This window comes from Streptodolium elevatio (genome assembly GCF_053592165.1).
Window position 1 is genome coordinate 57672 of record NZ_JBSFVE010000001.1, and the last position, 57671, is coordinate 115342.

Annotated in this window: 51 protein-coding genes and 1 tRNA gene (2 of these 52 cut by a window edge); 10 read left to right on the top strand and 42 right to left on the bottom strand. The window is 70.4% G+C overall.

What is annotated here, in order from left to right; all coding sequences use genetic code 11:
- Positions 1-22, top strand: the 3' portion of a protein-coding gene (locus ACWD12_RS00225; RefSeq protein ID WP_450098186.1) for a hypothetical protein. 107 nt of this gene lie to the left of the window's left edge; only the last 22 of its 129 coding nucleotides appear in the window; its start codon lies off the left edge, out of view; the stop codon is at positions 20-22.
- A gap of 60 nt (positions 23-82) precedes the next feature.
- Here the strand turns inward: ACWD12_RS00225 and ACWD12_RS00230 are convergent, their stop codons facing one another.
- Positions 83-1426 (bottom strand): NAD(P)/FAD-dependent oxidoreductase, encoded by a 1344-nt coding sequence (locus tag ACWD12_RS00230; protein ID WP_450097691.1) that lies wholly within the window; start codon positions 1424-1426, stop codon positions 83-85.
- Between the two features lie 233 nt (positions 1427-1659).
- Between ACWD12_RS00230 and ACWD12_RS00235 the strand changes: the two genes are divergently transcribed.
- The 3 genes from ACWD12_RS00235 (at position 1660) to ACWD12_RS00245 (ending at position 6166) form a co-directional block, all read left to right on the top strand.
- Positions 1660-2403 carry a TetR/AcrR family transcriptional regulator gene (locus ACWD12_RS00235; RefSeq protein ID WP_450097692.1) on the top strand — a complete coding sequence of 248 codons (744 nt, stop codon included), beginning with the start codon at positions 1660-1662 and terminating at the stop codon, positions 2401-2403.
- 397 nt (positions 2404-2800) lie between these two features.
- A complete protein-coding gene (locus ACWD12_RS00240; RefSeq protein WP_450097693.1) occupies positions 2801-4666 on the top strand; it encodes a hydroxysqualene dehydroxylase in 1866 nt (621 codons plus the stop codon).
- Between the two features lie 45 nt (positions 4667-4711).
- Entirely contained in the window at positions 4712-6166 is a 1455-nt protein-coding gene (locus tag ACWD12_RS00245; protein WP_450097694.1) for a flavin-containing monooxygenase, read from the top strand.
- Between the two features lie 109 nt (positions 6167-6275).
- Here ACWD12_RS00245 and ACWD12_RS00250 read toward each other — a convergent pair whose 3' ends face one another.
- The 4 genes from ACWD12_RS00250 to ACWD12_RS00265 all read right to left on the bottom strand — a co-directional run bounded on the left by ACWD12_RS00250 (position 6276) and on the right by ACWD12_RS00265 (position 11236).
- Positions 6276-7433 carry a hypothetical protein gene (locus ACWD12_RS00250; RefSeq protein WP_450097695.1) on the bottom strand — a complete coding sequence of 386 codons (1158 nt, stop codon included), beginning with the start codon at positions 7431-7433 and terminating at the stop codon, positions 6276-6278.
- 181 nt (positions 7434-7614) lie between these two features.
- On the bottom strand, positions 7615-9132 hold the full coding sequence (locus tag ACWD12_RS00255) for an aldehyde dehydrogenase family protein (protein WP_450097696.1): 1518 nt from the start codon (positions 9130-9132) through the stop codon (positions 7615-7617).
- The gene (locus ACWD12_RS00260; protein WP_450097697.1) at positions 9129-10700 is read right to left on the bottom strand and encodes an acyl-CoA synthetase; all 1572 of its coding nucleotides are present in this window, start codon (positions 10698-10700) and stop codon (positions 9129-9131) included. The genes ACWD12_RS00255 and ACWD12_RS00260 overlap by 4 nt, the downstream gene beginning before the upstream one ends.
- A gap of 143 nt (positions 10701-10843) precedes the next feature.
- Entirely contained in the window at positions 10844-11236 is a 393-nt protein-coding gene (locus ACWD12_RS00265; RefSeq protein WP_358358171.1) for an SCO5389 family protein, read from the bottom strand.
- Between the two features lie 281 nt (positions 11237-11517).
- Here ACWD12_RS00265 and nucS point away from each other — a divergent pair, with 281 nt between their 5' ends.
- Both nucS and ACWD12_RS00275 read left to right on the top strand, forming a co-directional pair.
- Complete coding sequence (gene nucS, locus ACWD12_RS00270; RefSeq protein ID WP_450097698.1) at positions 11518-12177, top strand: endonuclease NucS; 660 nt, start codon at positions 11518-11520, stop codon at positions 12175-12177.
- Positions 12178-12477: 300 nt separating this feature from the next.
- A complete protein-coding gene (locus ACWD12_RS00275) occupies positions 12478-13104 on the top strand; it encodes a hypothetical protein (RefSeq protein ID WP_450097699.1) in 627 nt (208 codons plus the stop codon).
- 25 nt (positions 13105-13129) lie between these two features.
- Here the strand turns inward: ACWD12_RS00275 and ACWD12_RS00280 are convergent, their stop codons facing one another.
- The 7 genes from ACWD12_RS00280 to ACWD12_RS00310 all read right to left on the bottom strand — a co-directional run bounded on the left by ACWD12_RS00280 (position 13130) and on the right by ACWD12_RS00310 (position 24029).
- Complete coding sequence (locus ACWD12_RS00280; RefSeq protein ID WP_450097700.1) at positions 13130-14398, bottom strand: S8 family serine peptidase; 1269 nt, start codon at positions 14396-14398, stop codon at positions 13130-13132.
- 45 nt (positions 14399-14443) lie between these two features.
- Positions 14444-15991 carry a hypothetical protein gene (locus ACWD12_RS00285; RefSeq protein WP_450097701.1) on the bottom strand — a complete coding sequence of 516 codons (1548 nt, stop codon included), beginning with the start codon at positions 15989-15991 and terminating at the stop codon, positions 14444-14446.
- Positions 15992-16053: 62 nt separating this feature from the next.
- The gene (locus ACWD12_RS00290) at positions 16054-16530 is read right to left on the bottom strand and encodes a hypothetical protein (protein WP_450097702.1); all 477 of its coding nucleotides are present in this window, start codon (positions 16528-16530) and stop codon (positions 16054-16056) included.
- 90 nt (positions 16531-16620) lie between these two features.
- On the bottom strand, positions 16621-19749 hold the full coding sequence (locus tag ACWD12_RS00295; RefSeq protein ID WP_450097703.1) for a hypothetical protein: 3129 nt from the start codon (positions 19747-19749) through the stop codon (positions 16621-16623).
- A 496-nt stretch (positions 19750-20245) separates the two neighbouring features.
- A complete protein-coding gene (locus tag ACWD12_RS00300) occupies positions 20246-22225 on the bottom strand; it encodes a protein meaA (protein ID WP_435838960.1) in 1980 nt (659 codons plus the stop codon).
- 393 nt (positions 22226-22618) lie between these two features.
- On the bottom strand, positions 22619-22924 hold the full coding sequence (locus ACWD12_RS00305) for an STAS domain-containing protein (RefSeq protein WP_450097704.1): 306 nt from the start codon (positions 22922-22924) through the stop codon (positions 22619-22621).
- A 253-nt stretch (positions 22925-23177) separates the two neighbouring features.
- Positions 23178-24029: a 3-hydroxyacyl-CoA dehydrogenase family protein gene (locus ACWD12_RS00310; protein WP_450097705.1), complete on the bottom strand. Its 852-nt coding sequence runs from the start codon at positions 24027-24029 to the stop codon at positions 23178-23180.
- A gap of 169 nt (positions 24030-24198) precedes the next feature.
- On the opposite strand from ACWD12_RS00310, the gene ACWD12_RS00315 reads away from it, so the two are divergent.
- Complete coding sequence (locus tag ACWD12_RS00315; protein ID WP_358347659.1) at positions 24199-24516, top strand: hypothetical protein; 318 nt, start codon at positions 24199-24201, stop codon at positions 24514-24516.
- Between the two features lie 57 nt (positions 24517-24573).
- Here the strand turns inward: ACWD12_RS00315 and murA are convergent, their stop codons facing one another.
- Complete coding sequence (murA, locus tag ACWD12_RS00320) at positions 24574-25848, bottom strand: UDP-N-acetylglucosamine 1-carboxyvinyltransferase (protein ID WP_358347656.1); 1275 nt, start codon at positions 25846-25848, stop codon at positions 24574-24576.
- Positions 25849-25948: 100 nt separating this feature from the next.
- Between murA and ACWD12_RS00325 the strand changes: the two genes are divergently transcribed.
- Positions 25949-26521 (top strand): cob(I)yrinic acid a,c-diamide adenosyltransferase, encoded by a 573-nt coding sequence (locus tag ACWD12_RS00325; RefSeq protein ID WP_450097706.1) that lies wholly within the window; start codon positions 25949-25951, stop codon positions 26519-26521.
- Positions 26522-26552: 31 nt separating this feature from the next.
- Here ACWD12_RS00325 and ACWD12_RS00330 read toward each other — a convergent pair whose 3' ends face one another.
- The 25 genes from ACWD12_RS00330 to ACWD12_RS00450 all read right to left on the bottom strand — a co-directional run bounded on the left by ACWD12_RS00330 (position 26553) and on the right by ACWD12_RS00450 (position 53328).
- Positions 26553-27164: a DUF2550 domain-containing protein gene (locus ACWD12_RS00330; protein WP_435838959.1), complete on the bottom strand. Its 612-nt coding sequence runs from the start codon at positions 27162-27164 to the stop codon at positions 26553-26555.
- 62 nt (positions 27165-27226) lie between these two features.
- Positions 27227-27607: a F0F1 ATP synthase subunit epsilon gene (locus ACWD12_RS00335; protein ID WP_358347651.1), complete on the bottom strand. Its 381-nt coding sequence runs from the start codon at positions 27605-27607 to the stop codon at positions 27227-27229.
- A gap of 299 nt (positions 27608-27906) precedes the next feature.
- Entirely contained in the window at positions 27907-29361 is a 1455-nt protein-coding gene (gene atpD / locus ACWD12_RS00340) for a F0F1 ATP synthase subunit beta (RefSeq protein ID WP_358347648.1), read from the bottom strand.
- Positions 29362-29363: 2 nt separating this feature from the next.
- Complete coding sequence (locus tag ACWD12_RS00345; RefSeq protein ID WP_358347645.1) at positions 29364-30272, bottom strand: F0F1 ATP synthase subunit gamma; 909 nt, start codon at positions 30270-30272, stop codon at positions 29364-29366.
- A gap of 19 nt (positions 30273-30291) precedes the next feature.
- Positions 30292-31935 (bottom strand): F0F1 ATP synthase subunit alpha, encoded by a 1644-nt coding sequence (gene atpA / locus ACWD12_RS00350; protein WP_358347642.1) that lies wholly within the window; start codon positions 31933-31935, stop codon positions 30292-30294.
- A gap of 110 nt (positions 31936-32045) precedes the next feature.
- On the bottom strand, positions 32046-32861 hold the full coding sequence (locus ACWD12_RS00355) for a F0F1 ATP synthase subunit delta (RefSeq protein ID WP_358347640.1): 816 nt from the start codon (positions 32859-32861) through the stop codon (positions 32046-32048).
- Positions 32861-33427, bottom strand: a complete 567-nt coding sequence (locus ACWD12_RS00360; protein WP_358347637.1) for a F0F1 ATP synthase subunit B — start codon at positions 33425-33427, stop codon at positions 32861-32863. Before ACWD12_RS00360 ends, ACWD12_RS00355 begins: the two co-directional genes overlap by 1 nt.
- 29 nt (positions 33428-33456) lie before the next feature.
- The gene (gene atpE / locus ACWD12_RS00365) at positions 33457-33681 is read right to left on the bottom strand and encodes an ATP synthase F0 subunit C (protein WP_345673097.1); all 225 of its coding nucleotides are present in this window, start codon (positions 33679-33681) and stop codon (positions 33457-33459) included.
- Between the two features lie 74 nt (positions 33682-33755).
- Positions 33756-34568 (bottom strand): F0F1 ATP synthase subunit A, encoded by an 813-nt coding sequence (gene atpB, locus ACWD12_RS00370; protein WP_358347634.1) that lies wholly within the window; start codon positions 34566-34568, stop codon positions 33756-33758.
- Positions 34569-34655: 87 nt separating this feature from the next.
- Positions 34656-34901 (bottom strand): AtpZ/AtpI family protein, encoded by a 246-nt coding sequence (locus ACWD12_RS00375; protein WP_358347632.1) that lies wholly within the window; start codon positions 34899-34901, stop codon positions 34656-34658.
- Between the two features lie 100 nt (positions 34902-35001).
- Positions 35002-35406, bottom strand: coding sequence for a hypothetical protein (locus tag ACWD12_RS00380; RefSeq protein WP_358347629.1), 405 nt, complete (start codon positions 35404-35406; stop codon positions 35002-35004).
- 193 nt (positions 35407-35599) lie between these two features.
- Positions 35600-36919, bottom strand: coding sequence for an MraY family glycosyltransferase (locus tag ACWD12_RS00385; RefSeq protein WP_358347626.1), 1320 nt, complete (start codon positions 36917-36919; stop codon positions 35600-35602).
- A 325-nt stretch (positions 36920-37244) separates the two neighbouring features.
- Complete coding sequence (locus ACWD12_RS00390) at positions 37245-38519, bottom strand: serine hydroxymethyltransferase (RefSeq protein ID WP_450097707.1); 1275 nt, start codon at positions 38517-38519, stop codon at positions 37245-37247.
- Between the two features lie 58 nt (positions 38520-38577).
- Positions 38578-39180, bottom strand: a complete 603-nt coding sequence (locus ACWD12_RS00395; RefSeq protein ID WP_358347680.1) for an arsenate reductase/protein-tyrosine-phosphatase family protein — start codon at positions 39178-39180, stop codon at positions 38578-38580.
- A 23-nt stretch (positions 39181-39203) separates the two neighbouring features.
- A complete protein-coding gene (locus tag ACWD12_RS00400) occupies positions 39204-39851 on the bottom strand; it encodes an L-threonylcarbamoyladenylate synthase (RefSeq protein ID WP_358347621.1) in 648 nt (215 codons plus the stop codon).
- Positions 39852-40074: 223 nt separating this feature from the next.
- Entirely contained in the window at positions 40075-40920 is an 846-nt protein-coding gene (gene prmC, locus ACWD12_RS00405) for a peptide chain release factor N(5)-glutamine methyltransferase (protein ID WP_358347619.1), read from the bottom strand.
- A gap of 75 nt (positions 40921-40995) precedes the next feature.
- Positions 40996-42066 carry a peptide chain release factor 1 gene (prfA, locus tag ACWD12_RS00410; protein WP_450097708.1) on the bottom strand — a complete coding sequence of 357 codons (1071 nt, stop codon included), beginning with the start codon at positions 42064-42066 and terminating at the stop codon, positions 40996-40998.
- 200 nt (positions 42067-42266) lie between these two features.
- A complete protein-coding gene (gene rpmE, locus ACWD12_RS00415; protein ID WP_358347614.1) occupies positions 42267-42491 on the bottom strand; it encodes a 50S ribosomal protein L31 in 225 nt (74 codons plus the stop codon).
- Between the two features lie 273 nt (positions 42492-42764).
- The gene (gene rho / locus ACWD12_RS00420; protein ID WP_450097709.1) at positions 42765-44900 is read right to left on the bottom strand and encodes a transcription termination factor Rho; all 2136 of its coding nucleotides are present in this window, start codon (positions 44898-44900) and stop codon (positions 42765-42767) included.
- Between the two features lie 579 nt (positions 44901-45479).
- On the bottom strand, positions 45480-46394 hold the full coding sequence (gene thrB / locus ACWD12_RS00425; protein WP_450097710.1) for a homoserine kinase: 915 nt from the start codon (positions 46392-46394) through the stop codon (positions 45480-45482).
- Positions 46395-46881: 487 nt separating this feature from the next.
- Positions 46882-48006, bottom strand: a complete 1125-nt coding sequence (gene thrC / locus ACWD12_RS00430) for a threonine synthase (protein ID WP_358347606.1) — start codon at positions 48004-48006, stop codon at positions 46882-46884.
- On the bottom strand, positions 48003-49295 hold the full coding sequence (locus ACWD12_RS00435) for a homoserine dehydrogenase (RefSeq protein WP_358347677.1): 1293 nt from the start codon (positions 49293-49295) through the stop codon (positions 48003-48005). The genes thrC and ACWD12_RS00435 overlap by 4 nt, the downstream gene beginning before the upstream one ends.
- A 389-nt stretch (positions 49296-49684) precedes the next feature.
- A complete protein-coding gene (gene lysA / locus ACWD12_RS00440) occupies positions 49685-51073 on the bottom strand; it encodes a diaminopimelate decarboxylase (protein WP_450097711.1) in 1389 nt (462 codons plus the stop codon).
- A gap of 68 nt (positions 51074-51141) precedes the next feature.
- A complete protein-coding gene (gene argS / locus ACWD12_RS00445) occupies positions 51142-52809 on the bottom strand; it encodes an arginine--tRNA ligase (RefSeq protein WP_450097712.1) in 1668 nt (555 codons plus the stop codon).
- A gap of 162 nt (positions 52810-52971) precedes the next feature.
- Positions 52972-53328, bottom strand: a complete 357-nt coding sequence (locus tag ACWD12_RS00450) for a response regulator transcription factor (RefSeq protein ID WP_450098187.1) — start codon at positions 53326-53328, stop codon at positions 52972-52974.
- A gap of 230 nt (positions 53329-53558) precedes the next feature.
- On the opposite strand from ACWD12_RS00450, the gene ACWD12_RS00455 reads away from it, so the two are divergent.
- A tRNA-Arg gene (locus tag ACWD12_RS00455) sits at positions 53559-53630 on the top strand.
- 143 nt (positions 53631-53773) lie between these two features.
- Positions 53774-54061: a hypothetical protein gene (locus ACWD12_RS00460; RefSeq protein ID WP_450097713.1), complete on the top strand. Its 288-nt coding sequence runs from the start codon at positions 53774-53776 to the stop codon at positions 54059-54061.
- A gap of 68 nt (positions 54062-54129) precedes the next feature.
- On the opposite strand, the gene ACWD12_RS00465 is transcribed toward ACWD12_RS00460, so the two are convergent.
- The 4 genes in view from ACWD12_RS00465 to ACWD12_RS00480 are tightly spaced (each overlapping or abutting the next) and all read right to left on the bottom strand, a layout consistent with a single transcriptional unit that may run on beyond the window.
- Positions 54130-55539 (bottom strand): tyrosine-type recombinase/integrase, encoded by a 1410-nt coding sequence (locus ACWD12_RS00465; RefSeq protein ID WP_450097714.1) that lies wholly within the window; start codon positions 55537-55539, stop codon positions 54130-54132.
- Entirely contained in the window at positions 55536-55745 is a 210-nt protein-coding gene (locus ACWD12_RS00470; protein ID WP_450097715.1) for a helix-turn-helix transcriptional regulator, read from the bottom strand. Before ACWD12_RS00470 ends, ACWD12_RS00465 begins: the two co-directional genes overlap by 4 nt.
- Complete coding sequence (locus ACWD12_RS00475) at positions 55742-57352, bottom strand: replication initiator (protein ID WP_450097716.1); 1611 nt, start codon at positions 57350-57352, stop codon at positions 55742-55744. Before ACWD12_RS00475 ends, ACWD12_RS00470 begins: the two co-directional genes overlap by 4 nt.
- On the bottom strand, positions 57349-57671 hold the 3' portion of the coding sequence (locus ACWD12_RS00480; RefSeq protein WP_450097717.1) for a hypothetical protein. It continues 16 nt past the right edge of the window; the window shows 323 of its 339 coding nt (coding positions 17-339); the start codon falls outside the window, past its right edge — the gene reads right to left on this strand; the stop codon is at positions 57349-57351. Before ACWD12_RS00480 ends, ACWD12_RS00475 begins: the two co-directional genes overlap by 4 nt.

The window sequence follows — 57671 nt, forward strand, 5'->3', positions numbered from 1 at the left end:
GCACAGCGTCAGGGTCGCCTGATCCCGCGCGGCGCACCGGGTGCACGTCCCACGCGGTTCGGGAAGGCCCTTTGGCTGTCGGTCACTTCGTCCGGTCGTCGGAGCGGGCGAGGCGGGAGAGGTCGCGCTTGACGGCGGCTTCGGTACGCAGTTCGCCGACGATCGTGCGCAGGAGGGCCCTGCGGTCGGTGCCGCGCCGGCGCATCGCACCGATCGCGCAGGCGGCGACGAAGCCCGGGGTCATCAGGCCGCTCGGCTTACGCACGCGCGAGTAGACATCCAGCAGCCGGCGGGAGCCGTGTGGTTCCCGGGCGAGCATGCGCAGCATCTGCTCCTGGAGGGGGTTCACCGCGTCCGCGCGGGCGAAGCGGTTGGTCCAGTGGTACGTCTCGCGGCACTCGGCGACCAGGCGGCGTTCCCACGCGCGTACCACGCGGTCCAGCCGCTCCGGGTTGCCGAGTACGGGAGCCACCGCTTCGCCCAGCAGACGGCCGAAGCGCAGCGCGTCGCGGATGCCCTGCGCGGTGACCGGGTCCTTGAAGTGCCCGGCGTCTCCGGCCAGGGCCCAGCCGGGTCCCGCGGACTTGCGGAAGTACGAGGGCTGTTCGACCGAGGTCACGATCTTCGACGCGCGCGTGGCACCGGCGAGGCGTTTCGCCAGGCCGGGGATCGACGCCACCGTGCGGTCGTACTCGCCTTCCAGGTCGAGGCGGAACGCGTCCGCCCGCTCCTTGGGCGGCATCAGGAGGGCCAGCACGAGCCCGCCGTCGGTGGGGAACGCGGTTCCCAGCTCACGGCCTTCGAGCCACATCGCGGCGGTGCCCTGCCATTCGGTGCGCGGGTCCTCGTAGTACGCGTAGTAGCCGGCCCGTTCGTTGGCGTTGGACAGGTAGGGGACGTCGACGCCGAGCAGCCGGGCGACCGTCGAGCGCCGTCCGTCCGCGCCGATCACCAGCGGTGCCCGCAGGGTGAGTTCGCCGTTCACGCCGCGCTCGGTGGCGCGTACGCCGACGACGCGGCCGTCCTCCCGCACGAGCGAGGTCACCTTGACGCCCTCGCGCACCTCGGCCCCGGCCGCGCGCGCCGTCTCGACCAGCGCGAAGTCGAGTCCGGGCCGCCGCACGCACATGCCGTACGCGATGCCGTCCACGGGCGAGTAGGTGCCGCGCACTTCGGCATCGGGCGACCCGATGTACGCGTCGAAGTGCTTTGGCGGGTCCAGCTTTTCGACACGTTCGAGGGCGCCGAGCCGGTCCAGTTCGGCGACCCCGCCCGCGAAGAGCAGGTGCGTGGAGACCGTGTCGGACGGGAATCTGCCCGCGTCGACCGCGACCACTCGGCGGCCGGCCCTGGCAAGTGCGGTGGCCGCGGCCGATCCGGCGCAGCGGGCCCCGACCACGATGGCGTCGACGTGCTCTTCGCTCACGGAATCCCCCTGAATCGCCGTGCGGGAACGGGCCGTTGCGGGACGTGTCACTTCCGGAAGGCACGGAACCCGCGGAAGACACGGAACTTGCGAGGAGGCGCGGAACCTGAGAAAGGGCGCGGAACCGGAAGGTCGCACCGGAAGATCTCAACCGACAGGCACGTCGGTTCTTGGTGACGCTAAACCCGGCACAGCGCCCCGGACAAGACCCCCTGCGCGGCTACGCTGAGCGCATGGCAGCCCTCCCGCACCCGGACCGCCCCTCGGCAGGGGCGCCCACCACGCCGCCTTCCGCGGTGCGCCGCCGCATGCCCGGTCCGGCGCGTCGGCGCCGCATCGAGGACGCCGCGCTCGCGGTCTTCGGCGCGAAGGGCTACGGGGCCGCCTCCATGGGCGAGATAGCCGAGGCCGCCGGGGTCACCCGCAGCGTGCTGTACGAGCACTTCGCCACCAAACGCGTCCTGTTCCTGACCGTGCTGGGTGAGCAGAACGCGACCCTGGTCGCGCACATGGGTGCGGCCATCACCGGACGCGGCGGCCGGCACACCCGCATGCGGGCCACGGTGGCGGCGTACTTCGACTTCGCCGAGGCCAATCCGGTCGCCCGGCGCCTGCTGTTCGACCAGACCGACGAGGGCGACCCCGAACTGAGCGCCGTACGCTGGGGAATCCGGCAGACGCGCACGCGGTCGGTGATGGCCATGATGGCGCACGACACCGAGCGGGCCGGCCTGGATCCGCGGTCCCCCGAGGCGGAAGTGCTGATCGAGCTGCTGATCAGCAGCCTGGACGGGGTCGCCCAGTGGTGGGCGCACCACCCGGAGACGCCGCGCGCGACGCTGGAGACGATGGCCGCGAACGTGCTCTGGGGCGGCCTGGAGCGGCTGAACCCACCGGGCGACGCCGCACCCGACTCGCTCCCGGGCCCGCTGCCCGATTCGCTCCCGGATTCGCCCCCGGATTCGCCGACCGCCTAGCCTTTCGGCTCGCCGGCCCGCCGGACGACCGGGTCCGGCCGCACCACACGAGCCGATTCGGCAGCCGATTCGCCCCTGACGCGCCCCTGAGGCTCCTGCCGATACGTCTGCCGACACACCTGCCGCGGCGCCGGCTTCCACGCCCCCGAAGCGGGCCGAAGCACGCGCCGGAGCCTGTCGAGATCCACTGACGCTCCGTCAAAAACAGGCAACGGTACATCTCTTGACCCGCTGTATCACGGGCGCCATAGTCGGCTTGCATCCTGCCGACACATGTGTCGGTTAGCACCGGTCTGAGGCGGCACTCCCGCACTCCACACGCCGCACAGCCCAAGGGCGGCCGTGGCGACGGCCGCGTCTTCGGAGATCCGAGGAGAGACCCCGCATAGGAGGCCCCGTGTCCACGCACGAGCAGCACCTCCCCCGCACCGCGCCGCACACGGCTGCGCCGCCCGCCACCACGCGGAAGCAAATCCCGCCCACCCGGCGGAAGTTCGTGTCCAGCGCGGTAGGCGTCGGCGGCGCGGCGGCGGCCGGCGTCGCCCTCGGCGGCACCGGCGCCCTCGCCGCCCCCGCGTTCGGCGCCCCACTCGTCGCCGCGACACCCGGCCGCCGCGTCGCCGTCCTCGGCGGCGGCATGGCGGGTCTCACCGCGGCCCACGAACTGGCCGAACGCGGCTTCCAGGTCGCGGTGTACGAGCGCAAGTCGCTGGGCGGCAAGGCGCGCAGCATCCCCGTCACCGGCACCGGCACGGGCGGCCGCCGGGACCTGCCCGGCGAGCACGGGTTCCGCTTCTTCCCCGGCTTCTACCTCAACGTGCCGGACACGATGCGGCGCATCCCGTTCCCCGGCAATCCGAACGGCGTGCACGACAACCTCGTGGACGCGCCCGAGGCGATCTTCGCGCAGGCCGGTCGCCCCGACAACCGGCTCGTCCTGCCCAGCGGACTCGACGACCTCACCCCGGAGGCGATCCGCGCCGCACTCATGACGATGGCCAGTGTGGCCGGCCAGGTGCCGTGGTGGGAGATCGCCTTCTGGGCGGAGAAGATGATCGTGTTCTTCACCAGCGGCGACCTGCGGCGGCGGCACCAGTGGGAGTACATGCCGTACTCCGAGTACCTCCAGATGGACCGGATGTCGGAGGCATACCGCAACATCCTTGTCCGGTCCTTCACTTCGACTCTCGTCGCGGCCAAGGAGAACGTCGCCAGCACGCGCACGATCACCATGATGGTGGAGATCTTCCTGTGGACCATGCTCGGCCGCGGCAACGACGGCGCACCCGACCGCGTGCTGAACGGCCCCACCAACGAGGCCTGGATCGACCCCTGGCACGCCCTGCTCACCTCGATGGGCGTCGAGTTCAAGGTCGGCTGGACCGTCACCGGGCTCGACTACGCGGGCGGCCGCGTCACCGGTGCGCGCATGACCGATCCGCAGGGCAACGCGGGGACGATCGACGCCGACCACTACGTCCTCGCCGTACCCGTCGAGCGGGCCGTACCGCTGATGAGCCCCGCGCTCGTCGCCGCCGACCCCGCTCTCGGCCGCCTGCGCCGCCTCCAGACCGACTGGATGAACGGCCTGATGATCTACCTCAAGCGCAGGACGCCCATCACGCACGGACACCTGGCCTTCATGGACTCCCCGTGGGCCGTCACCGGGCTCACGCAAGGGCAGTTCTGGCGCGACGACTTCGCGGCGACGTACGGCGACGGCAGCGTGCAGGACTGCTTGTCGCTCGACCTCTCCGACTGGGACTCCCCCGGCATCGTGTACGGCGTCTCCGCACGCAAGTGCACCCCCCGGCAGATCGTCGACGAAGTCCTCGCCCAGGTCCGCGGCAACCTCGACAACGGCGCCTCCCTCATACCGGACTCCGCGATCCACTCGTGGTTCCTCGACCCGGGCATCACCGGGCCCGGCACCCCGTCCGTCGCCAACGACGAGCCGCTGATGGTCAACACGGTCGGCTCCTGGGACGACCGGCCGGAGGCGACGACGCGTATTCCCAACCTCTTCCTCGCCGGGGACTATGTACGGGTCTCGGTCAACCTGGCCACCATGGAGGGGGCGAACGAGGCGGGGCGCAAAGCGGCCAACGGCGTGCTGGCGGCGGCCGGTTCGCCGGCGACGCCGGCACGGGTCCTGGAGATGTACCGGGAACCCGCGCTGGCCGGCTTCCGGCGGGCGGACGACCTGCGCTTCCGGCTCGGACTGCCCAACGCGTTCGACGTGCTCAAGCCGTACTGGCCGTGACGTCCCGCACCGGGTGACGGGACCCGACGGAGGGGTTTGCGGATCGTGCCGGAGACGAAGGAGCGGCGGGACGCCGCCGGGACGGACGCACGGGTGCGGCATGTCGCCGTCATCGGAGCCGGATTCGCCGGACTGTGCATGGCGATCCGGCTCCGCCGGGCGGGCATCGACGACTTCACCGTGTACGAGAAGGCCGACGACCTGGGCGGCGTGTGGCGCGACAACACCTACCCGGGCGCGGGCTGCGACGTCCCGAGCATCCTGTACTCCTATTCCTTCGCCCAGCACGGCCGTTGGTCGCGGAGCTTCCCGCGGCAGGACGAGATCCTGGCGTACCTACGCCGCTGCGCCGACGACTTCGGCCTGAACGCGCACATCCGGCTCGGCACCGAGATCGTCTCCGCCCGCTTCGACGAGAGCGAAGAGGTCTGGCGCCTGCGCACGGCGGCCGGGGACGAGCACGCCGCCCGCGTACTCGTCTCCGGCGTCGGACAGCTCAACCGCCCCCGCTACCCGGACATCCCCGGCCTCCGGAACTTCGCCGGCACCGCCTTCCATTCCGCCGAGTGGCGGCACGACCACGACCTCACCGGGCGGCGCGTCGCGGTGATCGGCACCGGCCCGAGCGCGGTGCAGTTCGTCCCGGAGATAGCCCGGCAGGCCGAAAAGCTCTTCGTCTTCCAACGGTCCGCGAACTGGGTGGTGCCCAAGCCCGACCGCGAGTTCGGCCGCCGCGAACTGACCCTGCGTGACAAAGTGGCGCCCGTCCGGCTGTTCCTGCGCGGCCTCACGTACGTTCGCGCCGAGACCGTCATCTACTGGGCCATCAGGGGCGGCAGGCTGGCCAAGCTCGCCGAGTTCGCAGCCCGCAAGCACCTCGAAAAGCAGATCACCGAACCGTCGTTGCGCGCGAAGCTCACCCCACGCTTCCCCATCGGCTGCAAACGCATCCTGATCTCCGACGACTGGTACCCGACGCTTGCGCGCGACAACGTCGAGCTGGTCACCGAACCGGTCGGCCGCGTCATCCGGACCGGCATCGACACCGTCGACGGAGTACACCGCCCAGTGGACACGGTGATCTACGGAACGGGGTTCCTGGCCACCGAGTTCCTCAAGCCGATGGACATCACCGGACGCGACGGCGTGGCGCTGCAGGACGTGTGGAAGGACGGCGCCGCCGCGTACCTCGGCATCACGGTGCCCGGCTTCCCCAACATGTTCATGCTGTACGGGCCGGGCACCAACCTCGGCCACAACTCGATCATCCACATGATCGAGTCGCAGGCGGCGTTCATCCTCGGCAAGATCCGCGAGGGCGGCGTCCACGAGGTCGCGCAGGACGCGTTCGACCGGCACCAGGACCGCCTCGCCGCCGCGCTGCGCGGCACCGCGTTCGCCGCCGACTGCAACAGCTGGTACAAGAACGCCGAGGGCCGGGTCACCACCAACTGGGCCCGGCGTACGCTGACTTACCGGCTGGTGACCCGGCGCGGCTGACCACGCTCGGGCGCGGCAGCCGCAGGAGTCGGGTCGGCCGGCTGCTCGCCCACGGAGTGAGGCAAACCACGGGGTGAGGCAAGGGCCGACGCCGGGGCCAGGGCTGGACCTAGGGCTGGGACGAGGGGCCGGGCGTGGGAGCGCGGGGCGACCATTCGCAGCCGTCTCGTTCGCGACTGCCCGCGATCACCGCATAGAGCAGGTCGGCCGCGCTGGGCAGGCCTGCCGCCGCGCCGGGTGGATGTGCGGCGTCGGACGGACCCGCAGCTCCTGGTGGGCCTGCGGCGGCCTTCACGCCGACCATGTACGACACCGCCCCGTTCCCGCAAATGGCCCACATCGCGGCCGTTCCCCCGTAGCTGTACGTCGCCTCCGCCACCTCGCCCGCCTTCTGGTTGCCGCGCCGCTGGGAGATCTCGAGACGGGCGAGCTCGTCCCGGTAGACCTCGACGCGGATCAACGGCTGCGACTGCGACGGCGTCTCCGCCGACCCGTCCACGACGATGCAGTCCTCGTGCCGCTCGTCTCGGCCGCTCCACAACTGCACCCAGTCGGTTCGCGCGGCGAGCAGTGAGGGGGCGAGCGGGATCCCGCAGAGTGTCGCGGCATCGAAGGACGACGAAGGCCGCTCGGGGCGGGGTTCGGGCGGCGGGAGGCTGCCTTCGCTGCACCCGGCCTGCGTCCGTACCCGGTTGGCGGTCCGCACCAGTGTCTCGGCGAGCAGTTGACGGGCAACCGGGATCCTGACCCGGAGTTGGGCGTAGCGCTCGCCGTCCCGCGGCATGCACTTGGGTAGTTCGACCCACCCCTCGGAGCCGGACGCCGCACCCAGCACGCTGTTGCCGAGCGGCGTCGAGACGGAGGAATCGGGGCCGAACCAGTCGTCGCGGACCAGGGCGTCGTACCCCCGGTAGATGACGAACTCCAGCTCGGGGAACACCGTGCCGGTCGTGCCGGAGAAGATCGCGCAGCGTTCCTCGGGGGCCGCCGGATAGCCCAACGGCCCTGCGGTGTCCCGGTATTGCTTGCTCTGCGGGAGCAGTTCGCCGATTTCGGCGGGAGCGAGCGTGCCCCAGCAGAGGGATCCGTCGCCGGCGGGCCGGTCGTCCTCGAAGGTGCGCACGGTGACGAAGCCCGCGGCGCCGACGACGACCACGCAGGCGATCGCGAGCAAGGCGTAGCGGCGCGACCGTCTTCGAGGCGGCGGGTCCTGACCGGGCGCGACCTGGTGTCGCGGCGCACGGCCGTCGTGCGGGGGCGACGGCATGGCGTCTCGTCCTTCGTCCGGGTGCCGGAGCCGGGAACCGAACGCCGGTGCGGGGCCGTGCGCGCGGTGCTGAACTCGGTCAGCTGTACGCGGTCAGCTGTACGCGGCGGGCCGCGCACACTTGCCTCCGCGGCGGTACGCGCAGGCGTGCCCCACACCGGCAACCGGCTTGTGTTTGTGGCTACTTCCTGCCGAACCTCAGGGTCACGTACCGGTCGAGCACCTTCATGGTCGCGGGGCTGCGCCTGAACGTCGTGGGGTCGAGCGGCGCCGAGAAGCGCTTGCGCGTGACCGACTGGGCGCGGGCGAACTCCTTGAGCCCGTCCTCGCCGTGCGTGCGGCCGAACCCGCTCTCGCCGACGCCGCCGAACGGAAGACCCGGCACTCCGGCGAAGGCGATGACCGCGTTGACCGAGGCCATGCCGGTACGCAGCCGCCGGGCGATCTCCGCGCCGCGGCGGGCGCTGCCGGCGTACACCGAAGCGGAGAGCCCGTAGTCGGTCGCGTTCGCCAGCCGCACGGCCTCGTCCGCGTCGGCGACGGTCCGGACCGTGATGGTCGGGCCGAACGTCTCCTCGCACACCGCGGCGCTGTCCTCGGGTGCGTCGACGAGCACCACCGGGTCGATGAACGGCGGTTTGACGGAGTCGACTCCGCCGACCACGGCCGTGGCGCCCTTGGCGATGGCGTCCTCGATGTGGCGGCGTACGACGTCGATCTGGCCGGGCATGGTCATCGGCCCGTACACCCGGTCCTCGGCGTCGGCACCGGTTTTGAGTTCGGCCGCGCCTTCGCGGATCGCGTCGATGAACGCGTCTTCGAGGCCCTTGACGACGTACACGCGCTCGATCCCCACGCAGGTCTGGCCGGCGTTGGCCAGCGCGCCCCACAGGGCGCCGTCCGCGGCCGCCTTGACGTCCGCGCCCTCCGCGACGATCAGTGCGTCCTTGCCGCCGCATTCCATCAGCACGGGCGTCAGGTTCTGCGCGCACGCCGCCATGACCTTGCGGCCGGTGGCCGACGACCCGGTGAACGCGACCTTGTCGACGCGGGCGGAGCACAACGCGGCACCCGTGGCGCCGAACCCGGTGACGACCTGGAAGACGCCGGTGTCCGCGTCGGGGTTGGCGCGGGCGAAGGAGTCCGCCAGGAACACCCCTGAGGCGGTGGTGAATTCGCTCGGTTTGAAGACGACGGCGTTGCCGGCGGCGAGGGCGTACGCGATGGACCCCATCGGCGTGAAGACCGGGTAGTTCCACGGCCCGATCACGCCGACGACGCCCAGCGGGTGATACTCGACGGTCGCGGCCTGGTTCATCATCGCCAGGCTGCCGGCGACCCGGCGGCGGCGCAGGACCCGGCCCGCGTGGCTCGCCGCCCAGGTGAGCTGCTCCAGCGCGAGCAGGACCTCGAGGAACGCGTCGTCGCGCGGCTTGCCGTTCTCCTCGTGCACCAGCTCGCACAATGCCCGCCGGTCCCGCGTGATGGTGGCGGCCCAGGCACCGAGGCGGCGTTTGCGCTCGCCGGGGGTGAGCGCGGCCCACCACTCGGCACCCTTGCGGGCGCGCGCGACGGCGTCCGCGACCTCGGGCTCGCCGTCGACCGGGTAGCGGGCGATCTCGGCGCCGTTCGCGGGGTTCAGCGAGGGAAACGTTTCGCGCACCGGCTTGACCGCCGGCGACTCGACGGATGTGGTCATGACGTGGCCTCCTCGGATGTCGCGGCCGCGGCGGCCTTCACGCGCTCGCGCAGCACGTTCTTGGCGACCTTGTTCGCGGCCGTCAGCGGCATTTCGTCGACGAACTCCACCGATCTCGGACACTTGTAGCCCGCGATGAGCCCGTGGGTGTGGTCGCGCAGCTCCCGCTCGGTCAGCTCGGCGCCCTGGTGCAGCACGACGACCGCGTGCACGCGCTCGCCCCACCGCTCGTCCGGTACGCCCACGACCGCACACGCCGCGACCGCCGGGTGCGCGCTGATGGCGTTCTCGACCTCGGCCGAGTACACGTTCTCGGCCCCGGTGACGATCATGTCCTTGAGCCGGTCGACGACGGTCACGTATCCGTCGTCGTCCATGAACCCCAGGTCGCCCGAGTGCATCCAGCCGCCCCGCAGCGCCTCCGCGGTCTCCTCGGGGCGGTTCCAGTAGCCGAGCATGACGTGGTCGCCGCGCGCGCAGATCTCGCCGACGACACCGCGCGGGACCTCGTTGTCGTCGGGGTCGACGACGCGGCACTCGTTGTGCGGCAGGGGGCGGCCCGCGGAGCGCAGGCGGCCGGGGTTCCGCTCCTCATGGTCCTCCGGCAGCAGCATGGTGACGAGGGGCGACAACTCGGTCTGGCCGTACGCCTGGCACAGCCGCGCGTCCGGCAGCGCCTGCGACGTACGCTCCAGCAGCGCGTCGCTGATGGGCGAGGCGCCGTACGACAGGAAGCGGATGGACCCCAGGTCGTGCTTGGCGAAGTCCGGGTGGTCCAGCACGATTTGGATCATCGTGGGCACCAGGAAGATCTCGGTGACCCGGTGTTTCTCGACGCCTTCCAGGACGGCCTTGGGCTCGAAGAACGGCAGCAGTATCTGCTTGATGCCCATGACCGAGGCCATCAGCCAGGTGCCGAAGCCCGCCATGTGGAACATGGGCGCCGCGTGCAGCACCGACGAGTCCTCGCCGTCGCGCAGGCGCGCGGTGGCCACCAGGCCGCCCATCACGGACGTCAACAGGTTGGTGTGGCTGAGCATGACGCCCTTGGGAAAGCCGGTCGTTCCGCCGGTGTAGAAGATGCCGGCGAGGTCGCCGCCGCCGTGCCCGGCGTCGGGGACGGGCGCGGAGTCGGCCAACAGGTCGTCGTAGGCGAGCATGCCCTCGGGGGTCGGCCCGACGCCGAAGTGCACCACAGTCTCCAGGCTTTTGCTCAGCTCGCGCAGCTTCGGGACCATGGGGGCGAACACGTCGTCGACCACGAGCACTTTCGTCTCGGAGTCGTCGAGGGAGTAGGCGATCTCGATGGGGCTCCACCGGATGTTGACCAGGTTAAGCACCCCGCCTGCCCAGATCGTGCCGGCCAGCACCTCGATGTAGCGGATCGAGTTGAGCGACAGGATCGCCACGCGCTCGCCGTCGCCGAGGCCGAGTGCCTGGAGGGCGCCGGCGCTGTGGGCGACGCGGTCGCGCAGTTCGCGGTACGTGACGGTCGCGGTGCCCTCGACGAGCGCGGGCTTGTCGGGGCTCTGCTGTGCGTGGCGGTGCAGAGGCTGAATGATGCCCATGAGCTCCCCTGATGAGGTCGGAAGAGGGAACTTGCGGGGGCGGTCGAGACCGCGGTAGATCATTTACTAGCGCTCGCTCAGCTCAGCAAACCGCAGGCCGGACCTGCTGGCAACAGGCCCGGCCGGTGTTCTGTCGAAGCGGTTCAGCAGTCCCGCAGAAGCGGCGACTGGTTCAGCAGTTGACCGCGGACCGACGTGAACGCGCGGTACCGCGCGGTCTCCTCCGTACCCGCGGGAAACACCCCGACGCGATGGCAGTTCTGGAACGCCAGCTTCACACCGTGATGCCGTTCCAGCGCACCCCGGATGGCGTCGCTGGCGAGCGCGCGCAGCAGTTGCCCCCGCGCCTCCTCATCCGGCGGCGGCACCTGGTTGTCGGCGAACTCCCCGCCGTCCACGTCGAGTCGGACTACCAACTCGGCGATTAGGTCCCACGCGTAGGGCAAGGAAGTGCGGATACATTCGACGAATTCGGCTTCGTTGACGTCCCCGGCTTCGGCCTGCGCCAGAAGACCCGGCGGCACATCGAGCGACATACTGAACTCCCTCCCACCAACTGGCTTACGGGCCAGAAGGCTTGACTCACCGTAAGTCAGTCGGCACGGGATGTACCAGAGCCGCGGGTCGCCCGACCCGGCGACGGACCGCCCGCCCCGTCCCACCGGCGCTCCTCGATGGGAACGGCGCCTGCACGCGATCCAAGGTGTTGTTCTCGGCTCCGGGCCACTTGCCGACCCGTGCCGTGGTGGCGTCGAAGACTTCCGCCGTCCGGCCGTCCCGGGCGGCCACTGTCGCCCCGCCCGTTAGGCTGGGGCCCATGCGTCTCGTCATCGCCCGCTGCACCGTCGACTACGCGGGACGGCTCTCCGCCCACCTGCCCTCCGCCCAGCGCCTGATCATGGTCAAGGCCGACGGGAGCGTGTCGATCCATGCGGACGACAGAGCGTACAAACCGCTCAACTGGATGAGCCCGCCGTGCACCCTCAAGGAGGAAGAGGGCACCTGGACGGTGATCAACAAGACCGGCGAGAAGCTGATCATCACCATCGAGGAGAAGCTGCACGACTCTTCGCACGAACTAGGCGTCGACCCTGGCCTCGTCAAGGACGGCGTCGAGGCACACCTCCAGGAACTCCTCGCCGACCGCATCACCACCCTCGGTGACGGCTGGACCCTCGTACGCCGCGAGTACCCGACCGCCATCGGCCCCGTCGACATCCTGTGCAAGGACGCCGACGGCGGCACCGTGGCCGTCGAGATCAAACGCCGCGGCGAGATCGACGGCGTGGAGCAGCTGACCCGCTACCTCGAACTCCTCAACCGCGACCCCCTGCTCGCGCCGGTCAAGGGCATCTTCGCGGCGCAGGAGATCAAGCCGCAGGCCAAGGTCCTCGCGGCGGACCGGGGCATCGGCTGCGTCGTCCTGGACTACGACGCGCTGCGCGGCGTCGAGGACGACAAGCTCAAGCTGTTCTAGCGGGTGGATTGAGCGGCCGCGCGCCGCCTCCTGCCGCCTCGGCTCAGCGCGCGTCGCCTTCGTATCAGCGCGCGTCACGTCACGTCGCAGCACGTCGACGCATGGCTGAGCCGCTGAGCCGCCGCGGGCGGTACTGCTGTCGACCCTGCCCGCGGGGTGCCGTGAAGCGAAACGACTGGATGGAAGTCGGCTGACGGGCGATCAACTTTCCGGCTAATCGCCGGATTTGCCCGTACCGGATCGCTGCGTGGTAGGTAGCCTGGTTTTCGGACAGGCGAGTTCGACCGAGGAGGGCCATAAGTGGCCGACGAGGCGCCCTCGTTGTTTTCCTGGCTCCGCAACCAGGTGCAACGGCGGCCCAAGGGCGATGGGGACGAGACACCGGGCGCGGGGGGCGGACTCCGGTTGTCCCGGGGCATGTGGATCGCGGTTGCGCTCGCAATCGTCGTGGTGATCGTGGTTCTGACCTCGGGCAACGGCGGTACCCCCAGCGCCAATACCGCCGATTCCAGTTCCCCGGACGCCGGTTCGGCGGCACCCGGATCGCCGGGAGCCGCGTCCGCTTCGCCCGGCACCCAGGCGGGCCGACCCCCGGCGGGCCAGCCGGCCCCGGCCCCGGGAGCCTCCGGCGCGGCATCGACGACGGCGGAACACGTGGCCCAGGGGAAGACCGCGTACACGCGCAACCCCCAGGGCCTGATTGTCCGTTCGGCGCCCGCGCACACCGGTGACTTCGTCGTGCGGATCGAGTACGACAGCGCGGTCACCCTGATCTGCCACGCCACCGGGCCGAAGGTGTACGGCCGCAACGGCCTTGCCACCACGCTGTGGGACAAGGTCACCACACCCGGCGGCAAGACCGGCTACGTCCCCGACGTCTGGGTGCTGACCGAGGCGGAAGTCACCGAACTGGTCCCGGCCTGCTGAGAGTTGGACGTTCGACTCGCCGGGGTCAGCGATACGGCGGAGGTGGTGGCGGGGGCCCGTGCGTCGGCACTGGGGGTGGCGGGCCTGCCCCGGGAGGGCCTCGGCGGTTGGTGCGGGAGCGGACGTACACCCACACGATCACCGTGAGGACCGCGACCCCGCCGACGAGGATCCCGACGACCGGCACGAGACTGTCGGAACCGCCGCCGTCATCGTCTCCGGCGGCCGCTTCGGCTGCGGTGTCCGCGGCCGGTGTGGTCGAGGCGGGCGCGGGTGCGGGTGCGGCGGAGGGGGCGGTCGACGGCGCGGGTTGCCCCGAGGGGGCGGTGGTCGGGAGATTGCCTCGCTTGCCCACCAAGGGGTTCACGTCGGGCGGGCCCGGATCCCCCGTCCAGTTGAGGGCGTTGCGGGGACTGACGTTGCCGTAGCCGAGGGCGTCGTTCGGCACGGGCCCTTCCAGCGGTTTGTTGGCCGAGTCGGTCAGGACCTTGATGATCTGGTTGGCCGTGTAGTCGGGGTGCTCCGCCCAGAGGAGCGCGGCCACACCGGAGGTGAGGGCGGCTGCCGAAGAGGTCCCGTCGCCAAGGCAGTAGCGCGTCGGACCGGTGCAGGCTGCGGGAACGTCCTCGGCTGGACCGGCCAGCGAGACCCAGTAGCCATGCACCGACCCGGCCCAGAGCTTGCCGCCGTTGCTGTACCCACCGACGCCGAGGACGCCGGGATAGGCGGCCGGATACGGCGGAATCGGCGACGGAACACCGAGGTTGCCACTCGAAGCGACGACGAGCTTGCCGCGACTCAACGCGTAGGCGTAGGCGTCCGCCAGTGCCTGAGACGACAGGTCGCCCTTGGAAACGCTGATGATCTTCGCGGGAGAATCAGCAGCCATGCGCACAGCACGCTCGTAGGTGAAATCCATGCCCGCCAGGGGCATGACGACGTTGTACGAGACGATCTTCGTCTTCGGTGCCACCCCGATGATGCCCTGGCCGTCCGCGCCACGCCCTGTACCGGCGATCAGCGAGGCCATTCCGGTCCCGTGGCCCCTTGGACTGTCGGCGTCACCGGTGCCGTACGGCTCGCCGACGACTTGGCCGACGAGGTCCGGGTGGGTCGAGTCGACGCCGGAATCGATCAGGGCGACCGTGACCCCTTCTCCTTGCGTGGTCTTCCATACCTCGTCGATCTTCCACTTGTCGAGGTACCACTGCTTCGGTCGCATCGGTTCCACGGCAGCCCGTGCCGTCGGTACGGCGACCAGCCCCGTGACGGTCAGCAGGACCGCCGCACCCATCCCGCAGAGCAATCTGCTTCGACCACTTCGTAAGGAGCGCACACGTCAGCCGATCACCGGAGGTACGGCTCCGCCGGGCTGCCCGTCGCCCCAAGTCTCTTCGTCCTCTTCGAGGTAGTCCGCCCGGCGACGGCGAGCACGCTCGTCGGAACCCGCGCCTGCGCCCGCCCCCATCATCCCGCCCATCGGGCGGGCGGAGCGTTGACCTGCACTGCCCGGCGTGGTGCCTTCCGGGTGTGCCGACTGGCCCGGTCCGGAACGCAGTCCCGAGCCACCGGAGGAGAACTGCCCTCGGCTCGCGGCGCCGCCGCGCGCCGGGTCCCCGCCGACCGCGCCGCCCGGCGTCCCGATCGGGGGACGTCCTGCCATGGTCCGACTCGTGGACCCGGCGGTGCCGGTCGCACCGGCCCCGCCAACACCTCCCATGGGAACGCCTGTCCGTGGAGTTGTCCCGGGGCGGGCTTCACCCGGCCCGGCCATCTGACCGGGTCGCGTCGTACCGCCTTCGATGCCACCGGTGCGCAGACCGGGAGCCCCTGGTGTACGTCCGCTTCCCGTGGTGCCCGGGCGCGCCTGGCCACCCGAGGTCCCCCCGGCCATGCCGGGTGTCCCGCCGCGTACCGGTCCGGAGGTTTTCGTGCCCCCGGTTGTCCCGCCGACCCGACCGGGACCAGTTGACGGCGGAACCGCCCCCGGCGGCCGACCGACCACGGGCGCGGTCGGGCCGGTCGTGTTCGGTCCGGAGCCGCTGCCCTGCCCCAGGTTCGGCGCGCTCGGATGCGGCGCCGTGGTGGGCGCGGGCGGCGTCCGAGCCAGCAGATTCGAGCCGGGCGGCAGCGCCCCCGGCGTGAGCTGACCGGCGGTGACGACCGGCGGTGCGCCGGCGCTCTGCGGTGGCGGCCAGGCGCCTACCGACGAATTCGCAGGCGAGGTATACGGGGTGGCGAGTCCGCTCCCTGACGGTCCGCCGGCCAGGGAAGTCTGGCTGGCGGCGGCAACGGCGGCGGCACCCGCAACACCGGCGACACCGCCGATGTCCTCGTAGTCATCATGGCGCGGCCCCAGGCCGAACTGATCCAATGGCGGCCTGAATTGCGGCTTGGGCAGCCGGCCGATCTGTTGGGCCGCGCTCACGTACGTCGACGCGAGCGCGTGCATCTGCTGGACCGCCTCCAGGCGAGGTCCTTCCACCGCCGCCTTGGCCTGGTCGTACGCGGTCACGCCGGTGACGGGGTCGAACATCGCGGCCGCGACGGGGTTGTCCTCCATCACCTTCAGGAGCGCCACGTCCTCGGCCGAGATCTTCGGGATCGTCTTCACCGTCTCGGCGAGCTTGTTGCCGGCGATCTCGACGTTGGTCCCGGTCCCCCTGGTGAAGTCGGCCAGTTGGTAGCTCGCGGTGACCAGGTCCGACGTCCACGACTGGAACGCCTGGGCGGAGCCTCCCTCCCAGGCCACCTGGCCGGACTTCATCCGCAGCGCGTCCGCCGCCTCCTGGATCTTGTCCGCGGCACTGACCAGGCTCCGTCCGACCGCTGCGACCCTCTCCCCGTGTCCTCCCGAGATCAGGCCAAGCAGTGCCTCATGACTCATGACTTCAAAATTCGTTTCCACCCACTCCACGCGCCGTCACCTCCCCCGTGTGGTCGCAATACTCAGCCATCGGTACCGGCAACGCTGCCGGGTGTCGCCGCGTTCGTCGGCGGAACGGCGGCGGGCGGAACGGCGGCACCCTGCGGCGCCGGGTCGGCGTTCCAGGGCTCCCTGCCGGGCTTGTCGCCGTACAACAGCTTCGAGAGTTGGGCGCGCCGCTCTTCGTCGGTCTCGGCGGTTTCGTCGCTGATCATCTTGATCGTCAGCGCCAACGCCTCCATCTGCCGGTGGAGCATGCGCAGGAAGTCGCTGACATCGCCGACGGCAAAGGCGGTGACGATACCGATCGCGTACGCCTCGTTGAACCCTGTTCCATGGTCGGCGCCGGCGACGCCGAGTCCGCCGAACTTGGCCATCGGGCCGGTCTCGACCAGAAGTTCGTCCAGCGCCGACCGGACGCTCCGCTCGAACTCGGTCAGCGACGCCAGGTCCATTTTCAGCTTGCCGACGTACGCCCGATCCTCAGGCGACAGATACAAGGTGCTCGCCTCCCCCGTTGGAAGCATCAGTACCGCACAGAGCCGCGCCCCGAAGTCTAGCCAACCAGCGCGGAGTTGCTATGTACGGCGTCAACTCGCAGACGAATCGACACTCACCGCCGCCAGTTCCGCAGTGCCCGTCCCCACCTGAGTCGTCGGCGCTTGAGTCGTTTCCGGCGGCGTGGTCGTCGGGGGGCTGGCCGGTGGCGTCGACTTCGGCGGCGTCGGCGGAGGCGACGTAACCGGAGGCGGTATCACGGGCGGCGGCTGCGACGGCCCCGGCCCGGGGTTCTGGCCCGGTTGGGTGGCCGGCGCGGTGGTCGCCCCCCGGGTGGTCGCCGTCGCGGACGGAGACTTGGTACCCGGGGTGCTGCGTATGCCGGTCGGCGTGGCCGATTCCGACTCTCCTGCCGACGTCCCCGTCGAAGGTGCGCGGCCCGCCTGCGAAGCGGGGGGCACCGCGGCTCCCACCGGCGAACTGCCGTCTCCCACCGGTACGTCCGACACACTCACCGTCGTGTCGTCGGTCGGCCCGCCGCCGCTGCCCGGCGCGTCGCTGCCGAGGGCCACGACCACGGCGAGCGTCACCACAAGCAGTCCGGCCGCGCCGAGTGTCATGACGCCGCGCTTGCCCGCCATGGACGCCGACATTGCCCGGCGCCGACCGAGCGCCGCGGAACCGGCCTCCTGCGTCGAGAACGCACCGGGCCGTTCGCCGGACAGTACGAGGATGCGCCGGTCCGCGGCCAGCCCGCGCTTGTCCGATGCGTCGCGCAGCCGTGTCGCGGCGGTCGCCTCCTCGCGGGCCCGCTGCGGCTCGCCCGTACACAGCGCATGTACGGCCAACTCGTGACGGAACCAGGCCTGTTCGCCGACCGCGCCGGAAGCCGCCGCGGCCGCGGCGCCGATCTCCAGGCAGTCGCGCCAGGCCTCGAACCGCAACGCCGACGCGAAGGCCGGTGCGGCGGCGCGCGCGAGCACGCGTACCGAACTGAGTTTGCCCAGCCGCTCCACCTCGCGCAGGCAGGCGAGGATCACGTCCGCCTCGTCGGCGACCTGGGCGGGCGTCACCGTGGGATGCGAGGCCCACCACGTGAAGTGCTGTATCGCGGCGACCGCCCACGAGGACGGGCCGCGCATCACGCCCACCGACTCGTCGACGACCCCGCCGGCCAGCCGGTGGCGACCACCCTCCAGGACGACCAGTCCAGCGGAGACGAGTTCGGCGGCTGCCCCGTGCGCGTCCACCGCGCCGGTCAGCGCGGGCAGGTGCGCGGGGTCGGGCAGGACACCGTCCAGCGCCGCACCAAGTCGCAGCACCTGCTGAGCCGGTCGCGACAACAGCGGAACGAGTCTCGGCACGAACAACTGGGGCTCACCGGGGGACGGCAACTCCGGTATCGGCAGCCCGAATTCGTCGTCGTAGTCGCTCTCGGGCCGAACCACTCCGGTGCCAAGCCTCGCGAGCAGCGCACCCGCCTGGGCGAAGCGGCCCGGATGCCCGTCGACCTCGAACCACAGAGCTGCCGCCCAGCCGAGCTCCTCGTCGTCCAACTCCCGTCCGGCCGCCCGCGCGAGCAGCGCGAACGCCGCTTCCTGCGGGAGTCCGCCGAGGGTGATCTCGAAGAACGGCGACTCCGCGCGTACGGCGGCGTCGATCCCCTCCGCCGAGGGCTTGGACGCCACCAGGAACGCGCATTCGGGCGCGATGCCGAGCAGTTCCTCGGTCTCGTCGGGCGACAGGTCGAGGTCGTCGACGACCACCAACGCGGCTACTCCGGACAGGAGTTCGGCTTGGGCGGCCCGCGTCGGCCGGTACGGCTCCCCCGAGAAGCACGCGTCGTGGAACTGCTGCAGCAGGTCGTCGAGACCGCGCCCGTGGCCGCTGAGCGCGATGACGCCGTCCGGCGCGCCGGCGGCATCGCCGGACGCGAGGTACTTCAGCAGCGTGCTGCGGCCGATCCCGGCGGGCCCGCCCACCCGCACCGACGTTCCGCGGGCGAGCAGTCCGCGCAGCTCCTCGATCTCGGCCTGCCTGCCCAGCGGCGGATACCCCGTCGAACGCGGCGCGACCGGAGCGCGGACCGGAAGAGGGCGGGACGTCGCGGGCAGCGGTACGACCTCACTGCCGTCCGGGCCACCGATCGTGAGCAGGTGCTCGCCGACGGCCAGTTGCACGACCGCGTTGGGTCCGGGCGTCGCGTTGTGGGCGGGGTACGCCCCGATCGGCGGGCCCGCATGCGCACCCGCCGAGCCGATGCCCTCGAAGCCGCCGGAGGAGTCCGCCGGTTCGCCGACGTAAGGCGTCGTACGCCCTGCCCGCGCATCGGTCCCCGCGCCCGCCCCCGGCTCGGGAACGGGCTGCTCGTACGCCTTGTTCAGACCGTCGCGCGCATACCCGTCGGATCCAGGACCGGGGGCGCGCCCGTTGGCCCCGTGGCCGTTCGCTCCGTTGCCGCCGGAGTCGTGCCCGTCGGACGCGTACGAACCGGCCCCGAACCGCTCGAACACCGGCCCGCCGGACACGTGTCCGGCACTTCCGTCGCGTCGCGCGTCGCGCGGCATATCGCGTGGCGCATCGCGCCCTTCGGCACCGTCCGCCGCGCCCATCCCGAACTCGGGCGCGCGGTCGTCCGTTTCAACCTCGGCGTCGTCGAACCGGGCCAGCCGCCACGGGTATTCCACCCGGCCCGGCCGCTCGCGCCGAGGCACCGGCCCGTCCCCGGAAACCGACGGAACCTCCGCCGCGCCGGTACCGGCGGCATCGTGCGTACGCGCGCCGTCGGCGCCGCCCACGACGCCGTCCCCGGCGTACTCACCCGCCGACACATCGGCGCGCCCGTTCAGGTCGCTGCCCAGCACACCTGCCGGCCCTTCGGCCTCCACCGCGCGGCGCACCCTCTCGGCCCGCCCCATGCGCTCGCCCCGCCGCGCTTCGGCGGCGTGCTCGTCCACATCGTGCTGGTCCACAGTGCGCTCATCCGCACCGCGCTCGCCACCAAGCCCGTTGTCGCCAAGCCCGTTGTCGCCAAGCCCGTTGTCGCCAAGCCGCTCGTCGCTCCGCGACCCCTCGGCCCCCGCCGCATCGGCCGTCGCGGCGCCTGCCGCATCCGCCGCTCCCGCGACCGGCGCGCTGTCGTCGCGCGTCCCGGTCGCGGCAGCGCCCCTGCCCTGCGGGGCCGGGCGTTCGTCGCCGACTCCCCGCGGGGTTGCGTCCATGGCTCTCCTCAGTCCCCGTCCCGCTCCGTGCAACCGCCCCCTGCCGGAGTCTTCCCGGCCGCCCAGTCCGTACGAAGCCGTACGGCCTGAATGTGGATCATCAGTGTGCCGCGCCTCCCGACCACCCGCCACACCTTCTCAGCGTGCCATCGCGATGTGGCTGTGGTGCCGCCCGAGACGAAACCTTCTCCCACTCTCCACAACGCGCGTAGCCGTATGACGTCACCCGGCCGGTCGCAATGCCGACAATCCGCCCGAACCAAACCGTCAATCATGGTGCGAGCGGACGCCGGACATTCTCACGGCAATCAAACGCTCGACTCAACAGCTAGGGCGCCTTCCGGTACGCCCACCCGAAGGAACACCTGCGGTTCCACGCCGGACCACCGCGCCCGCCGACGCGGAGACGCCGGCGGCCCCGGGCACGTTCCCGACCACGAAACGTGCCACGGGGCCACCACCGACATCGGCGCCCGGCAACGCCGAACAGGCGGCATCACACCGCCAAATCGTTGGCCTTCCGGATCTCCGCGACGATGCGGCCCATGATCTCCGTGATGCCGAAGTCCTTGGGCGTGAAGACCGCGGCGACGCCCTGCGCGAGCAGCGCGGTCTCGTCGGCCGCCGGAATGATGCCGCCGACCACCACGGGAACGTCGTCGAGGCCCGCCGCGCGCATGCGCTCCAGGACGTCGGGGATCAGTTCGAGGTGCGAGCCCGAGAGGATCGACAGCCCCACGCAGTGCACGTCCTCCTCGACCGCCGCCGCCACGATCTGCGCCGGCGTGAGCCGGATGCCCTGGTAGACGACCTCGAACCCGACGTCGCGGGCCCGCACGGCGATCTGCTCCGCCCCGTTGGAGTGCCCGTCCAGCCCGGGCTTTCCGACCAACAGGCGCAGGCGGCCGCCGAGTTCCTCACCGGTCGTGCGCACCGCCTCGCGTACGGCGGTCAGTTCCGCGCCGCCCTCCTGCACGCCGACCACCCCGGAGACCCCGGTGGGCGCCCGGTACTCGCCGAACTCGTCGCGCAGCGCCCCCGCCCACTCACCCGTCGTGACACCGGCCCGTACGCACTCCAGCGTCGCCGGCATCAGGTTCACGGCGGCGTTGGTGCCGGTCGCCTTCCACGCCCGCGCGTCCACGCGCAGCCGGTCGAGTGCCGCGTCCGCCGCGGCCTGGTCGCGCTCCGCACGCCACGCACGCACGGCCTCGGCGGCCGCCGACTCCACCGCCGCGTCCGGTACGAAGATCGCCGTGTCCAGGTCGGCCGTCAGCGGGTTCGGCTCCGTCGTCTCGAATTTGTTCACGCCCACGACGATTTCGTCGCCGCCCTCGATGCGCGCGCGGCGGGCCGCGTGCGAGCCGACCAGCTGCGACTTCATGTAGCCCGACTCGATGGCCGCGACCGCGCCGCCCATCGCCTGCACGCGGTCGATCTCCGCCTTGGCGCCCGCGACGAGTTCGGCGACCTTGCGCTCGACGACGACCGAGCCGGTGAAGATGTCGTCGTACTCCAGCAGGTCCGACTCGTAGGCGAGAACCTGCTGGATGCGCAGCGACCACTGCTGGTCCCACGGACGCGGCAGTCCCAGTGCCTCGTTCCACGCCGGCAGCTGCACCGCCCTCGCCCGCGCGTCCTTGGACAGCGTCACCGCGAGCATCTCCAGCACGATCCGCTGCACGTTGTTCTCGGGCTGCGCCTCGGTCAGGCCGAGCGAGTTGACCTGCACGCCGTAGCGGAACCGGCGCTGCTTGGCGTCCTGCACGCCGTAGCGCTCGCGCGTCAGTTCGTCCCACAGCTCGACGAACGCCCGCATCTTGCACATCTCCTCGACGAAACGCACACCGGCGTTCACGAAGAAGGAGATGCGCTGCACGACCTCGCCCATGCGCTCCTGCGGCACCTGCCCGCTGTCGCGCACCGCGTCCAGCACCGCGATCGCCGTGCACATCGCGTACGCGATCTCCTGCACCGGCGTGGCCCCGGCCTCCTGCAGGTGGTAGCTGCAGATGTTTATCGGGTTCCACTTCGGGATGTTCGAGACGGTGTACGCCACCGTGTCGGTGATCAGCTTCAGCGACGGCCCCGGCGGGAACACGTACGTCCCCCGCGACAGGTACTCCTTGATGATGTCGTTCTGCGTGGTCCCGTTGAGCTTGGCGATGTCCGCGCCCTGCTCCTCCGCCGCGACCTGGTACAGCGCGAGCATCCACAGCGCGACCGCGTTGATGGTCATCGACGTGTTCATCCCCTCCAGGGGGATGCCGTCGAAGAGCTGTCGCATGTCGCCGATGTGCGAGACCGGTACGCCGACTTTGCCGACCTCGCCGCGCGCGAGTTCGTGGTCCGGGTCGTACCCGGTCTGCGTCGGCAGGTCGAACGCGACGGACAGGCCGGTCTGACCCTTGGCCAGGTTGCGCCGGTAGAGGGAGTTCGACTCCTTGGCCGAGGAGTGGCCCGCGTACGTACGCATGACCCAAGGGCGGTCACGCGTCGGCCGGTCGGGGGAAGGCTGAGCTGAGGGCGTCTGGCTCGCCACGGGGGACCTCCGGGAGGGTTCCGGGCCCCGACGGCCGCGACGGCTACCGGCCCCGCACATCCTCTGGGGTCCGGCGCGCGCCGCACCCGGCGCGGCCCTGCTTACCTCGGAGTGTACTGACGGGTAATGGAGCTTGGGCAGAGTGTGCCCCGCCACATATCGGCCCCCCACCTGACACACTGTCGGCCCCACCGCGGCTCGCCCTCCACCGGAATGTGGCACCAAGCACGTTCGCGGCCCTCGTGACGGCCCCAGGACGGCCCCCAAGGTCGGCCTCCGCCCCGTCGGCGGTCCCGGAGTGTCGCGGGCGGCTGCTCCCGGACGCCGTCAGGCGGCGATGGCGTTTTCCAGGGCGAGGATTCGGTGCAGGCGGGTGATGACCAGGACGCGGTGCACGGGGGGTGTCACGCCGCGCAGGACGAAGCGGCGTTCTCGGCGGCCGGCCCGGCGGTGTATGGCGACAAGGAGGCCCAAGCCGGTGGCGTCGAGCGCGTCGACTCCGGAGACGTCCAGCACGAAATCGCCGTCGGCCCCGTCGACGGCGGCGTGCACGCGCTGCCGGACGTCCGCCGCGGAGTGGACGTCCAACGTGCCGCGCAGGTGCAGTTCGCGGTCGTCGCCCCAGACATGCATGCCGCCTCCTCCGATCGGGACTGCTCGCAGGGTCTCTCGTATTCTTTTGATTCCTCATCAGACCATCGGGGTTGCCGATTGCTCCGAATTCTTGAGGAAATTCACCCCTTTCAGCGACAAAGGCCGGTCCGGAATCATTCCCGGACCGGCCTTCGCCGACGTGTCGCCTACATCTCATCTGCCTCAAGGCAGTTCCGCGCAAACTGACCTTGTGGAATTCACGCGGATCAATCGCGGCGGATCACCGGACGGCTCACTCGTACGAGTAGAAGCCCTTGCCGCTCTTGCGGCCGAGGTCGCCCGCGGTGACCATGCGGTTCAGCAGCTCCGGCGGGGCGAACTTCTCGTCCTTCGTCTCCTCGTAGATGTTGCTGGTCGCATTGCGCATGATGTCGACGCCGGTCAGGTCGATGGTGGCGAGCGGGCCCATCGCGTGGCCGAAGCCCAGCTTGCACGCGACGTCGATGTCCTCCGCGGTCGCGACGCCCGCCTCGTACAGGCGTACGGCCTCCGTGGTCAGCGCGGTGATCAGGCGCGTCGTCACGAAGCCCGCGACGTCGCGGTTGACCACGATGCAGGTCTTGCCGACGCCCTCGGCGAACGCCCGCGCCACCGCCAGCGTCTCGTCGGACGTCTTGTAGCCGCGCACCAGTTCGCACAGCTGCATCAGCGGGACGGGCGAGAAGAAGTGCGTGCCCACGACCTGCTCGGCACGCGAGGTCACGGCCGCGATCTGGGTGATCGGGAGCGCCGAGGTGTTGGACGCCAGCACCGCGCCGTCCTTGGCCACCCGGTCCAGCTCGCGGAACACCTCCTGCTTGATCTCGATCTTCTCGAAGACCGCCTCGACGACCAGGTCCGCGTCCGCGACCGCCTCGAGGTCGGTCGTCACGGTGAGCCGCGCGAGGGCCGCCTCGGCGTCCTCGGCGGACATCCTGCCCTTGGCGACGAACTTCTCGTACGAGGAGCGGATGCCGCCCTGTGCGCGCTCCAGCGCGGCGTCGGTGACGTCGCGCAGCGTGACCTCGTACCCGGCCTGGGCCGACACCTGGGCGATGCCGGCTCCCATGAGCCCGGCACCGATGACGGCGATCTTCTTCGTCACGTCGAACCTCTCTCGTACATGCGAACGTGCCCCCGTCGCCCGCACGGCCGCGGATACGATCCTGCCTGCGCTGACGGGCACTCCTCCTCGCGAGGGTAACGGCCACTCGATCGGCCGACGCCGCTGGTACCTCGCAGGCCTGGTGCGGCAGTCTTGGAGGGGAGGCGAAATGGACCGTTCGTACCTGCTCACGCCGCTGGTGGGACTGGCCGTCATGGCGGTGCTCGTCCTGCTGCTGCGCTGGGCCTTCGGGCGCGGGCACTCGCTCGTCCCGCGCGTGCCGAAGCAGGGTACGGAGGACGACTACGGCCTGCTCGTCGCCGTCGCCTCGCCCGCCGACCGGACTCACGGCAGGCGCCTGTGCCGCGCCCTGACCACGGACGGGATCCGCTGCACCCTCGTCGAGACCACCGACGGCCTGCGGGTGATGGTGTGGCCGCCGGACGAGGAAGCCGCCAGGCTGGCCCTGACGCGCTATCCGGACTGACGGCGGCCCCCACCCCGCAATTAAACTGACGGGCCCTCAGATGGCCGTACGCGGCCCTCAGAAGCGCGACTCGGGCTCCGGCTCACGTAGGACCGAGCCGCCCAACGCGGTGATCTGGTTCACCAAGTCGTCGTAGCCGCGGTCGATGTGGTGCACCCCGCTCACCAGCGTCTCGCCGTCCGCGACCAGACCCGCCAGCACCAGCCCCGCACCCGCCCGCACGTCCGTCGCCAGCACCGGGGCGCCGGAGAGCCGGTCGACGCCGCGCACGATGGCGTGGTGGCCGTCCGTGCGGATCGACGCCCCCAGGCGCAGCAGTTCCTGGAGGAAGACGAAGCGCGCCTCGAAGATGTTCTCGGTGATCATCGCGTGCCCGTCCGAGACCGCGTTGAGCACCGCGAACTGCGGCTGCATGTCCGTCGCGAACCCCGGGTACGGCAGCGTCACCACGTCGACCGCCCCCGGCCGCCGGTCCATCACCACACGGAAGCCGTCGTCGGTCGAGGTGACCGAGGCGCCCGACACCGTCAGCTTGTCGAGGGCGATCTCCAGGTGCTCCGGCCGCGCGTTGCGCACCGTCACGTCCCCGTGCGTCACCGCCGCGGCCACCGCGAAGGTCCCCGCCACGATCCGGTCCGGCACCGTGCGGTGCACGATCGGCGAAAGGCCCTCGACCCCGTGGATCTCGATCGTCGAACTGCCCGCGCCCTCGATCTTCGCGCCCATCTCCGTCAGCATCGTGCAGATGTCGACGATCTCCGGCTCGCGCGCGGCGTTGTCGATGACCGTGGTGCCCTTCGCCAGCACCGCCGCCATGAGGATGTTCTCGGTCGCGCCGACGCTGGGGAAGTCCAGCCACACCGGCGTCCCGACCAGGCCTTTGGGGGCCTTCGCGATCAGGTAGCCGTGCTCGTTCTCGACCGTCGCACCGAGCTTGACGAGCCCGTCTATGTGCATGTCGAGCCCGCGCGAGCCGATCGCGTCGCCGCCCGGGAACGCCACGTGCACCTCGCCGCAGCGGGCGAGCAGCGGCCCCAGGACGCAGATGGACGCGCGCATGCTGCGCACGAGGTCGTAGTCCGCCTCGTACCCCGGCGACGCCGGCACGTCGATACGCACCGTCCCGCTGGTCTCCCCCTCGACCACGCAGCCGAGGCGGCGCAGCAGTTCGCTCATGATCTGCACGTCGAGGATCCGGGGGACCTCCTCAAGGGTGGTCTCCCCCTCCGCCAGCAATGCGGCGGCCATGAGCTTGAGCGCGCTGTTCTTCGCGCCCGTGATACGCACCTCGCCGGCGAGCCTCGCCCCGCCGGTCACCCGGAACCTGTCCATCACGGCATCGTATGGGCTCACACGAGCCCCACCGAACGCATGTCGCAACCTGGTGACACCCCCGCGTTCATTTGCTGACACGCCGCGTAGGTTTGGGCGCATGGTCAATCTGACACGCATCTACACGCGCACCGGCGACGACGGCACGACCGCGCTCGGGGACATGAGCCGTACGTCCAAGAACGACCTCCGGCTCGCCGCGTACGCCGACGTCGACGAGACGAACTCGGTCATCGGAGTCGCCCTGGCGACGGGCGCGTTGGAGGAGGACGTGGTCGCCCTCCTGACCCGCATCCAGAACGACCTGTTCGACGTGGGCGCGGACCTGTGCACGCCGATCGTGCCGGACCCGAAGTACCCGCCGCTCCGCGTCGAGGAGTCGTACATCGACGCCCTGGAGGCGGCGTGCGACCGCTACAACGAGGAACTCCCCAAGCTGCGCAGCTTCATCCTCAACGGCGGCACCCCCGGCGCGGCCCTGCTGCACCAGGCCCGCACGGTCGCCCGCCGCGCCGAGCGCAGCACCTGGGCGGCCCTGGAGACGCATGGCGAGACCATGAACGCGCTCACCGCGAAGTACCTGAACCGGCTGTCCGACCTGCTGTTCATCCTCGCCCGGCACGCCAACCGCGAGCAGGGCGACGTCCTGTGGGTGCCCGGCGCGAACCGTTGAGCCGCGGTTGGGCCGTGTCCGAGGACACCGCCTAGGCGACGTTGACGCGCTGACCGGGTGGGGCGGCCTCGAGCCAGGCCAGGAACCCCGTCAGCGCGTCCTCGCTCATCGCGAGTTCGAGCAGCACGCCGTTGTGGCTGCAGACCAGCACCACCGACCCGGCGAGCAGCGCCAGTTCCTCCTGGCCCACCGGCAGGCGGCGTTCGATGACCACGATGTCGTGGCGCTCCAGCACCCGGCGCGGGCGCGGGGAGTAGGAGAAGACCCGGAACCACTCGATGCGGTCCCCGTTGTACCGCGCGATGCCGAAGACCCAGCCCTTGCCGTGGTCCAGGGGCGGCACCGCGAGCGGCGGCTCCGCGTCGCCGCCGGACTCCCCGGCGGCCGACGGACCCGCGGCTCCGGCAAGTCCGGGGGAATCAGCAGCGGCGCCCTCCGGGACCGAACTCCCGGACGACGCCGCGGCGGGCCCCGCCTCCCCGTCGTCCGGGGAGGCGGCGCGTACATCTGGCAGACGGCGCAGCGAACAGTCGAACGTCCCGCCGGGACGTTGGACCAGTCGGCGCCGTACGGCGAACGCGCCGATCGCGGCGGCGGTCGCCACGACGACGGCCACGACCACAATCAGCAGCACGAGGACCATCTCGTCAGACCTCCTCGTGTTCCGCGTACCGGTCTCGGCCGACGCCTGGGTTCGTTCCGGCGTCAGTGCCCGACGCCTACGCCGGCGACGCGCAGGCGCGTGTCCGCCCGGCGCTCGGCGGCGAGGTCCTTCTCGTGACCGGCCCGCTCGAGAGCGCGCTGGGCACGGGCGACATCGATCTCGTCGGCGAGCTCGACGATCTCCGCGAGCAGCGACAGTTCGTTGTTCGCGTACGAGACGAAGCCGCCGTGGACCGCGGCGACGATGGTGGTGCCGTCCGCCTGGCGGATGGTCACCGGGCCGGACTGGAGCACTCCGAGGACCGGGGTGTGTCCGGGCTGGATACCGGTGTCGCCATCGGAGGTCCGGGCGACCACGATCGTGGCCTCGCCCGACCACACCTTGCGGTCGGCCGCGACCAGCTCGACGTGCAGCTCAGCCAACGTGGCTCCTCAGGTCGTACGGACGGACGCCGCGCGCCTGCCCGTGTCCCGGCACCGGATCTCCGGAGCGGGATGCTGTCAGAATATCGGTCCCGCGGACCCCGATTCCAACCGGGACCGCGGCCGCCGGGCCCGCCTGGGCGAATCCGGCCCGCCCGGAGGCGAATCCGGGTCCGCGACGGACCCGCCCGAAGGCGAGTCGCGGTGCGCACGGAACCCGCCCCAAGAACGGATGCCGTCCGCGTAGGGCGAGGGACGGCCCGTACCGGACCGCCCCTCGCGCCTCACAACGTGCCGCCTCAGCCCTTGGCGAGCTCGGCGATCTTCTTCTCGAGGTCGTCGAGACCACCGAGCATGAAGAACGCCTGCTCCGGGGCGTGGTCGTACTTGCCGTCCGCGATCGCGTTGAACGCCTCGATCGTCTCGGAGAGCGGGACGTCCGATCCGTCGAGACCGGTGAACTGCTTCGCGACGTGGGTGTTCTGCGACAGGAACCGCTGGATGCGACGCGCGCGGTGCACGACGAGCTTGTCCTCTTCCGAGAGCTCGTCGATACCGAGGATCGCGATGATGTCCTGCAGGTCCTTGTACTTCTGCAGGATCCCCTTGACGCGGGTCGCGCAGTCGTAGTGCTCCTGCGAGATGTACCGCGGGTCGAGGATGCGGGACGACGAGTCCAGCGGGTCCACGGCCGGGTAGATGCCGAGCTCCGAGATCGGACGCGAGAGCACCGTCGTGGCGTCGAGGTGCGCGAACGTCGTGGCCGGAGCCGGGTCGGTCAGGTCGTCCGCGGGGACGTAGATCGCCTGCATCGAGGTGATCGAGTGACCGCGGGTCGAGGTGATGCGCTCCTGGAGCACACCCATCTCGTCCGCCAGCGTGGGCTGGTAGCCGACCGCCGACGGCATGCGGCCGAGCAGCGTGGAGACCTCGGAACCGGCCTGCGTGAAGCGGAAGATGTTGTCGATGAACAGAAGCACGTCCTGCTTCTGCACGTCGCGGAAGTACTCCGCCATGGTCAGACCCGACAGGGCGACGCGCAGGCGGGTGCCCGGCGGCTCGTCCATCTGGCCGAAGACCAGCGCGGTCTTGTCCAGAACGTTCGATTCCTTCATCTCGTCGATGAGGTCGTTGCCCTCACGGGTACGCTCGCCGACGCCCGCGAACACCGACACACCGTCGTGGTTGCGCGCGACACGGACGATCATCTCCTGGATGAGGACCGTCTTGCCGACGCCCGCACCACCGAAGAGACCGATCTTGCCGCCCTTGACGTACGGGGTCAGCAGGTCGATGACCTTGACGCCGGTCTCGAACATCTCGGTCTTCGAGTCGAGCTGGTCGAAGGCCGGGGCCTTGCGGTGGATCGGCCAGCGCTCGGTGACGGTGAACTCCGACTTCGGCACGTTCAGCGGCTCGCCGAGGGCGTTGAACACCACGCCCTTGGTGCCGTCGCCGACCGGCACGGAGATGGCCGAGCCGGTGTCGGACACGATCGAACCGCGGGTCAGGCCGTCGGTCGGCTGCATCGAGATCGCGCGGACCATGCCGTCCGCGAGGTGCTGGGCGACCTCGAGGGTGAGGAGCTTCTTGCCCTCGCCCTCACCCTCGCCCTGACCGGTCAGGTCGACCGTGACGTGCAGCGCGTTGAACATCTCCGGCATCGCGTCGACGGGGAACTCCACGTCGACGACCGGGCCGATGACCCGGGCGACCCGGCCCGTGGCCAGGGCCGGCGTTGCAGTGGCAGTCATTCTCATTCACTCCCCGCGGTCGCGTCGGCCAGGGCGTCCGCGCCGCCGACGATCTCGCTGATTTCGTTGGTGATCTCGGCCTGACGGGCGTTGTTCGCAAGCCGCGTCAAAGTACGGATGAGCTCTTCGGCGTTCTCGGTCGCCGACTTCATCGCCTTGCGCCGGGCCGCGTGCTCGGAGGCGGCGGACTGGAGCAGGGCGTTGTAGATGCGGCTCTCGACGTACCGCGGCAGCAGGGCGTCGAGCACCCCCGCGGCCGAAGGCTCGAACTCGTAGAGCGGGAAGGCGCCGCCGGACGGCTCCTCGTACGAGTCCTCGACCACGAGCGGGAGCACCCGCTTCGCGACCGCGTTCTGCGTCAGCATGGACTCGAACTCGGTGCTGACGATGTGGATCTCGTCCACACCGCCGTCCTCCGTCGGCAGGACGAACGCGTCGATCAACGCGCCGGCCACCTTCTTCGCGTCGGTGTACTCCGGGTTGTCGGAGAACCCGCTCCACTCGCCCGCGAGGTCGCGGCCGCGGAACCGGTTGTAGCCGATGCCCTTGGCACCGATGACGAACCGGTCCACGTCCTTGCCCTCACCGCTGAGCAGCTCGATGAGCTGCTCGGCGGCCTTGATGGCACTGGAGTTGTACGCGCCCGCGAAACCGCGGTCACTCGTGACCAGCAGCACCGCGGCACGGCTCGCGCCCGGCTTCGCCTCGGTCAGCGGGTGCTTCGCGTTGGAGAAGGTGGCGACCGCGGAGACGGCGCGGGTCAGCTCGTCGGCGTACGGCTTCGCCGCCGCGACGCGCTGCTGCGCCTTGACGATCCGCGACGCCGCGATGAGCTCCTGGGCGCGCGTGATCTTCTTGGTCGCCGACACGGAACGGATCCGACGCCGGTAGACCCGAAGTTGGGCTCCCATGGGTCAGGTCTCTCCGTTCTCAGTTGCCGGACTTGACGTGGCGCTTGATGGTCTCCTGACCGACCTCGTCCTTGTCCATGCTCTCGACCGCGACATCCGTGACCAGCGGCGAGCCGTCGGCCAGGGTGTAGGTCTGCTTGAACGCGGCGAGGGCGTCGATCATCGACTCGATCGTGGAGTCCTCGAGCTTGCCGGTCTCCGCGATGGTGGTCAGGATCTCCTTGCGCGAGATGCGCAGGTTGTCCAGGAACTCACGCTCGAAGCGGCGGATCTCCTCGACCGGGACGTCGTCCAGGCGGCCGGTGGTGCCGGCCCAGATGGAGACGACCTGCTCCTCCATCGGGAACGGCGAGTACTGGCCCTGCTTGAGCAGCTCGACCATGCGCGCGCCGCGCTCCAGCGAGGACTTCGACGCGGCGTCCAGGTCGGAGCCGAAGGCGGCGAACGCCTCCAGCTCGCGGTACTGGGCGAGCGACAGACGCAGCTGGCCGGAGACCGACTTCATGGCCTTGGTCTGGGCCGAGCCACCGACGCGGGAGACCGAGATACCGACGTTGACCGCCGGGCGGACGCCCTGGTTGAACAGGTCCGACTCCAGGAAGCACTGGCCGTCGGTGATGGAGATGACGTTGGTCGGGATGTACGCCGACACGTCGTTCGCCTTGGTCTCGATGATCGGCAGACCGGTCATCGAGCCCGCGCCGAGGTCGTCGGACAGCTTCGCGCAGCGCTCCAGCAGACGGGAGTGCAGGTAGAAGACGTCACCGGGGTACGCCTCGCGGCCCGGCGGGCGGCGCAGCAGCAGCGACACGGCGCGGTACGCCTCGGCCTGCTTGGTCAGGTCGTCGAAGACGATCAGGACGTGCTTGCCCTGGTACATCCAGTGCTGGCCGATGGCCGAACCGGTGTACGGCGACAGGTACTTGAAGCCGGCCGGGTCGGACGCGGGGGCCGCGACGATGGTGGTGTACTCCATCGCGCCGGCCTCTTCGAGCGAGCGGCGCACGCCCGCGATCGTCGAGCCCTTCTGGCCGATGGCGACGTAGATGCAGCGGACCTGCTTCTTCGGGTCGCCCGACTTCCAGTTCTGGACCTGGTTGATGATCGTGTCGACGCAGACCGCGGTCTTGCCGGTCTGGCGGTCGCCGATGATCAGCTGGCGCTGACCGCGGCCGATCGGGGTCATCGAGTCGATCGCCTTGATGCCGGTCTGCATCGGCTCGTGGACCGACTTGCGCATCATGACGCCGGGGGCCTGGAGTTCGAGGGCGCGGCGGCCCTCGCTCTCGATCTCGCCCTTGCCGTCGATCGGGTTGCCGAGGGGGTCGACCACGCGGCCGAGGTAGCCGTCGCCGACCGGCACCGACAGGACCTCGCCCGTCCGGCGGACCGTCTGGCCCTCTTCGATCGAGCTGAAGTCACCGAGGATGACGACACCGATCTCGCGGACGTCGAGGTTCAGCGCGAGGCCGAGGGTGCCGTCCTCGAACTTCAGGAGTTCGTTGGCCATGACCGAGGGCAGGCCCTCGACCTTGGCGATGCCGTCCATGCACTCGCTGACCGTGCCGACTTCCTCGCGCGACGCCGTGTCCGGCTCGTACGAGTCGACGAAGCGCTCCAGCGCGTCCCGGATCTCCTCCGGCCGGATCGTGAGCTCCGCCATCTGGTGTCCCTGCTCTCCTAGGTGGTGGGGTTACGGTCCGCCGTCGGTGACGGCGATCTCGGAACCGCGATGCTGCTGTCTGTCGTTTACGCTGCTCGTCGACCGCGCGGTCAACGGACCAGTCGCCGCCCGGCCTCTTCGAGGCGGGTGGCCACGGTGCCGTCGATGACGTCGTCACCGATCTGCACTCGGACGCCCCCGATGACCTCCGCGTCGATCTCGACGTTGAGGTGCACCTGCCGGCCGTAGATCCGGCCGAGGGCCGCCGCCAGGCGGGTGTTCTGCTCCTCGGTGAGGGGCAGGGCCACCGTGACCAGGGCGACCACCCGGCGCCGACGCTCGGCGGCGAGCCGGGCGTACGCCTCGAGTCCCGCTTCCAGGCTACGGCTCCGCGGGTGTGCGACCAGGCGGGTCACCAGGCGCCGGGTGACGGGCCGGACCCGTCCCTCCAGCAGTCCGGAGACCAGCTCGGCCTTGCGACCGTCCGTGATGGACGGGTCGGCGAGCGTGGACCGCAGCTCGCGCTGTCCGGCCACGATGCGGCCGAAGCGGAACAGCTCGTCCTCGAGGTCGTCGAGGGAACCGTCCCGGTCCGCCCCGATGAGCTCGGCCTCGATCGACAGTTCGTCGATCGCGTCGACCAGGTCACGCGGGCGCGACCAGCGCGCCCGGACCAGGCCACCGAGCAGATCGGCGGTCTCGCCGCCGATCTGTCCGTCGAGGAGCTGGGCCAGGAAGGCGGCCCGTGACTCCCCGGACCGCGCCGGGTCCGTCAGGACCCGACGCAGGACCACCGTGCGGTCGAGCAACAGCACGACGGAGTGCAGGTCCTCGGCGAGCACCGGCATATCGGCGCCCGTCGACTGCGCGAGCGCGTCGAGGCGCTCACGCGCCGCGGCGATCGAATCCCGGCTGGCGCCCTGCATCAGCGCACCTGCCCGGAGGTCTGGGCAGAGGTGCCTTCGGCGGCACGCGCGTCGAGCTCGTCGAGGAAGCGGTCGACGATGCGGCGCTGACGCGCCTCGTCCTCGAGCGATTCGCCGACGATGCGGCCGGCCAGTTCGGTGGCCAGCTTGCCGATGTCCTGCCGCAGCACCGTGGAGGCCTGCTTGCGGTCGGCCTCGATCTGCGCGTGGCCGGACGCGACGATCTCGTCCTTGATGCGGGCGCCTTCGGCGCGCATCTCGGAGAGCGCCGCGGCACCCTGCTCACGGGCGTCCTCGGTGAGGCGGCCTGCTTCGCGACGGGCGTCGATCAGCTGGGCGCGGTAGCGCTCGAGCTCGGCCTGGGCTTCCGCCTGGGCCTCTTCCGCACGAGCAAGGCCGCCCTCGATGGCGTCCGTACGCTCTTCCAGCGTCTTCTTGATCTTCGGCAGGAGGACCTTGCCGAGGAAGAAGAAGACGATGAGGAACGCCACGCCACCGATGATGATTTCGTCGAGCGGCGGGAGAAGAGGGTTCATCTCCTCTTCGCCGCTGGCGAGGTAGATCACGGTGGGAACCTCCGTTGGGAAGTGAAGCGTCACTTACCGAAGACGAACGGCATGACGACGCCGATGAGGGCCAGGGCCTCGGCGAGCGCGAAGCCGAGCAGCATGTTCTGGCGGATGAGGCCGGTGGCCTCCGGCTGGCGGGCCATCGCCTGGACACCGTTACCGAAGATGATGCCGATGCCGACGCCGGGGCCGATCGCCGCGAGGCCGTAACCGATGGAGCCGAGGCTGCCGGTAACTTCAGCGAGAAGCATTGGGGCTTTCCTTTTTTCGAGGCCGGTGGACTTTCCACCGGACGACGGTTGAGGAGGGGATGGTCTGGTGTCTCTCAGTGCTCGGCTTCGAGCGAGCTGGAGATGTACGAGGCGGTCAGGAGCGTGATGATGTACGCCTGCAGCCCCTGGATCAGCAGCTCGAAGGCGACCAGCGCCACGACCACGATGAACGAGGTCGCCGAGTACAGGGCGCCGATGGTCGGGCCGAGCAGGTACCAGGCCGCGACGCTGAAGGTCACGATCAGCATGTGGCCGGCGAACATGTTGGCGAAGAGCCGGACGGCCAGGGTGAAGGGCCGGACGATGACGTTCGACAGGAACTCGATCGGCGCGAGGAGGAAGTACAGCCACTTCGGCAGACCGGGCGGGAACATCATGTTCTTGAAGTAGCCCACGAAGCCCTGGTGCTTGATGCCCAGGTACATGTACGTGAGCCACACCATGCCGACGATCGAGGCCGGGAAGGCGATCCGCGAGGTGACCGGGAACTGCGCGATCGGAATGATCGACATCAGGTTCATGATCCACACGAAGAAGAAGATCGAGACCAGGAAGGGGACGAAGTGGTCGCCCTTCTTGCCGATCGTCTCGCGGGAGATCTGGTCGCGGACGAACAGGTAGCCCAGCTCGCCGACGTTCTGGACACCGCGCGGCACCAGCTTGGGCTTCGCGAACGCGCTCCAGAAGAAGCCGACCACGATGAGCACCGAGATCAGGCAGAGCAGCATCGGCTTGGTGAAGTCGAAGCTGCCGATCGAGAAGATCGGCTTGAACTCGTAGATGTTCAGCCCGGGCGAGGGGAAGCCGCAGCCGGCGTCAAACAGGTGACAGCTGCTGGCGAGCTCGACGTCAGCGGCAGCCACCATCGACTCCTTCGTCGTGAAGCATCTTTACGGCAACCTCAGTGTGTCGGCGCGGTGCGGGACCGCGGAGCGGCACGCAGCAGGGCCCGGTCAGGACCTGCCGTGGCGGAAATACACAAGAACCAGGGCCAGAGCGACTCCGACGATCACGCCGATCGGCAGGAACAGCGTGGAGTGTCCCGTCCACCGGTCGATCAGCCAGCCCAGCCCTCCGTAGAAGGCCATCCCGCCAAGGATGTAGCTGATGCTCGACCACGCGGCATCGGTGAGACCGCCGTCCTTCGGTCCCCTGTCCCGGGAACTTTCCGGACCGCTCGATCGTCCACTCTCGCTCATGACGCACCGGACGATAGCAGGCGGCCCACGGGGTTACCGCACCCGGGCCGTCGATCTTGGGAACGCCGGTGAACGCGGGGAGAACGCGCCGTGTCATACGTCATCGTTTCCCGTCCGGTTCGACGTACGCGATCTTCAGTTTGCTGAAGACGCGGACCTGCGCGGCGATCCACACGAGGGTCGCGGCGAGGATCACCAGGGCGAAGACCTTGGTGTCGAACCAGGTGGCGTCGGCGAACGCGAAGAGCAGGATCGCCACGCCGCCCACCTGGGCGAGATAGGTCAGCATCGCCATGTTCATGATCATGAACGGATTCCCGTTGGTGATCTTTCCGATGGCGATCTGGCCCAGCGAGAAGAAGACGAGGACGACGGCGGACGCGAAGGCCGCGCCGATGAGTCCCTCGGTTCCGGCGACAATCGTGCCCACGATCATCGCGACGATCGCGACGGCGGCCGTGGGGATGGCCGAGCCGCGCAGAAGCCGTGCGTCATTGGCCTGCATGTCGGTGTCTCCGGCAAGAGTCGGGGGGTGCTGGGGTCTCACCAGGACGGCCTTGGGGTCGACGTCCCCCGGACTTACGGCAGTTGGCGGGAGTCTGAGCTTGACTCCCCTGGGTCCATCGGCCCTTATGCCTGGTTCGTGAACGGTATCACAAACTATTTGAGCAGAGCTTTACCCAGCCCTGTGCCCAACCTCACAGCGGTCCCCTCTGGGCCCGTGAGCCGCTTCGCGCTACCGGCCGAGTGGCCGATTCCCGCTCATGCCAAGGCTGTTCGTCTGCTTCGTCCATATTGCGGAGGGCGTCGTGAGCTATGTCCTGCTCCCCGTCGGCGGCCCTCCGGCGGCCCCGGCCACGGTAGCGGGGCGGGACCACGGCGTACAACCAGCGCGGCACATGCGGGCGGAACCACGGGAGCAGCAGCACGATCAGGCCGAGCGCCATGAAGCCGAGCCCCGCGTACACGATGGGGCGGCGGGCCGGGCGCACCGAGATGAGCACGGTGAACGACGCGATCAGGCCGGACCAGAAGTACATGATCATGACGGCCCGGCTGTGCGAGTGGCCGATCTCCAGGAGCCGGTGGTGCAGGTGGCCCTTGTCCGCGGCGAACGGCGACTGGCCCGCCCAGCCACGCCGCGTGACGGCCATCACAAGGTCGATCAGCGGCACGATCAGCACCGCGAACGGCAGCACCAGCGGAATGTAGACGGGCACCAACTTGTGCGTCGCGAACGTCTGTGAGCCACTTTGCGCGGAGATCACGTCGGGATCGAGACGGCCGGTGAGGGTGATCGCCGCGGCGGCGAGCATCAGGCCGATCAGCATCGAGCCCGAGTCGCCCATGAAGATGCGCGCGGGGTGCAGGTTGTGCGGCAGGAAGCCCGCACAAACACCGATCAACAACGCGGTGAACATCGTGGGCGCGGCCGCACCGTCGATGCCGTAGCCGAACCAGAGCCGGTACGCGTACGCGAAGAACGCCAGGCCCGCGATGCACACCATGCCGGCCGCGAGACCGTCGAGCCCGTCGACGAAGTTCACCGCGTTGATGGTGATCACGACGACCGCGATGGTCAGGATCGCGCCCTGCGTGGGGCTCAGGCTGTAGGTGCCGTGGCCCGGGATCGGCAGCCACAGGATGACGATGCCCTGCCACACCATGACGCCGGCCGCGAGGGCCTGGCCGAGCAGCTTGATGACGGCGTCGACGCCCCACTTGTCGTCGATGACACCCAGCAGGCAGATCAGCGCACAGCCGGACAGCAGCGCCTGCACGTCGGTCGAGTCGGTGAACACGACTTCCATGCCGGGCAGTTGACGGGCGATCAGCAGGCCCGCGCACAGGCCGCCGAACATCGCCATACCACCGAGGCGGGGCGTCGGCTCCTTGTGCACGTCGCGCGCGCGGATCTCGGGCATCGCCCCGGCGGCGATCGCGAAGCGTCGTACGGCGCCGGTGAGCAGGTACGTGACTGCTGCCGAGACAAACAGCGTCAGCAGGTACTCGCGCAAGACTCAGCCACCGTCCCCGGACTCTGCATTTCGCCGCACACGCAGCACACTAGAGGTCATCGACTTCCCGGCGGGAAACGATCGCACAGTGGACACCCTGCGGGCCACCGGCACCGCGCGCCGCAGACGCCACATCCGCCCCCGCGCGCTCTGCGCTCACGATAGAACCACCGTTCCGGCACTCGCCCTTCAGGGCGCCCTTATCTTCGGAGGCGGGTTGCTCCGTCAGGGGCACTGCGCCCCTACGGACCAACGCGCCCCGACCGACCCGGCGACGGACGAAGCGTCCGACACAAGGACAGACGCTGCGAACCGCCCCGCCGGTTCACCGCTCGGGGTACGCCGGATGCGTCGCGACCAGGTCCGCGACCACCGCCGCGATGTCCGGCGCCGCGCTGCCGTCGGTGTCCCGCACCGCCCTCCCGACCAACGTCGCGATCTCCTTCATGTCACCCTCCGTCATCCCCTGGGTGGTCACCGCGGGGGTGCCCACCCGGATGCCGGACGCGATCATCGGCTTCGCCGGGTCGAACGGGATGGCGTTCTTGTTCAGCGTGATGCCGGCCCGTTCGCAGCGCGTCTCCGCGTCGCGGCCGCTGACCCCGAGGCCGCGCAGGTCGAGCAGCGCGAGGTGGGTGTCGGTGCCGCCGGAGACCGCGCGCATGCCCTCCGCCTCCAGGCCGGCCGCGAGGGCCTGGGCGTTGGCGACGACCTGGCGTGCGTACGACGCGAAAGCCGGCTGCGCGGCCTCGCGCAACGCGACCGCCTTGGCCGCGACGGCGTGCATGAGCGGACCGCCCTGACAGAAGGGGAAGACCGCTTTGTCGATTCGCTCGGCCAACTCCTCGCGGCACAGGATCATGCCGCCGCGTGGACCGCGCAGAACCTTGTGCGTCGTACATGTGACGACATCTGCGTAGGGAACGGGCGACGGAACCGCACCTCCGGCCACCAGGCCGATGAAGTGCGCCGCGTCGACGACCAGGTAGGCGCCCACTTCGTCGGCGATTTCTCGAAAGAGCGCGAAGTCGACAAGTCGCGGATAGGCCGTCGCGCCGCAGATCAGCATCTTCGGCCGGTGCCGCAACGCCAGGTCCCTGACCTGGTCGTAGTCGATCGTTTCGTCCTTTTCGCGCACGCCGTAGGCGACCGTGCCGAACCAGCGTCCGGAGAAGTTCACCCGCGAACCGTGGGTCAGGTGACCGCCGTGCGGGAGCGACATCGCGAGCACCGTGTCCCCGGGGACGAGCAGCGCCGCGTACGCCGCGAGGTTCGCCGACGCGCCCGAGTGCGGCTGGAGGTTGGCGTGCTCGGCGCCGAACAGCTCGCGGGCCCGGCGCAAACCGATCTCCTCGGCGCGGTCGACCTGGGCGCAGCCGCCGTAGTAACGCCTCCCGGGATACCCCTCGGCGTACTTGTTCGACAGCGTGCTGCCGAGCACGGCGAGCACAGCGGGTGACGTGAAGTTCTCGCTGGCGATGAGCTGGAGTCCGGCCCGCTGGCGTGCCAGCTCGCCGAGGACAACATCGGCGATGTCGGGGTCGGTCCGCTGGAGCAGCGAAAAGTCCGGGCCCCAGAAGGGGACGTCGGTCGTGCCCATGGCACAACTCCTTTGGACGGAGGGAGGCACCCTCCACTGTAGGTCGGAGAGACCTACATCACATCCCTGTGCGCGCCGTCAGCGCCGTCAACATGGGGTCGATCGCGGTGTTGATCTCGGACGCGCAGGCCCGGAAGACGTTCAGCGGCGAACCGTACGGATCGGCGACCTCGTCCCACTCCGGCCCGGGAGCGGCCATCCGGCCGCGCAGCGCGGCGGCGGCCCGGACCAGGAAGCGGCCCCGCTCGACCAGGTCCCCGTCGGGCACCGCGGAACGCTCCAGGACGGCGACCAGACGGGTGAACTCCTTCAGCGTGAAGGTACGCAGGCCCGACGCGTGCCCCATCGAGACCACGTGCGCCCGGTGGTCGAGGGTCGCGGTGAGGACGAGGTCGGCCTCCGCGACGTGCTCGTCCTGGAGCTCACGCCCTTTGAAGTCCCCCGGGTCGCCGCCGAACTCGCGGACCACCTCGGCCGCGAACGGCTCCATCGAGGCGCCCTCGTGGCCCCAGGTGCCGGCGCTCGCCACCTCGATGCGGTCGGACTCGTACGACGCCAGCCGCCGCGACAGGCCCAGCCGCGCCAGCCGCTCCGCGATGGGAGAGCGGCAGATGCTGCCCGTGCAGACGAACAGGATGCGGAACGGGCCCGCACCTGCCATCGCGGACCCGGGGGGAGGCGGCGTCAATTGACGCCCTCCAAATCGGGCACGACTTCGCGCAGGGTCTCCAGGGACAGCGCGCCCTCGCGGAGCAGGCGCGGGCGGCCCGCGGTCAGGTCGATGATCGAGGAGGGCACGGTCGCCGGGCAGGTGCCGCCGTCGAGGTACACGGAGACGGACTCGCCGAGCTGGTCCACCGCCTGGTCCACGGTCGTCGCCGGCGGGTTGCCGGAGCGGTTGGCGCTGCTGACCGCCATCGGGCCGGTCTCGTTCAGCAGTTCGATGGCGACCGGGTGCAGCGGCATGCGTACGGCGACGGTGCCGCGCGTCTCGCCCAGGTCCCACTGCAGCGACGGCTGGTGGAACGCGACGATCGTCAGCGCGCCCGGCCAGAAGGCGTCCACCAGTTCCCAGCCCAGCTCGGGGAAGCCAGTCACGAGCCCGTGCAGGGTCGTGGGCGAGCCGACGAGGACCGGGGAAGGCATGTTGCGGCCGCGGCCCTTCGCGTCCAGAAGCGCCTTGACGGCGTGCGGGGAGAACGCGTCGCCGCCGATGCCGTAGAGCGTGTCGGTCGGCAAGACCACCAGCTCGCCCCGCTTCACGGCACTGGCCGCCTCGCGCAGCCCCAGCCCGCGGTCCAGGGTGTCGGAGCAGTCGTAGCGTCGGCTCATCGGGACTGTCCCTCCAGACTGTGCACCGGCCCCTTGCGGCCGGACTCCTGATGCTGTGCCATCCCGGGGGCGGTCCCCGGCCCGAATGCCGTCACGCCCCCACCTTGCGCGCCGTCGTACTCTGCCGCCCCGGGGGCAACCCCCGGACCCCCGGCCCTCACGCCCCCACCTTGCGGGCCGTCGTACTCTGCCGCCCCGGGGGCAACCCCCGGACCCCCGGCCCTCACGCCCCCACCTTGCGGGCCGTCGTGAACCGCGGGCGGTTGTTGAGGTCGCGGTGGTCCGCGGCGTCGACCCAACCGGATTCCTCGTTGAAGATCCATGGCACCGTGCCGCCCTGGGTGTCCGCGTGCTCGACCACCACGACGCCTCCCGGACGCAGCAGGCGGTAGGCGGTACGCGACAGCCCGCGGATCACGTCGAGGCCGTCCTGCCCCGAGAACAGCGCCATCTCGGGGTCGTGGTCACGTGCCTCGGGGGCGACGTTCTCCCACTCCTCGAGCGGAATGTAGGGCGGGTTGCTGATCACCAGGTCGACGGTGCCGTTCAGCTGCGGCAGCGCGGCGAGCGCGTCGCCCTGGTGCAGGTGCACCCGCGACCCGGCGGCGTTGCGCGCGGCGAACGCGAAGGCCCGCTCGTCCAGCTCCACCGCGTGCACCACGGACCGCGGCACCTCCTGCGCCACCGCGAGCGCGATCGCGCCGGACCCGGTGCACAGGTCCACGACCAGCGGCTCGGCGACGTCCATGGCGCGCAGCGCCTCTATGGCCCAGCCCACGACCACCTCGGTCTCCGGACGCGGCACGAACACTCCCGGCCCCACCTCGAGTTCGAGGTAACGGAAGAACGCCCGCCCGGTGATGTGCTGCAGCGGCTCCCGCGCCTCCCGGCGCGCCACCGCCTCCCAGAACCGCGCGTCGAAGTCCCCGTCGGCGACGGTGTGCAACTCGCCCCGCTTGACGCCGTGCACGTACGCGGCGAGCTCCTCGGCGTCGAAGCGCGGCGAGGGGACGCCCGCGTCGGCCAGTCGCAGGGTGGCCTGGGCCACCTCGGCGAGCAGCAGGTTCATCTTTCTCCGTCCGCAGTCCCCGTGTGCACGGGGAAGCCGTAGAGGCGTGGATTGGGCCGCCGACGCGCCGCCGGGTCAGCCGCTGTGGGCCAGTCTGGCGGCCATGTCGGCGTCGACGCACGCTTGCACCACCGCGTCGAGGTCGCCGTCGAGCACCTGGTCGAGGTTGTACGCCTTGTAGCCCACCCGGTGGTCGGAAATCCGGTTCTCCGGGAAGTTGTACGTGCGGATCCGCTCGGACCGGTCGACCGTGCGCACCTGGCTGCGGCGCGCGTCCGCGGCCTCCTTCTCGGCCTCCTCCCGCGCCGCGGCCAGCAGCCGCGATCGCAGGATACGCATTGCCTGCTCCTTGTTCTGGAGCTGGCTCTTCTCGTTCTGGCAGGACGCCACGACGCCGGTGGGCAGGTGCGTGATGCGGACCGCGGAGTCGGTGGTGTTGACCGACTGGCCGCCCGGGCCGGACGAGCGGTAGACGTCGATGCGCAGGTCGTTGGGGTTGATCTCGACGTCGACGTCCTCGGCCTCGGCCAGCACCAGCACGCCGGCGGCGGAGGTGTGGATGCGGCCCTGCGACTCGGTCGCGGGCACCCGCTGCACGCGGTGCACGCCGCCCTCGAACTTCAGGCGCGCGAAGACGCCCTCGCCGGGGGCGGGGACGCCCCTGGCCTTCACGGCGACCGAGACATCCTTGTAGCCGCCGAGGTCGGACTCGTTGGCGTCGATGATCTCGGTCTTCCAGCCGGCCCGCTCGGCGTAGCGCAGGTACATGCGCAGCAGGTCGCCGGCGAACAGCGCGGACTCGTCGCCGCCCTCGCCGGCCTTGATCTCCAGGATCACGTCCTTGTCGTCCGCGGGGTCGCGCGGCACCAGGAGGTGCCGCAGCTTCTCGGCGAGCTGCTCGCGGCGCAGTTCCTGCTCGTCCGCCTCGGTGGCGAAGTCGGGGTCCTCGGCGGCGAGTTCGCGGGCCGCGGCGATGTCGTCACCGGCCTGCACCCACGAGCGGTAGGTGTCGACGATGGGGCTCAGCTCGGCGTACCGGCGCCCGAGGGTGCGTGCCCGCGCCTGGTCGGCGTGGACCTGCGGGTCGGCGAGCCGGCGCTCCAGGTCGGCGTGCTCGGCGAGCAGGTCGTCCATCGCCTCGAACACGGGGTGCTCCTGTCAGTGGACCGCGGCGGGTCAGCGTGCGGATGGGCCGGAAACGACGGAAGTGCGGGAGCGGTCGCGCGGATCGGGGCACGGGACCGGTGCGGTGACGGCGTACGAAAGGGCGCGGACAAACGAACGACGCCGGAGGGAGTGCGCAGGACTCGACCGAGCCCTGCGCGCCCCTCCGGCGTCGAAAGTCGCTACTTGCTGCCCGCGCCGGGGCCCTTGCCGAAGCGCTTCTCGAAGCGGGCGACGCGGCCGCCGGTGTCGAGGATCTTCTGCTTGCCCGTGTAGAACGGGTGGCACTGCGAGCACACGTCGGCGTTGATCTTGCCGCTCGTGGCCGTGCTGTGGGTGGTGAACGTGGCACCGCAGGTGCAAGAGACGACGGTCTCCACGTACTCCGGGTGGATCTCGGGCTTCACAGGGGTCTCCTTGACGAATCGGGAGGGCACCGGGTCGCCACCATCAGGAAGGGGCGGACGTGAACCGGGGCCGACATACCAGTGTGCCAGCAGGGGGCGGTACGACCAAAATCGGGTGCCCCGCCCACCGGTTGCCGCACGCGTGACACACGTGAGCGGCGCACGTGGGCGACAGGCCGCGGGCACAGGCGGAGGGCCCCGCCGCCGCGCGAGGCGGTCGGCGAGGCCCTCCGTCGTGAAGGCGGTTCCGGGAACCGGCCGACGGACGGACCGTCAGTCGTTCGGCATCGGGGTCGTCTTCTGGATCTGCATGAGGAACTCGGCGTTGCTCTTCGTCTTCTTCATCTTGTCCTGAAGAAGCTCGATCGCCTGCTGCTGCTCCAGCGCGTGCAGCACGCGGCGCAGCTTCCACACGATCGCGAGCTCCTCCGGCGCCATGAGGATCTCCTCCTTGCGGGTGCCGGACGCGTCGACGTCCACCGCCGGGAAGATCCGCTTGTCGGCGAGCTTGCGGTCGAGCTTGAGCTCCATGTTGCCGGTGCCCTTGAACTCCTCGAAGATCACCTCGTCCATGCGCGAGCCGGTCTCGACCAGCGCGGTGGCGAGGATGGTCAGCGAGCCGCCGTTCTCGATGTTGCGCGCCGCACCGAAGAAGCGCTTCGGCGGGTAGAGCGCGGTCGAGTCGACACCACCGGACAGGATGCGGCCCGACGCGGGCGCGGCGAGGTTGTACGCGCGGCCCAGACGGGTGATCGAGTCCAGCAGCACCACGACGTCGTGGCCCAGTTCGACCAGGCGCTTGGCGCGCTCGATCGCGAGCTCGGCGACGATCGTGTGGTCCTCGGCCGGCCGGTCGAAGGTCGAGGAGATGACCTCGCCCTTGACCGAGCGCTGCATGTCGGTGACCTCTTCGGGCCGCTCGTCGACGAGGACGACCATGAGGTGGCACTCGGGGTTGTTGTGCGTGATCGCGTTGGCGATCGACTGGAGCACCATCGTCTTGCCGGCCTTGGGCGGCGAGACGATGAGGCCGCGCTGGCCCTTGCCGATCGGGGCGACCAGGTCGATGATCCGGGTCGTCAGGATGTTCGGCTCGGTCTCCAGGCGCAGGCGCTCCTGCGGGTACAGCGGCGTCAGCTTGGAGAAGTCCGCGCGCTGGCGGGCGTGCTCGGGCTCGGAGCCGTTGACGGTGTCGAGCCGGACGAGCGCGTTGAACTTCTCGCGGCGCTCGCCGTCCCGCGGCTGGCGCACCGCGCCGACGATGGCGTCGCCCTTGCGCAGGCCGTTCTTGCGGACCTGGGCGAGGGAGACGTACACGTCGTTCGGGCCGGGCAGGTAGCCGGAGGTCCGCACGAAGGCGTAGTTGTCGAGGATGTCCAGGATGCCCGCGACGGGGATCAGGACGTCGTCGTCGGCGACCACGGGCTCGTTCGCCTCGAAGCCGTCACGGCCACGGCGACGGTTGCGGTCGCGGTAACGGCCCCGGCGCCGACGGCCGCCGCCCTCGAAGTCGTCGTCGTCCTGCGGGCCGAGGTTGTCGCCTCGGTTGTCGCCGCGGTTGTCGCCGCGCTCGCCGCCGCCGGCCCGCTCACCGCGGTCGGCACGGTCGGCGCGGTTGCCGCGCTCGGCACGGCCGGAGCGCTCACCGCGCTCACCGCGCTCGCCGCGTTCGGCACGCTCGGTCCGGTCGGTGCGCTCGCCGCGCTGCGCTTCGCCGTCGCCGCGCTCACGGCGGCCCTGGCCGCGCTCGCGACGGTCGCGGCGGCTCTCGCGCTCGCCGCCCTCGCCGCGTCCGCCACCCGACTGCGTGTCGTCGGCGGGCGCCTCGGCGTCCTTGTCGGCGGCCGCACGGTCGGCGGCGGCCCGGCGGCCCTTGGCGGGCTGCTGCTCGTCCTCGGCGGCCTCGGCACGGCGCGAGCGCGTCGTCGGCGCGCCCTCGTTCGCGGCCTGGCCGGGGATGTCGATCGACTGCTGCTGCGCGACGTCGGTGACGCCGCGGCGGGCGGCCCGGCGGGTACGCGTGGGCGCCTCCGCCTCGGCGACCGGCGGGGCCTCGGCGGCAGCCGCCGGAGCCTCCGGCGCGGGCGCCTCGGCAGCCGCCTCGGCGGCGGCCTTCGCGGCCCGGGTGCCGCGCGAGGCGGCGGCCGGTGCGGGAGCGGCCTCGGCGGACGACGGCTGCTCGCCGCCGCCCTGCTTTGCCTGGATGGCCTCGATGAGCTGGCTCTTGCGCATACGGCCGGTCCCGCTGATCCCGAGACCGGCGGCAACCTGCTGCAACTCCGCCAGCACCATGCCGTTCAGGCCGCCCCCGGCGGCGCGGCGGCGCCGGGGAGCGGCGGCGGTGGCGTCACTGGAGGCGGACCCGGCCTGGTCTGCGGCCTGGTCCATGAGATCGGTGGTGTCGCTCACGAAGGGTCCTTCCCTGGAGCGGGCGTCGGCCTTGATACGGCGCGGCGACCGGTTGTGCTGTCCGGCCCGGGTCCCGGGCCCTGATGGTCCGGGTACGGATCCGGTGCGGTGGTCCGCCTTGCGGCGGGAATCGTCGAAACTGCGTCCGGCGCGGTCGGGATCGGGCTCACGATCATCTGCGGGGAGTTAGTCCTCGGGGCCCCGGGAATTCTCGCGGTACGGCGTCGGGAGGACGCCGATCGGCTTCGGGGAGCCACGTTTCGTCACGAGGGACAGGCAGGAGGGGGAGCTCCCGTAGGACCGTGGCCACGGAAAACGAAACCGGGCACCGAACTGGCCCGGCCCGATGAGGGCTGGACTCCTGGTGCGGTGGTGACATTAACACTACCGGACCCACACGACATTCCCCCACCCCGTGGCGCCTCCGAGTCGGTGTGTCGGCCATTTGGCCAAACCCGCCATAGCCGTGCCGACCGGAGCCTGGCGGGCCAAGGAGGCAAGCCGGACCGGCCGAACGAGCCGCAGGCGAACCGCGTCGCGTGGTACGGCACCCTTGCCAACGAGCAACCATCTCGTGGGTTACCCGAGCGGGAGGACGCCGGCCCCCTCCGTGTCGACGTCGAGCCGGGTCGCGACCCAGGCGGGGTCCGCGGCGCCGATGACCTCGTCCACCCGTTCGGCGGTCACCAGGGCGAGCACGGTGGGGCCGGCCCCGGAGATCACGGCGGCATGTCCCTGACCTCGAAGTTTACCGACCAGCTCGGCGCTGTGGGGCATCGCGGGCGAACGGTAGTCCTGGTGCAGCCGGTCCTCGGTGGCGGGCAGCAGGAGGTCCGGGCGGGTGGTGAGCGCGGTCACCAAAAGGGCGGCACGGCCCGCGTTGATCGCGGCCTCGGCGTGCGGCACCTGGGCGGGCAGCAGCCCGCGGGCGACCTCGGTGGAAAGCGGGGTGGACGGGACGAAGACCACGGCGGCTATGTCCGCGTGCGGCTGCGTGCGTACCGCGTGCGGGCCGTCTTCGTCGGTCCAGGCGGTGGTGAAGCCGCCGTACAGGCAGGCCGCCACGTTGTCCGGGTGGCCTTCGAGCGCGCTCGCGACGCCGAGTGCGGCGGCGTCGTCCAGGCGCTCGGCGCCGCCTATCGTCAGCGCCCGGGCGGCGACCACGCCGGCACAGATGGCGGCGGCCGACGAACCGAGGCCGCGGCCGTGCGGAATGCGGTTGGCGCACACGACCTCGAGGCCGGCGGGACGGCCGCCGAGCGCTTCGAAGGTGGCGTGCAAGGCGCGTACGACCAGGTGGTTCTCGTCGCGCGACAGGTTGTCGGCGCCCTCGCCCGCGATGTCGATCGAGAGCCCTCGGTCGGCGATGCGTACGACGACGTCGTCGTAGAGGCCGAGGGCGAGCCCGAAGGCGTCGAATCCGGGGCCGAGGTTGGCACTCGTCGCGGGCACGCGCACCCGCACGGGGGCGGCGCGGAAAGCAGGACCGGCCATCAGCTGTGGACACTCCTCCTCGTGGGGTCCCGGCAGACGCCTCGAAGGACACGGTGAACGGTGGGCCGCGTCCGGCAACTGGGGAACGGCAGATGCGACGGGCGCGGACCGTGCATACGGTCGCAGAGCCGCGTCAAGGGTTCAGCGTAGCGAAAGGTCGTTTGCCTGCGGCACGCCGCGCCCGGGGGATTTTCTCGATTTCCCGTCCTGTCGCCCTGTCGACGCGACCGGGCGGACCGGCAGGTCAGGGCGGTGCGCGGAGGCCGCGGACGGCTGGGAGGGGCACGCGGGCGCTCCCGCGTACCCCTCCTGCGGTCATCCGTACCGCTCCCGCGGCCACCGCCCGACGTCGCTTTCCGGCCGCGGGTGTCGGCAGGGTTTTGTCACGGCCGCGACCGGGGCCGGGACCGAAGTCGATGCCGAAGTCGAGGCCGGGCCGAGGTCGATGCCAGGGTCGGGGCCGGGCCGAGGTCGAGCGGTCGGCCGCTCAGCCGTCCAGGCCGAGCTGCGCCGCCGCGGCACCCGCGTCGACCGGCACGACGACCGGCTTCGGCGCACCCGCGACCGCCCAGTCCGGGTCCTTGAGGCCGTTGCCCGTCACGGTGCAGACGATGCGCTGCCCCCGGTCGACGAGTCCCAGCTCCGCGGCCTTCAGCAGACCCGCGACGCTCGCCGCCGACGAAGGCTCGACGAAGACACCCTCCTGCGAGGCCAACAGCCGGTACGCAGAAAGGATTTGACGATCCGTCACCGAGTCGATGTGGCCGCCGGACTCGTCCCGCGCGGCAAGCGCGAAGTCCCACGACGCCGGGTTGCCGATACGGATCGCGGTCGCGATCGTCTGCGGCGACGTGACCGGGGCGCCGTTCACGATCGGCGCCGAACCGGCCGCCTGGTAGCCCCACATGCGCGGACGACGGGCCGCGAGGCCGTCCTTCGCGTACTCCTGGTACCCCCGCCAGTAAGCGGTGATGTTGCCCGCGTTGCCGACCGGCAGGACGTGGATGTCGGGCGCGTCGCCAAGCATGTCGACGATCTCGAACGCCGCCGTCTTCTGGCCCTCGATGCGCACCGGGTTGACCGAATTCACCAGTGCCACCGGGTACTTGTCGGCCAGGTCGCGGGCCAGTGTCAGGCAGTCGTCGAAGTTGCCGTCCACCTGCAGGATGCGCGCGCCGTGCACGAGGGCCTGGCCCATCTTGCCCAGCGCGATCTTGCCGGACGGCACGAGGACGGCGCAGACCATGCCGGCGCGCACCGCGTACGCCGCCGCCGACGCGCTCGTGTTGCCGGTCGACGCGCAGATGACCGCCCGCGCGCCCTCCTCCTTGGCCCGCGAGATCGCCATCGTCATGCCGCGGTCCTTGAAGGACCCGGTCGGGTTGGCGCCCTCGACCTTGAGATGCACCTCACAGCCCGTGCGCTCGGAGAGCACCTGGGCCGGCACGAGCGGCGTACCGCCCTCGCGGAGGGTGACGACGGGGGTCGACGCGGACACCGGGAGGCGGTCCCGGTACTCCTCGATGACCCCGCGCCACTGACGGGTCTGTCCGGCGCGTGCGGCTCCGGTCTCCGGGTTCACCGCGTTGTCCACCGCGCTCACGGTCGTCATTCCCCTTCCACCCGCATGATGCCGGCGATGTCACGGACGATGTCGAGTCCGCGCAGCTCGTCCACCGTCGCCGACAAGGCGGCGTCGGTTGCGCTGTGCGTGACGATGACGAGTGTCGCATCACCGTCGCGGCCCTGCTGCCGGACGGTGTCGATCGACACATCGTGCTTCGCGAAGACGGCCGCGACCGCGGCCAGCACACCGGGCTTGTCCGCCACGTCGAGGTTCAGGTGGTAGCGGGTGACCGCCTGTCCGACGGGACGCACTTCGAGGTTGGCGTACGCCGACTCCCCCGGGCCCGTGGTCTCGGAGAGCTTGTTGCGGCACACGGCCACCAAGTCGCCGAGCACGGCGCTCGCGGTCGGCGCACCGCCCGCGCCCGGGCCGTAGAACATCAGGCTGCCGGCCGCCTCGGACTCCACGAACACCGCGTTGTACGCCTCGCGCACCGACGCCAGCGGGTGCGACCGCGGGATCATCGCCGGGTGCACGCGGGCGCTGACGGACGTGCCGTCGGCGCTGCGCTCGCAGATTGCGAGCAGCTTGACCACGCTGTCCATGCTCTTGGCGCTCGCCACATCGGCCGCGGTGACCTCGGTGATGCCCTCGCGGTAGACGTCGGCGGCCGTGACGCGCGTGTGGAAGGCGAGGCCGGCCAGGATCGCGGCCTTGGCGGCGGCGTCGAAGCCCTCGATGTCCGCGGTGGGGTCGGCCTCGGCGTACCCGAGCTGGGTGGCCTCGTCGAGTGCCTCGGCGAAGCCCGCGCCGGTGGAGTCCATGCGGTCGAGGATGAAGTTGGTGGTGCCGTTGACGATGCCCAGCACGCGGTTGACCTTGTCGCCGGCAAGCGACTCGCGCAGCGGGCGCAGCAGCGGGATCGCACCGGCGACGGACGCCTCGTAGTACAGGTCGACGCCGTACTTCGCGGCGGCGGCGTGCAGGGTCGCGCCGTCCTCGGCGAGCAGGGCCTTGTTGGCCGAGACGACCGAGGCGCCGTGCTCCATCGCGGTCAGGATGAGGGTGCGGGCGGGCTCGATGCCGCCGATGACCTCGACGACGACGTCGATGTCGTCGCGTTTGACCAGCGACTCGGAGTCGGTGGTGAACAGCTGCGGGTCGATGCCGGGACGCTCGCGGCCGGCGCGGCGTACGCCCACACCGGCCAGCTCGACGGGGGCTCCGATGCGGGCGGCGAGGTCCGTCGCGTGCGTCGTCATGATGCGGGCCACTTCGGAACCCACCACTCCACAACCGAGCAGCGCCACCTTGAGCGGCTGCGTACGCATCATCCGACCTCGCTTCATCAAGGACTTCTCGTCTATCTCAGGGTGCCCCCACCGCGCGGGCGGTGCGGCGCCCTTGATCCGGCCAGTGTCGCCGGGATCACCCGCCGATCCCACGTCCGTCCAGGATCCGAGACGGGAATTCTTGCGTGTGACACCCGGGGACACGCGAGATTTTCCCGTCCTGCGGGGGTTGGGCGGGGTGAGGGGGGTGGGGTGGGGCGGTTTTCGGCGGGGGGCGGTTGTGGCGGTTGTGGCGGTTCCCGTCACGGCCGGTTCCGGTCTTGGCCGGCTCCGGTCGTGGCCGGGCTCCTGTCACGGCCGGTTCCGGTCATATCGGGCTCAGGTCACGGGTCGGCACCGGTCACGGCGGGTGGGGTCCGATCCGTGCCGTGTCAGCCGACGTCCAGCCTGAGCAGGTCTTCTTCCGTCTCGCGGCGTACGACGACCCGCCCCGCGCCGTCCTTCACCGCGACGACGGCCGGCCGCGTCACGTGGTTGTAATTGCTGGCCATCGACCGGCAGTACGCCCCGGTCGCCGGTACCGCCACCAGGTCGCCGGGGGCGAGGTCGGCGGGCAGGTAGGCGTCCCGTACGACGATGTCGCCCGACTCGCAGTGCTTGCCGACGACGCGCGACAGCATCGGCTCGGCGTCGCTGGCCCGCGACACGAGGGCGACGTCGTACTCGGCGTCGTAGAGCGCCGTGCGGATGTTGTCGGACATGCCGCCGTCGACGCTGACGTACGTGCGCAGCCCGTCGAGGTGCTTGACCGTGCCGACCTCGTAGAGCGTGAACGTGCTCGGCCCCGCGATCGCGCGCCCGGGCTCGACCGACAGGCGCGGCACGCGCAGGTTCGCGGCGGCGCACTCGCGTTCGACGATCGCGATCAACTGCCTTGCGATGTCAGCCGGTTGCTGCGGGTCGTCGGCACTCGTGTACGCGATGCCGAGACCGCCGCCGAGGTCGATCTCGGGCAGTTCGACGCCGTGTTCGTCGCGAATTGCGGCCAGCACGGCGACGACGCGGCGCGCCGACACCTCGAAGCCCGCTGTGTCGAAGATCTGCGAGCCGATGTGCGAGTGCAGGCCCAAGAGTTCGAGGGAGCCGAGCTTGAGGACGCGGCGTACCGCCTCGGCCGCCTTGCCGTCGTTCACCGACAGGCCGAACTTCTGGTCCTCGTGCGCGGTCGCGATGAACTCGTGGGTGTGCGCCTCGACTCCGACCGTGACGCGGACCAGGACCTTCTGCGTCACACCGCGCCGCTCGGCGGCGAACGCGACGCGGGCGATCTCCTCGTACGAGTCGACGATGATGCGCCCGACACCGACCTCGATCGCGCGCTCGATCTCGGCGGCCGACTTGTTGTTGCCGTGGAACGCGATGCGCGCCGGGTCCATGCCCGCGCCGAGCGCGACGGCCAGTTCGCCGCCCGAGCACACGTCGAGGTTCAGGCCCTCCTCGGCGATCCACTTCACCAGCGCGCGGCACAGGAACGCCTTGCCCGCGTAGAACACGTCGGAGCCCTCGAACGCCTGCTTCCAGGCGCGGCACCGGGACCGCAGGTCGTCCTCGTCGAGGATGTACGCGGGGGTGCCGAACTCGCGTGCGAGGTCGCGTACGTCCATGCCGGCCACCGTCACGACGCCGTCGTCCGCACGCTTCGTCGTCAGCGACCACACCTTCGGGTCAAGGGCGTTGAGGTCCTCGGGCGCCGGGAGGGCGTGGCCCTCGGGCAGGACGTCGGCGTGCCGGGGACCGGCGGGATGTGCGGACCTGCTCATGGTGCGGAGACTCCCCTGGGGCGTCGCGGTGCGGGATGGTGTCGCTGCTTACCTGTGCGGGTGGACGCTCAAAGCCTCTCAGGGGCGGAAACCCCAAGCAGCTCAAGGCCGTTCGCGATGGTCGTGCGGGTCGCCTCGACCAGCCACAGCCGCGCGCGGTTGAGGTCCGTCGGCTCGGCGTCCCCGATCGGCAGCACGCGGTTGTCGTTGCTGTCGTTGAACCGGTGGTACGCCCCGGCCAGTTGCTCCAGGTAGCGCGCCACGTGGTGCGGCTCGCGCCACTCCGCCGATTTCGCGACCACCTGCGGGAACTCGCCGAGGACGCCGAGCAGGATCGACTCCAGCTCGTGGCTCAGCAGTTCCGGCTTGAACTGGTCGGCGGACCCCTTGTCCACCCCTGCCGCCGCCGCGTTCTTCATGATCGAACAGGTGCGCGCGTGCGCGTACTGCACGTAGTAGACCGGGTTCTCGCGCGCCGCACTCGTCAACAGGTCGATGTCGAGCGTCAGCGTCGAGTCCGTGGACGACCGCGCCAACGAATACCGCGCCGCGTCGACGCCGATCCACTCCACCACGTCGTCGATCGTGATGATGTTGCCGGCCCGCTTGCTCATCCGGACCTCTTGGCCGCCGCGCAGCATCTTCACGAACTGCCCGATGAGCACCTCGATGTTGTGCTCCGGATCGTCGCCGGCGCAGGCCACGATCGCCTTGAGCCGCCCGACGTACCCGTGGTGGTCCGCGCCCAGCATGTAGACGCAGACCTCATTCCCCCGGTCGCGCTTGTCCAGGTAATAGGCAGCGTCCGACGCGAAATACGTCGTCTCCCCATCACTCTTGATGAGGACCCGGTCCTTGTCGTCCCCGAAGTCCGTGGTCCGCAGCCAGATCGCGCCACCGTCGTCGTACACGTGCCCCTGCGCGCGCAGCCGCTCGATGGCCTTCTCCACGGCACCCGACGCGTGCAGGCTCTTCTCCGAGAACCACACGTCGAAGTGCGCGCCGAACTCCTCCATGGACCGCTGGATCTCCGCGACCATCAGCCGCAGCCCGACCGCCGTGAAGACCTTCTTCTGCTCGTCCTCCGGCTTGGTGAGCACATCCGGCTCCGCGGCCACGATCTCCGCCGCGATGTCGTTGATGTACTCGCCGACGTACCCGTCCTCGGGCACCGGCCGACCGTTCGCGGACGCCATCAGCGACGCACCGAACTTGTCGATCTGCACGCCGGCGTCGTTGATGTAGTACTCCGTACTCACATCCGCGCCCGCGGCCCGCAGGATCCGGCCCAGCGAGTCGCCGACCGCCGCCCACCGCACCCCGCCGATGTGGATCGGCCCCGTCGGGTTGGCCGACACGAACTCGAGGTTGATCTTCAGCCCCCGCAGGCTGTCGCCCCGCCCGTACGCCGCCCCGCCCTCGACGATCGTCCGCGCCAGCGCACCCGCGCTCGCCGCGTCCAACGTCACGTTCAGGAACCCGGGCCCGGCCACGTCCACCGACGCGACCCCGTCCACAGCCGTCAGGCGCGCGGCCAGAACCGCGGCGACCTCCCGCGGCGGCTTCCCCGCACGCTTCGCCAGCTGCAACGCCACATTCGTCGCGTAGTCCCCGTGGTCACGGTTCTTCGATCGCTCGACCGTCACGTGCTCGGGCACCGCAACATCCAGCTCGCCCGCCTCTACAGACGCACGAACCGCGGACAACACAGCCTGGGAAAGTTCTTCGGGGGTCACGGAACCCAAGCCTAAGCGACCTCGTCCCCCCGACGCCCCTCGGTATCCACAGCCCCGCCCCGCCATCCCCCGAACGGCGGTCCACACCCCAACCCGGCGAGCCCCGCGCCCAGGTCGGCGTCCCCCAGGTCGCCTCACACGGGCCGCCTCACCCGAGTTGTCTCACCCGAACGACAACCCCCGCACAACCCTTATCAACTGATCCGGATCGAACGGCTTCGTCAGGTACGCATCCACCCCGGCCTCCCGGGCCCGCACGATGTCCGCGCTCTGCGCACACGCACTTATCATCACGATCTTCAGATGCCGGGTCCGCGGATCCGCCCGCAGCCGAGCCGCCGTCCGAATCCCGTCCAGCCGCGGCATCATCACATCCAGAGTCACCAGGTCCGGCCGCACGTCGTGGACCTTCCCCAAGCACTCCTCACCGTCCACCGCAGTGGCGACCTCGAAGCCCTCCATCTGCAAATTCACGCTGATCAGCCGCCGGATCACCTCGTCGTCATCCACGACAAGCACCCGCCCGGCCCGCACCCCCGGCCTACCGCCCACCCCCCGACCCTAAGCGCCCACCCCACCGCCCCGCGCCAAAACCCCACTTCCCACCCCGCCTTTAACCCCCCTTGAACCCCCACGCCCCCACCCACTCCCCCACCCCGAACCCCCCCCACGCCCCCACCCCCGCCCCCCACCCACCAAAACCCCGGCGCACCCACCCCGATCAAACTGGTAGTGTTCTCGCACATCGAGCCCCTGTAGCTCAGGGGATAGAGCAACGGCCTCCGGAGCCGTGTGCGCAGGTTCGAATCCTGCCAGGGGCACCCAAGCTCGATCACCGCCAGCAGCTGAAACACCAGCTGACCTGGCGGTTTCTTCTTTCCGGGATCAGACCAAGATCCCACCCGTAGGCCACCGTGCGCCGCCCAACGCAGCCCCATGACAGCCGCTGTGCAATATGCGTGCGATGATCTTGACCGCGTTTCCGCAGGTCACTTCGTATTTTGACGAGAGAAGGCACCTTCCGGTGTCGCTACCCCCTGAGCTGACGGCAGCGCTGAGGCACTTCCGCGCGGTCCGGGCGCAGAGGCCGGACGGCGACCACGCCGAAGCCCTTGCTGCCTGGTACGTCGCCAAGGCCGAAGCGCTCGAAGCACTCTCCCTCGTGCTCCTCTTCGACAGTGACCGGGCGAGCGCCAGTGCCAGCGCAGCAACGGCCTGTGCCGAGGCCGAGCGGATCCGCCGACTGATCTGACCTGGCGAGCGCCGAACATGTGCGAAGGGCCCCGGATATCCAGGGCCCTTCTGTGGTGCGTCGCTCAATCACTCGTCGTCCCCGGCGCCGTCGTCCTCATCGTCTCCGAGTGCTTCCGCGATCTTCTTGTTGATCGTGCCCCGCTGACCGTCGATGCACTTGGCGTAGATCTTGAGCAGCACGTCCACGGAGTGCCCCAGGCGCTCCGCGACCTCCGGAGCCGGGACACCCGAGTTGAGCCACAGCGACGCGCAGGCATGCCGCAAGTCGTACGGCCGGGCAGCCAGCGGCGATTCGACCTGCTCGGGAGTCAGCGCAAACTCCCGGGCCGCCTTCCAGGTTCGGGAGTAGGTCGAGGAGGCCAGGACCCCACCCCGCTCACTCGGGAACAGCCGCCCGTCCTTGTGTGTCCCGAACTCTTCGATGTGCTGGCGGAGGATCCGCACGAGCACCGGAGGAACCGGCACGGGCCGCGTGTCCTTCTCGCCTCGTTGCTTCAGCCCGCGATCGTCATGGCCCTCGCCGCTGTCGGTCCACAGCCTGCCGACCGTGGGACGGGTGCGGTGAAGGGTGGCCAGTCCCCAACCTCGTTCGGGGAGTTCGCAGTCCTGTCGCCTCAGGTTGACCGCTTCCGCCGGACGAGTCCCGAGGTAGTACATGACCGCGAAGAACGCGGTGAGCTTCCGGCCGCCTGCACGCTTGAATCCGCCAACGTACGACACCGCTGTCAGCAACGACTTCGCCTGCACAGGGTTCGCCACCGCGCGCCGGTCGACGACCTCCGTCACGATGATCCGCTTGCGCTTCACGCGGTCGATCGGATTCGCGTCCAAGTGCCCCAGCTCGACCGCGAAGTCGAGGACGTTGTACAGCACCGACCGCTTGCGCCTGGTCGTCTCCGCCGAGGCCGCGGTGCCATCGAGCTTGCGACCGAGGGCATCGAGAACGGCGTGTACGTGCTTGGGCTCCTTCAGATCGGCCACCGGCATCGACGCCTTGTCGAGCCAGGCAAGTGCCTGGGCGATCTCTCGCGGGCGCTCCAGCTTCCGGCGAGTCGGAGGCAGCGCGTACCGCCGGAGAGCCCGACGAAGCGTGTCGACGCTGGGCTTGGTGTGCCCCTTCACGTCCCGCACGTGAGCCGGAAGCACCGTCATGAGCGTTTCCGTCATGCTCGCCCGCGTCTTCGCGGCCGCCGTCGGCCACTTCATATCCATGTACGCCAGCGCGAAGGCGTACAACGAGACCTCAGCCTTGGCCACAGCCAGCGAACCGGGCAGGCCCGTGGTGATGTCGAAGGACTCGCCATCCTCCGTCGCGCGAATCAGCCGACCACGGAATCGGTCAGCCAAGGTCGTCGTCTTGAAGGTCAGTGAGAAGCGTTCCGTGCCGACCTGCCAACGGACCACGTACGTCGGCTTCTTACTCGACTTGTTCAGGCTGATGGCGAACACGCGCACGCGGTAGGACTTGCCGGTCATGCCGCTCCCTCCATTCGCTCATCGAGCCAGGCCAAGAAGTCCTCACGCGGAACACGCAGTTCGCCGTTCGGGAGTTTGAGGCACCTCGGAGCGATCCCCAGTTCCCGCCACCGGTAGAAGGTCCGTCGGGAGATGTCCTTCAGCTCCACCAGGACCTCCGGAACCGTCATCAGATCCGCGTAGGCCGACGCCCTCCGCTTCGTCATGCCGCCCTCCCCCGAGTTGCCGAATTGTCGAGCTCCCCGTCTGCGGCTGCCTTGGCCGCGTCGAGTGCGGCGCGCCAGCGGACGCGTTCGGAGACCGCTCTTAAGAGGCGGTGCGAGATCGAAGGCACGTCCGGGTCCGACGGGGCCGCGTGCTCCCAGACGTAGCGGTTCGGATCGGCGCCGCGGTCCGCCATCTCGCCGACCAGATCCAGCACCCACGCCCGCCGCTCATGCTTGTGATCGGCGAGCGTTTTACCCGACCATTTCCGCGAGACCAGGACCCGCCGGCCGCCGTAGCCGAGATGGGTCCGGCGGTGCGCCTTCGCCTTGCAGTGGCCGGGCCGCATCCCGTCACGGGCGTTCTTGGGTTGGACGCCGTACCGCAGCCAGTTCGCGCACGCGGGCGAGCACGGCTCGTACCGCAACACGTCCATCAGCCGGTCCACGTGGGCCCGTTCGGCGTCGGTCGCCGGTTCGTGGCACTCGTGCGCCGATTTGTTGAGGTACTTGGCCAGGTAGCCGATGCACCGTCGCGCGTCCGCCGAGCCCACGAGGACGCCCTTCGCGTCGACCTGGACGCCGAACCGGGCGACGTGCACCGGTTCCGCTGTCTCGTCCGTGTCCAGGTCGTCAAGTGCTTCGTCCCACGTGGGCAGAGCCGCGCCCGACTCCGGGTCCCGGTACGTCTCGTGCTCGTGGTCCCACACGGGGATCGCGTCGCCGACGTACGTGGGTTCATCGCACGGTGGCCACCACACCTGGTGATACGTCGCCGCCGCGACCTGCCGCAGCTCCGCGCGCGAGACCGTGCCCCGGATGGCCAAGTGGACGTGCGGAGCCAGGCGCCGTTGCGGTTCGACCGCCGCGAAGTATTGGACGTCGAAGCCGACGAACCGGCGCAGGTTCTGCACGAACCGGTCGACCAACTTGGAGAAGTGCAGCGCGTCCCGTGCGGCCCGCCGGTAGTCATACTTCGCCGCGTCGACGGGTGTTCCGTCCGACCGAACCCGTCCATACGACGGGAGGGTGAGCGTGACGAACAGTGACGGCCGGAACGTCTTCCCGTCCGGTGCCGTGTACGCCTTGCCGATCGTGCGGGCATCGACCGGGCGCCGGGGCAGGTCGGACGCGTCCTGGCGACGCCGAGTCGAGCGCACGCGCCGGGACGCCTTGTCCGGATCGACCCTCCCGCGCACTCCCGCGCGTTCGATCTCTTCGTCGACCGCGACCAGGTCCGCGGCGAGCTGCTCGCGTTCGGCTCCGCCGGCGGTGTCGTGTTCCTTGGTCAGGTCCGCGCGGATCTCCGCGAGCCACCGCTGTGTTTCGGTCGGTTCGTCCGCGTCGAGGTCCGGTTCCTCGGTCAGATGCCAGCCCTCACGGCACTGCGCCATGCGAAGCTGCCGCTTCCGCTCCGCACACGACGGGCACACGCTCGCCAGCGTCGCGCCGCACGGCACGTCCACGATCTCCACTTGACCGGTCGTGATGTCCGTGCGCCGCAGCGCGACGGGCCGGACGCACACCCTATGTTCGAGGGCAGCGGCCCGCACAACCTCCTTCGCGAGAGGCATGCGGGCCCGCTCCACCCGCGTCGTTGCGGCGCTCATCGTGCGCTCCCGAGTGGCAGATGCACCCACACCGAGACACGGTGACCGTGCACGGTGCCGTGCACTTCGCGGTGCTCGTGCGGCCCGACGTAGTAGCCCTCCGACTCGTACGACGTCACCGACGGGTCATCCAGCGCCAGCGCCCACCGCTCCAGATCCGCCACATCGACGCCGGGCAACTGGCCCTTGATCGACCACCGCTCGGTCACGTGCGACCAGTCGACATGCAGCCCCACCAGCACCGGAAGGCCCGGACGCGCCGCGACGAAGTCCGCGAAACACCGCAGCACCACGGCCACCCGCGCCATGTCCACCGCCG

What these genes read in the sequence shown, in the direction of transcription:
- ACWD12_RS00235 (WP_450097692.1), top strand. Translation starts at nt 1,660, where the DNA reads ATGGCAGCCCTCCCGCACCCGGACCGCCCCTCGGCAGGGGCGCCCACC.
- ACWD12_RS00250 (WP_450097695.1), bottom strand. Translation starts at nt 7,433, where the DNA reads ATGCCGTCGCCCCCGCACGACGGCCGTGCGCCGCGACACCAGGTCGCG.
- ACWD12_RS00255 (WP_450097696.1), bottom strand. Translation starts at nt 9,132, where the DNA reads ATGACCACATCCGTCGAGTCGCCGGCGGTCAAGCCGGTGCGCGAAACG.
- ACWD12_RS00260 (WP_450097697.1), bottom strand. Translation starts at nt 10,700, where the DNA reads ATGGGCATCATTCAGCCTCTGCACCGCCACGCACAGCAGAGCCCCGAC.
- ACWD12_RS00265 (WP_358358171.1), bottom strand. Translation starts at nt 11,236, where the DNA reads ATGTCGCTCGATGTGCCGCCGGGTCTTCTGGCGCAGGCCGAAGCCGGG.
- nucS (WP_450097698.1), top strand. Translation starts at nt 11,518, where the DNA reads ATGCGTCTCGTCATCGCCCGCTGCACCGTCGACTACGCGGGACGGCTC.
- ACWD12_RS00280 (WP_450097700.1), bottom strand. Translation starts at nt 14,398, where the DNA reads ATGGGTGCGGCGGTCCTGCTGACCGTCACGGGGCTGGTCGCCGTACCG.
- ACWD12_RS00285 (WP_450097701.1), bottom strand. Translation starts at nt 15,991, where the DNA reads ATGAGTCATGAGGCACTGCTTGGCCTGATCTCGGGAGGACACGGGGAG.
- ACWD12_RS00295 (WP_450097703.1), bottom strand. Translation starts at nt 19,749, where the DNA reads ATGGACGCAACCCCGCGGGGAGTCGGCGACGAACGCCCGGCCCCGCAG.
- ACWD12_RS00300 (WP_435838960.1), bottom strand. Translation starts at nt 22,225, where the DNA reads ATGCGTACGTACGCGGGCCACTCCTCGGCCAAGGAGTCGAACTCCCTC.
- ACWD12_RS00305 (WP_450097704.1), bottom strand. Translation starts at nt 22,924, where the DNA reads ATGCATGTCTGGGGCGACGACCGCGAACTGCACCTGCGCGGCACGTTG.
- ACWD12_RS00315 (WP_358347659.1), top strand. Translation starts at nt 24,199, where the DNA reads ATGGACCGTTCGTACCTGCTCACGCCGCTGGTGGGACTGGCCGTCATG.
- murA (WP_358347656.1), bottom strand. Translation starts at nt 25,848, where the DNA reads ATGGACAGGTTCCGGGTGACCGGCGGGGCGAGGCTCGCCGGCGAGGTG.
- ACWD12_RS00325 (WP_450097706.1), top strand. Translation starts at nt 25,949, where the DNA reads ATGGTCAATCTGACACGCATCTACACGCGCACCGGCGACGACGGCACG.
- ACWD12_RS00330 (WP_435838959.1), bottom strand. Translation starts at nt 27,164, where the DNA reads ATGGTCCTCGTGCTGCTGATTGTGGTCGTGGCCGTCGTCGTGGCGACC.
- atpD (WP_358347648.1), bottom strand. Translation starts at nt 29,361, where the DNA reads ATGACTGCCACTGCAACGCCGGCCCTGGCCACGGGCCGGGTCGCCCGG.
- ACWD12_RS00345 (WP_358347645.1), bottom strand. Translation starts at nt 30,272, where the DNA reads ATGGGAGCCCAACTTCGGGTCTACCGGCGTCGGATCCGTTCCGTGTCG.
- atpA (WP_358347642.1), bottom strand. Translation starts at nt 31,935, where the DNA reads ATGGCGGAGCTCACGATCCGGCCGGAGGAGATCCGGGACGCGCTGGAG.
- ACWD12_RS00355 (WP_358347640.1), bottom strand. Translation starts at nt 32,861, where the DNA reads ATGCAGGGCGCCAGCCGGGATTCGATCGCCGCGGCGCGTGAGCGCCTC.
- atpE (WP_345673097.1), bottom strand. Translation starts at nt 33,681, where the DNA reads ATGCTTCTCGCTGAAGTTACCGGCAGCCTCGGCTCCATCGGTTACGGC.
- atpB (WP_358347634.1), bottom strand. Translation starts at nt 34,568, where the DNA reads ATGGTGGCTGCCGCTGACGTCGAGCTCGCCAGCAGCTGTCACCTGTTT.
- ACWD12_RS00375 (WP_358347632.1), bottom strand. Translation starts at nt 34,901, where the DNA reads ATGAGCGAGAGTGGACGATCGAGCGGTCCGGAAAGTTCCCGGGACAGG.
- ACWD12_RS00380 (WP_358347629.1), bottom strand. Translation starts at nt 35,406, where the DNA reads ATGCAGGCCAATGACGCACGGCTTCTGCGCGGCTCGGCCATCCCCACG.
- ACWD12_RS00390 (WP_450097707.1), bottom strand. Translation starts at nt 38,519, where the DNA reads ATGGGCACGACCGACGTCCCCTTCTGGGGCCCGGACTTTTCGCTGCTC.
- ACWD12_RS00395 (WP_358347680.1), bottom strand. Translation starts at nt 39,180, where the DNA reads ATGGCAGGTGCGGGCCCGTTCCGCATCCTGTTCGTCTGCACGGGCAGC.
- ACWD12_RS00400 (WP_358347621.1), bottom strand. Translation starts at nt 39,851, where the DNA reads ATGAGCCGACGCTACGACTGCTCCGACACCCTGGACCGCGGGCTGGGG.
- prmC (WP_358347619.1), bottom strand. Translation starts at nt 40,920, where the DNA reads ATGAACCTGCTGCTCGCCGAGGTGGCCCAGGCCACCCTGCGACTGGCC.
- thrB (WP_450097710.1), bottom strand. Translation starts at nt 46,394, where the DNA reads ATGGCCGGTCCTGCTTTCCGCGCCGCCCCCGTGCGGGTGCGCGTGCCC.
- thrC (WP_358347606.1), bottom strand. Translation starts at nt 48,006, where the DNA reads ATGACGACCGTGAGCGCGGTGGACAACGCGGTGAACCCGGAGACCGGA.
- ACWD12_RS00435 (WP_358347677.1), bottom strand. Translation starts at nt 49,295, where the DNA reads ATGATGCGTACGCAGCCGCTCAAGGTGGCGCTGCTCGGTTGTGGAGTG.
- lysA (WP_450097711.1), bottom strand. Translation starts at nt 51,073, where the DNA reads ATGAGCAGGTCCGCACATCCCGCCGGTCCCCGGCACGCCGACGTCCTG.
- ACWD12_RS00460 (WP_450097713.1), top strand. Translation starts at nt 53,774, where the DNA reads ATGATCTTGACCGCGTTTCCGCAGGTCACTTCGTATTTTGACGAGAGA.
- ACWD12_RS00465 (WP_450097714.1), bottom strand. Translation starts at nt 55,539, where the DNA reads ATGACCGGCAAGTCCTACCGCGTGCGCGTGTTCGCCATCAGCCTGAAC.
- ACWD12_RS00470 (WP_450097715.1), bottom strand. Translation starts at nt 55,745, where the DNA reads ATGACGAAGCGGAGGGCGTCGGCCTACGCGGATCTGATGACGGTTCCG.
- ACWD12_RS00475 (WP_450097716.1), bottom strand. Translation starts at nt 57,352, where the DNA reads ATGAGCGCCGCAACGACGCGGGTGGAGCGGGCCCGCATGCCTCTCGCG.